The organism is Parajatrophihabitans canadensis (assembly GCF_053764775.1).
The window spans coordinates 1-56,592 of sequence record NZ_CM132445.1 but is presented as its reverse complement, the minus strand read 5'-3'; the positions used below and the strand labels follow the sequence as shown (position 1 = coordinate 56,592).

Annotated in this window: 53 protein-coding genes and 2 tRNA genes (1 of these 55 only partly in view); 22 read left to right on the top strand and 33 right to left on the bottom strand. The window is 63.4% G+C overall.

What is annotated here, in order from left to right:
* Positions 1–741 carry the 3' portion of a malic enzyme-like NAD(P)-binding protein gene (locus ACSMXN_RS00275; RefSeq protein WP_455407660.1) on the top strand. Its footprint begins 705 nt before the window's first position, so only the last 741 of its 1,446 coding nucleotides appear in the window; the start codon falls outside the window, past its left edge; the stop codon is at positions 739–741.
* 9 nt (positions 742–750) lie between these two features.
* On the opposite strand, the gene ACSMXN_RS00270 is transcribed toward ACSMXN_RS00275, so the two are convergent.
* Genes ACSMXN_RS00270 through ACSMXN_RS00260 form a run of 3 tightly spaced genes read right to left on the bottom strand, consistent with a single transcriptional unit; the run spans position 751 to position 4,158 of the window.
* Positions 751–2,433, bottom strand: coding sequence for a TIGR03767 family metallophosphoesterase (locus tag ACSMXN_RS00270; RefSeq protein WP_022915188.1), 1,683 nt, complete (start codon positions 2,431–2,433; stop codon positions 751–753).
* A gap of 26 nt (positions 2,434–2,459) precedes the next feature.
* Positions 2,460–3,539, bottom strand: coding sequence for a histidinol-phosphate transaminase (hisC, locus tag ACSMXN_RS00265; RefSeq protein ID WP_022915187.1), 1,080 nt, complete (start codon positions 3,537–3,539; stop codon positions 2,460–2,462).
* A 10-nt stretch (positions 3,540–3,549) separates the two neighbouring features.
* Positions 3,550–4,158 (bottom strand): TMEM165/GDT1 family protein, encoded by a 609-nt coding sequence (locus ACSMXN_RS00260; protein WP_027139903.1) that lies wholly within the window; start codon positions 4,156–4,158, stop codon positions 3,550–3,552.
* 20 nt (positions 4,159–4,178) lie between these two features.
* Between ACSMXN_RS00260 and ACSMXN_RS00255 the strand changes: the two genes are divergently transcribed.
* On the top strand, positions 4,179–4,715 hold the full coding sequence (locus tag ACSMXN_RS00255) for a DUF4446 family protein (protein ID WP_022915186.1): 537 nt from the start codon (positions 4,179–4,181) through the stop codon (positions 4,713–4,715).
* A gap of 23 nt (positions 4,716–4,738) precedes the next feature.
* On the top strand, positions 4,739–5,812 hold the full coding sequence (gene pheA, locus ACSMXN_RS00250; protein ID WP_196811425.1) for a prephenate dehydratase: 1,074 nt from the start codon (positions 4,739–4,741) through the stop codon (positions 5,810–5,812).
* Here pheA and ACSMXN_RS00245 read toward each other — a convergent pair.
* A complete protein-coding gene (locus ACSMXN_RS00245) occupies positions 5,809–6,621 on the bottom strand; it encodes a hypothetical protein (protein WP_022915184.1) in 813 nt (270 codons plus the stop codon). The genes pheA and ACSMXN_RS00245 overlap by 4 nt on opposite strands.
* 214 nt (positions 6,622–6,835) lie before the next feature.
* Between ACSMXN_RS00245 and ACSMXN_RS00240 the strand changes: the two genes are divergently transcribed.
* Entirely contained in the window at positions 6,836–8,659 is a 1,824-nt protein-coding gene (locus ACSMXN_RS00240) for a sigma-70 family RNA polymerase sigma factor (RefSeq protein WP_022915183.1), read from the top strand.
* A 47-nt stretch (positions 8,660–8,706) separates the two neighbouring features.
* Here the strand turns inward: ACSMXN_RS00240 and ACSMXN_RS00235 are convergent, their stop codons facing one another.
* From ACSMXN_RS00235 to ACSMXN_RS00220, 4 genes are all read right to left on the bottom strand, one after another.
* Positions 8,707–9,000, bottom strand: coding sequence for a GroES family chaperonin (locus ACSMXN_RS00235; RefSeq protein WP_051149041.1), 294 nt, complete (start codon positions 8,998–9,000; stop codon positions 8,707–8,709).
* A gap of 102 nt (positions 9,001–9,102) precedes the next feature.
* A complete protein-coding gene (locus ACSMXN_RS00230; RefSeq protein ID WP_022915181.1) occupies positions 9,103–9,450 on the bottom strand; it encodes a metallopeptidase family protein in 348 nt (115 codons plus the stop codon).
* Positions 9,451–9,502: 52 nt separating this feature from the next.
* Positions 9,503–9,733, bottom strand: coding sequence for a hypothetical protein (locus ACSMXN_RS00225; RefSeq protein ID WP_022915180.1), 231 nt, complete (start codon positions 9,731–9,733; stop codon positions 9,503–9,505).
* 1 nt (position 9,734) lies between these two features.
* Positions 9,735–10,901: an inorganic phosphate transporter gene (locus tag ACSMXN_RS00220; protein ID WP_022915179.1), complete on the bottom strand. Its 1,167-nt coding sequence runs from the start codon at positions 10,899–10,901 to the stop codon at positions 9,735–9,737.
* Between the two features lie 261 nt (positions 10,902–11,162).
* Between ACSMXN_RS00220 and serS the strand changes: the two genes are divergently transcribed.
* Both serS and ACSMXN_RS00210 read left to right on the top strand, forming a co-directional pair.
* Entirely contained in the window at positions 11,163–12,434 is a 1,272-nt protein-coding gene (gene serS, locus ACSMXN_RS00215) for a serine--tRNA ligase (RefSeq protein ID WP_022915178.1), read from the top strand.
* Entirely contained in the window at positions 12,431–13,291 is an 861-nt protein-coding gene (locus tag ACSMXN_RS00210; protein WP_022915177.1) for a Cof-type HAD-IIB family hydrolase, read from the top strand. Before serS ends, ACSMXN_RS00210 begins: the two co-directional genes overlap by 4 nt.
* Before the next feature lie 27 nt (positions 13,292–13,318).
* On the opposite strand, the gene ACSMXN_RS00205 is transcribed toward ACSMXN_RS00210, so the two are convergent.
* From ACSMXN_RS00205 to ACSMXN_RS00175, 7 genes are all read right to left on the bottom strand, one after another.
* The gene (locus ACSMXN_RS00205; RefSeq protein ID WP_022915176.1) at positions 13,319–14,134 is read right to left on the bottom strand and encodes a transglutaminase-like domain-containing protein; all 816 of its coding nucleotides are present in this window, start codon (positions 14,132–14,134) and stop codon (positions 13,319–13,321) included.
* 36 nt (positions 14,135–14,170) lie between these two features.
* A complete protein-coding gene (locus ACSMXN_RS00200; RefSeq protein ID WP_022915175.1) occupies positions 14,171–14,773 on the bottom strand; it encodes a bacterial proteasome activator family protein in 603 nt (200 codons plus the stop codon).
* A 33-nt stretch (positions 14,774–14,806) separates the two neighbouring features.
* Positions 14,807–15,805, bottom strand: coding sequence for an NAD(P)H-quinone oxidoreductase (locus ACSMXN_RS00195; protein WP_022915174.1), 999 nt, complete (start codon positions 15,803–15,805; stop codon positions 14,807–14,809).
* Positions 15,806–15,858: 53 nt separating this feature from the next.
* Complete coding sequence (locus tag ACSMXN_RS00190; RefSeq protein WP_027139899.1) at positions 15,859–16,524, bottom strand: aminodeoxychorismate/anthranilate synthase component II; 666 nt, start codon at positions 16,522–16,524, stop codon at positions 15,859–15,861.
* Between the two features lie 34 nt (positions 16,525–16,558).
* Positions 16,559–16,729: a hypothetical protein gene (locus ACSMXN_RS00185; RefSeq protein ID WP_022915172.1), complete on the bottom strand. Its 171-nt coding sequence runs from the start codon at positions 16,727–16,729 to the stop codon at positions 16,559–16,561.
* On the bottom strand, positions 16,730–17,692 hold the full coding sequence (locus ACSMXN_RS00180) for a class E sortase (protein ID WP_022915171.1): 963 nt from the start codon (positions 17,690–17,692) through the stop codon (positions 16,730–16,732).
* A 179-nt stretch (positions 17,693–17,871) separates the two neighbouring features.
* Positions 17,872–18,615, bottom strand: coding sequence for a DUF881 domain-containing protein (locus ACSMXN_RS00175; RefSeq protein ID WP_035944590.1), 744 nt, complete (start codon positions 18,613–18,615; stop codon positions 17,872–17,874).
* A gap of 118 nt (positions 18,616–18,733) precedes the next feature.
* Here ACSMXN_RS00175 and ACSMXN_RS00170 point away from each other — a divergent pair, with 118 nt between their 5' ends.
* The gene (locus ACSMXN_RS00170) at positions 18,734–19,006 is read left to right on the top strand and encodes a cell division protein CrgA (RefSeq protein ID WP_022915169.1); all 273 of its coding nucleotides are present in this window, start codon (positions 18,734–18,736) and stop codon (positions 19,004–19,006) included.
* 1 nt (position 19,007) lies between these two features.
* Here the strand turns inward: ACSMXN_RS00170 and ACSMXN_RS00165 are convergent, their stop codons facing one another.
* The 5 genes from ACSMXN_RS00165 to ACSMXN_RS00145 all read right to left on the bottom strand — a co-directional run bounded on the left by ACSMXN_RS00165 (position 19,008) and on the right by ACSMXN_RS00145 (position 23,432).
* On the bottom strand, positions 19,008–20,075 hold the full coding sequence (locus tag ACSMXN_RS00165; protein ID WP_022915168.1) for a rhomboid family protein: 1,068 nt from the start codon (positions 20,073–20,075) through the stop codon (positions 19,008–19,010).
* Positions 20,076–20,101: 26 nt separating this feature from the next.
* Positions 20,102–20,626, bottom strand: coding sequence for a peptidylprolyl isomerase (locus tag ACSMXN_RS00160; RefSeq protein ID WP_022915167.1), 525 nt, complete (start codon positions 20,624–20,626; stop codon positions 20,102–20,104).
* Between the two features lie 72 nt (positions 20,627–20,698).
* The gene (locus ACSMXN_RS00155; protein WP_022915166.1) at positions 20,699–21,361 is read right to left on the bottom strand and encodes a hypothetical protein; all 663 of its coding nucleotides are present in this window, start codon (positions 21,359–21,361) and stop codon (positions 20,699–20,701) included.
* Positions 21,358–22,071, bottom strand: coding sequence for a glutamine amidotransferase (locus ACSMXN_RS00150; RefSeq protein ID WP_022915165.1), 714 nt, complete (start codon positions 22,069–22,071; stop codon positions 21,358–21,360). Before ACSMXN_RS00150 ends, ACSMXN_RS00155 begins: the two co-directional genes overlap by 4 nt.
* On the bottom strand, positions 22,068–23,432 hold the full coding sequence (locus ACSMXN_RS00145; protein WP_022915164.1) for a Mur ligase family protein: 1,365 nt from the start codon (positions 23,430–23,432) through the stop codon (positions 22,068–22,070). The genes ACSMXN_RS00150 and ACSMXN_RS00145 overlap by 4 nt, the downstream gene beginning before the upstream one ends.
* Positions 23,433–23,554: 122 nt before the next feature.
* On the opposite strand from ACSMXN_RS00145, the gene ACSMXN_RS00140 reads away from it, so the two are divergent.
* From ACSMXN_RS00140 to gnd, 4 genes are all read left to right on the top strand, one after another.
* Positions 23,555–24,337: an SDR family NAD(P)-dependent oxidoreductase gene (locus ACSMXN_RS00140; protein ID WP_022915163.1), complete on the top strand. Its 783-nt coding sequence runs from the start codon at positions 23,555–23,557 to the stop codon at positions 24,335–24,337.
* Positions 24,338–24,450: 113 nt separating this feature from the next.
* A complete protein-coding gene (locus ACSMXN_RS00135; protein ID WP_022915162.1) occupies positions 24,451–25,887 on the top strand; it encodes a hypothetical protein in 1,437 nt (478 codons plus the stop codon).
* 39 nt (positions 25,888–25,926) lie between these two features.
* Complete coding sequence (locus ACSMXN_RS00130; RefSeq protein WP_155958527.1) at positions 25,927–27,294, top strand: hypothetical protein; 1,368 nt, start codon at positions 25,927–25,929, stop codon at positions 27,292–27,294.
* 373 nt (positions 27,295–27,667) lie between these two features.
* Complete coding sequence (gnd, locus tag ACSMXN_RS00125) at positions 27,668–28,732, top strand: phosphogluconate dehydrogenase (NAD(+)-dependent, decarboxylating) (RefSeq protein ID WP_027139898.1); 1,065 nt, start codon at positions 27,668–27,670, stop codon at positions 28,730–28,732.
* Positions 28,733–28,820: 88 nt separating this feature from the next.
* Here gnd and ACSMXN_RS00120 read toward each other — a convergent pair whose 3' ends face one another.
* Complete coding sequence (locus ACSMXN_RS00120; RefSeq protein ID WP_022915158.1) at positions 28,821–29,309, bottom strand: hypothetical protein; 489 nt, start codon at positions 29,307–29,309, stop codon at positions 28,821–28,823.
* Positions 29,310–29,617: 308 nt separating this feature from the next.
* Here ACSMXN_RS00120 and ACSMXN_RS00115 point away from each other — a divergent pair, with 308 nt between their 5' ends.
* Positions 29,618–30,061 carry a MerR family transcriptional regulator gene (locus ACSMXN_RS00115; protein ID WP_022915157.1) on the top strand — a complete coding sequence of 148 codons (444 nt, stop codon included), beginning with the start codon at positions 29,618–29,620 and terminating at the stop codon, positions 30,059–30,061.
* Positions 30,058–31,026 (top strand): NAD-dependent epimerase/dehydratase family protein, encoded by a 969-nt coding sequence (locus tag ACSMXN_RS00110; RefSeq protein ID WP_022915156.1) that lies wholly within the window; start codon positions 30,058–30,060, stop codon positions 31,024–31,026. Before ACSMXN_RS00115 ends, ACSMXN_RS00110 begins: the two co-directional genes overlap by 4 nt.
* A gap of 115 nt (positions 31,027–31,141) precedes the next feature.
* On the opposite strand, the gene ACSMXN_RS00105 is transcribed toward ACSMXN_RS00110, so the two are convergent.
* Both ACSMXN_RS00105 and ACSMXN_RS00100 read right to left on the bottom strand, forming a co-directional pair.
* The gene (locus tag ACSMXN_RS00105; protein WP_022915155.1) at positions 31,142–33,067 is read right to left on the bottom strand and encodes a purple acid phosphatase family protein; all 1,926 of its coding nucleotides are present in this window, start codon (positions 33,065–33,067) and stop codon (positions 31,142–31,144) included.
* A gap of 150 nt (positions 33,068–33,217) precedes the next feature.
* The gene (locus tag ACSMXN_RS00100) at positions 33,218–34,471 is read right to left on the bottom strand and encodes a HupE/UreJ family protein (RefSeq protein WP_022915154.1); all 1,254 of its coding nucleotides are present in this window, start codon (positions 34,469–34,471) and stop codon (positions 33,218–33,220) included.
* A gap of 183 nt (positions 34,472–34,654) precedes the next feature.
* Here ACSMXN_RS00100 and ACSMXN_RS00095 point away from each other — a divergent pair, with 183 nt between their 5' ends.
* The 8 genes from ACSMXN_RS00095 (at position 34,655) to ACSMXN_RS00060 (ending at position 43,886) form a co-directional block, all read left to right on the top strand.
* Positions 34,655–35,344, top strand: coding sequence for a hypothetical protein (locus tag ACSMXN_RS00095; RefSeq protein ID WP_022915153.1), 690 nt, complete (start codon positions 34,655–34,657; stop codon positions 35,342–35,344).
* Positions 35,345–35,618: 274 nt separating this feature from the next.
* A complete protein-coding gene (locus tag ACSMXN_RS00090; protein ID WP_027139897.1) occupies positions 35,619–36,707 on the top strand; it encodes a sn-glycerol-3-phosphate ABC transporter ATP-binding protein UgpC in 1,089 nt (362 codons plus the stop codon).
* A gap of 107 nt (positions 36,708–36,814) precedes the next feature.
* The gene (locus ACSMXN_RS00085; RefSeq protein WP_022915151.1) at positions 36,815–37,828 is read left to right on the top strand and encodes a LacI family DNA-binding transcriptional regulator; all 1,014 of its coding nucleotides are present in this window, start codon (positions 36,815–36,817) and stop codon (positions 37,826–37,828) included.
* 141 nt (positions 37,829–37,969) lie between these two features.
* Positions 37,970–39,334 carry an ABC transporter substrate-binding protein gene (locus ACSMXN_RS00080; protein WP_022915150.1) on the top strand — a complete coding sequence of 455 codons (1,365 nt, stop codon included), beginning with the start codon at positions 37,970–37,972 and terminating at the stop codon, positions 39,332–39,334.
* 146 nt (positions 39,335–39,480) lie between these two features.
* Positions 39,481–40,503, top strand: coding sequence for a carbohydrate ABC transporter permease (locus ACSMXN_RS00075; RefSeq protein ID WP_022915149.1), 1,023 nt, complete (start codon positions 39,481–39,483; stop codon positions 40,501–40,503).
* Positions 40,500–41,465, top strand: coding sequence for a carbohydrate ABC transporter permease (locus ACSMXN_RS00070; RefSeq protein WP_022915148.1), 966 nt, complete (start codon positions 40,500–40,502; stop codon positions 41,463–41,465). Before ACSMXN_RS00075 ends, ACSMXN_RS00070 begins: the two co-directional genes overlap by 4 nt.
* Positions 41,462–42,838: a GH1 family beta-glucosidase gene (locus ACSMXN_RS00065; RefSeq protein ID WP_022915147.1), complete on the top strand. Its 1,377-nt coding sequence runs from the start codon at positions 41,462–41,464 to the stop codon at positions 42,836–42,838. The genes ACSMXN_RS00070 and ACSMXN_RS00065 overlap by 4 nt, the downstream gene beginning before the upstream one ends.
* A gap of 37 nt (positions 42,839–42,875) precedes the next feature.
* Positions 42,876–43,886 (top strand): zinc-dependent alcohol dehydrogenase family protein, encoded by a 1,011-nt coding sequence (locus ACSMXN_RS00060; protein WP_027139894.1) that lies wholly within the window; start codon positions 42,876–42,878, stop codon positions 43,884–43,886.
* 93 nt (positions 43,887–43,979) lie between these two features.
* On the opposite strand, the gene ACSMXN_RS00055 is transcribed toward ACSMXN_RS00060, so the two are convergent.
* The 3 genes from ACSMXN_RS00055 to ACSMXN_RS00045 form a co-directional block, all read right to left on the bottom strand.
* A tRNA-Ala gene (locus ACSMXN_RS00055) sits at positions 43,980–44,052 on the bottom strand.
* A gap of 43 nt (positions 44,053–44,095) precedes the next feature.
* Complete coding sequence (locus ACSMXN_RS00050; RefSeq protein WP_022915145.1) at positions 44,096–44,206, bottom strand: DLW-39 family protein; 111 nt, start codon at positions 44,204–44,206, stop codon at positions 44,096–44,098.
* A gap of 64 nt (positions 44,207–44,270) precedes the next feature.
* Positions 44,271–44,344 (bottom strand) — tRNA-Ile (locus ACSMXN_RS00045).
* 212 nt (positions 44,345–44,556) lie between these two features.
* On the opposite strand from ACSMXN_RS00045, the gene ppk2 reads away from it, so the two are divergent.
* Entirely contained in the window at positions 44,557–45,564 is a 1,008-nt protein-coding gene (ppk2, locus tag ACSMXN_RS00040) for a polyphosphate kinase 2 (protein ID WP_022915144.1), read from the top strand.
* A 135-nt stretch (positions 45,565–45,699) separates the two neighbouring features.
* Here ppk2 and ACSMXN_RS00035 read toward each other — a convergent pair whose 3' ends face one another.
* The 7 genes from ACSMXN_RS00035 to dnaA form a co-directional block, all read right to left on the bottom strand.
* Complete coding sequence (locus ACSMXN_RS00035; protein WP_081649319.1) at positions 45,700–46,458, bottom strand: DUF3566 domain-containing protein; 759 nt, start codon at positions 46,456–46,458, stop codon at positions 45,700–45,702.
* A 6-nt stretch (positions 46,459–46,464) separates the two neighbouring features.
* The gene (gene gyrA / locus ACSMXN_RS00030) at positions 46,465–48,948 is read right to left on the bottom strand and encodes a DNA gyrase subunit A (protein WP_022915142.1); all 2,484 of its coding nucleotides are present in this window, start codon (positions 48,946–48,948) and stop codon (positions 46,465–46,467) included.
* Between the two features lie 85 nt (positions 48,949–49,033).
* On the bottom strand, positions 49,034–51,028 hold the full coding sequence (gene gyrB, locus ACSMXN_RS00025) for a DNA topoisomerase (ATP-hydrolyzing) subunit B (protein WP_022915141.1): 1,995 nt from the start codon (positions 51,026–51,028) through the stop codon (positions 49,034–49,036).
* A 298-nt stretch (positions 51,029–51,326) separates the two neighbouring features.
* Complete coding sequence (locus ACSMXN_RS00020) at positions 51,327–51,839, bottom strand: DciA family protein (protein WP_051149034.1); 513 nt, start codon at positions 51,837–51,839, stop codon at positions 51,327–51,329.
* 211 nt (positions 51,840–52,050) lie between these two features.
* On the bottom strand, positions 52,051–53,235 hold the full coding sequence (gene recF / locus ACSMXN_RS00015; protein ID WP_022915139.1) for a DNA replication/repair protein RecF: 1,185 nt from the start codon (positions 53,233–53,235) through the stop codon (positions 52,051–52,053).
* A 102-nt stretch (positions 53,236–53,337) separates the two neighbouring features.
* Entirely contained in the window at positions 53,338–54,468 is a 1,131-nt protein-coding gene (gene dnaN / locus ACSMXN_RS00010) for a DNA polymerase III subunit beta (protein ID WP_022915138.1), read from the bottom strand.
* Positions 54,469–54,867: 399 nt separating this feature from the next.
* Entirely contained in the window at positions 54,868–56,592 is a 1,725-nt protein-coding gene (dnaA, locus tag ACSMXN_RS00005; RefSeq protein WP_155958526.1) for a chromosomal replication initiator protein DnaA, read from the bottom strand.

Sequence of the window (56,592 nt, the reverse complement as noted above, 5' to 3'; positions counted from 1 at the left end):
GCTGAGCTGGATATTCCGGTATTCCACGACGACCAGCACGGTACGGCGATCGTGGTACTTGCTGCTCTGACCAATGCTTTGCGCTGTGTTCACAAGGGTATCGGGTCGGTGCGGATCGTGGTGTCCGGTGGTGGAGCGGCTGGGACAGCGATCGTCAATCTGCTGCTGGCTGCTGGGGTTCGGCACGTGCTGGTGTGGGATCGCGAAGGCATCTTGGCACCGAGCGACCCGACGCTGTCTGCGCCGAAGCGCGAGCTGGCCGCCCGGACAAATCCTGAGGGCGTAACCGGTGACCTGCACGATGCCCTTCGTGGTGCCGACGTCTTCATCGGCGTGTCAGCGCCCGGCGTGCTACCAGCCGAATGGATTGCCGACATGGCGGAGGATCCGGTGGTGTTCGCACTCGCCAATCCCGATCCCGAAACCGACGTCGACGCGGCAGCGAAGTACGCGACGATCCTCGCCACCGGACGGTCGGACTACCCAAACCAGATCAACAACGTGCTGGCCTTTCCAGGGGTTTTCCGCGGCCTGCTCGATGCACAGGCCGGCCAGGTCACGACCGCGATGTTGCTCCGCGCGGCGAAGGCGTTGGCGCATTGCGTCTCCGACGATCAGTTGAACGCGTCGTACATCGTCCCCTCGGTTTTCGATCCGTCAGTGCCTACAGCCGTGGCCACCGCAGTGCGCGAAGCTGCCAAGCCGACCCGTCGGCTCGCCGGCGACCGCGGCATGGAGTAGCGAACGGCTTCAGTGGAACGGGTCAGCCACGGTCAGCAGCACGTTGCGATCGGCCGGGGTGCCGGCCCGACCATGCTGCGCTAGATCATCAGTTCGCCATTGCCAATTGTTCGCTGCGAGCTCCCGAGAGAGACCTGCCATCTCGAGCACCGAATCGACCTCGCCACCCCACGGCAGTGAACCTGCATGATCGACCATCGTGGTCGCGATGGTGATGATGCCGGAGTCAGATCTCAGCACCTCCACCAATCTCGCCTGCTGCGGGTAGTCGATGAGCGACGGTGCGGTGACCTCCCACCAGGTGGACGGTGAGCCCCTACCGAAACGCGCTCGGGCGCTATGCGGGGTAACCAAGGTCCGATGGGTGTGTCCATTCAGCCAGAGGATGAGCGACGGATGCCCTTGCAGCATCTGATCAAGCTCACCGCCGAGGACGCGCCGCGCTGAGTCGTTCCAGTCCTCGTCATTCGGCAGCCGGGGGTTGATCAGGGTGCTGAGCGGATGATGCGAGGCGAGAACCACGTAGCGGCGCTCGATATCCGCTGCGGCCAATTGCTCGTCCAACCACACGAACTGCGCGACATCGAGCGAACCCTGCCAGCCCCCATTCTCGTTCACCGTGTCCATCACGAGCACCGTCACCTGCCCGTGGTCATAACGGTAGTAGGCCCGCTCGTCGAGGTCAGTCGCGGAATCGAAGTCCTCGAGACGACCGGCGAACCCGTGCCCCGGCGGACGGGCCGCCGATCCGAAGTGAGCAGCCACGAACTCAGCGCGGCTGACGGTCCGCCGCGACAGGTCGGCCGTGACGGGCCGGAAGCGCAACGACTCCCACAGTGTCAGGACGTCCAGTTGCGCGGTATCCATGTCGTGGCAGAACTGCGCGATCGCATCCATCGACCAGTGCTCGGGCAAGCCGATCGCTTTCAACGTGAGGTTGCCTGCGTCGGCGAACGGCCCTACCGCCGGGATCGTGCCCAGCGGCATCTGGTCGTGATTGCCATGCACTGCCAACCACGGCACCGCAAGACCGGTCGCGTCGAACGGCATGCGCAAGGCGTCGAGTAACGCCGGCGCATCGGGAAACCCGTGTACCCGCTTGGGCTTGTCCGCAACGCCCGGCTCTGGATGCCAGAATGCCTCGTCCCAGTAAGCACGTTCGTGGCTCGACGCGACACCTTCGTACCTGGCAGGGTCGCCAGAATCAGGCAGGATCGGCCCACCCTCGAGTACCCGCAACGACCAGCCGAGCTCATTTTCCTGAGCGTTGTCGGTGACGTCGCCGGTCACGATGGCCCAATCCAGTGGTTGGCCGCCGATAGGGCCGGCCGAAACGTCGTTCAGTGAGCGCACCATCGCCTCTGCGACCTGGACGGTCAAGCAGTCCTGAGCCCGATAACTGCCGACAGCGTCGACCAAATGCTTGATCGGTGAATCGTCGTCGGCCCACCGATCGAGAAATTCAGCACGAGCTGGCGATTGCGAGTCACAGATGTGCAGATCGGAAAGATGACCGATCGTGAGCAACGAAGTACCCGGCGACGAGGTGCCGGCACCGGTATCGAAGGCCCCGCGCACATGTGGACCCGCGGCTTGCCGCACATGTGGCTCGCCCGGGCCGGCCGCCAATTTCCAATACCCAGCTGCTGAGCGCGACGCTCCAACAACGGTCGCCCGATCGGTAGTGGTCATCGGTACTGTTCGGCCCCCGAACCGGGTCAGCGCCCGCGAAGTTCCCTTGCACAGGACAGAAATTTGTCATTCTCTGCCTCGGTGCCGACGGTAACGCGCACCCCGGCATCAGCGAAGGGCCGGACGATCAGGCCGCGGTCCTCACAGCCGCTCGCGAACGACAGCGCGGCGATGCCACCCTCGCCGTCGGGGCCGTTTCCGAGCCAGACGAAGTTTGCTTCCGACTTCGGTACGGCGTACCCGGCAGCCCGAAGCTCGGAAGTGATACGGCTGCGTTCTGCAGTTATTTCGGCCACCCGTTCGGCAAGTTGTCGCTCGGCCTCAGGTTCCAGCGATGCGAGCGCCGCAGCCTGGCCTACCTGAGTCACCGCGAACGGCACTTGCGTCTGACGGACGGCGTCGCTGACCGCGGAGTCGGCGGCGATTCCGTACCCGATTCGTAAACCAGCCAGACCGTATGCCTTCGAGAAGGTCCGGAGCACGATGATGTTCGGGTAACGGCCCAGCAAGGTGGTTCCGTCGACGGTCGACGGGTCTGTCACGAACTCCCGGTATGCCTCGTCCAGCACCACCAGGACGTCATCGGGCACCTTGTCCAGGAAGGCAGTGAGCCGATTGCCGTCCACGACGGTCCCGGTGGGGTTGTTCGGATTGCACAGGAAGATCAAGCGGGTGCGAGCGCTGATCGCCGCAGCCATCGCATCGAGGTCGTGTTCGTCGTTCAGTAACGGCACGCGAACAGCGGACGCGGCGGCAATCGCGGTGATGATCGGGTAGGCCTCGAACGAGCGCCAGGCGAACATCACCTCGTCACCCTCGCCCGCGGTTGCCAACACCAGCTGCTGGCACAGCGACACCGAACCGCAGCCCACCACGACCTGCGCCGGATCGACGCCGAACTTGCCGGCCAAGGTCGACGCTAGCTCCGTGGAAAAGCTGTCTGGATAGCGATTCGCCTCCGCTGCCACGGCCGCGATCCGGTCGATGACATGCGGCAGTGGCCCGTAGGAGGTCTCGTTGCTGGCGAGTTTGATCGCGCCGGTGACCGTCCGGCCAGGAACGTAGGCGGGCAGGTCTGCCAGGGTGGCGCGAAGGCGAATGGTCATGACGGCCAGATTAGCCGCGTATCGCGGCGACCGCGGCGATGATTGCGAAAGCTGTGAACACCACAGCTGCAACCTGATGGATCAGCTTCAGCGGCACTCGACGCAAGATGGCTCGGCCGAGCACCGTCGCCATGACTGCGACACCGACGAGCGCGAGAAAAGCACCGAGGCCGACGGCAACCGGCTGACCATAGCGCGCCACCAGACCTGCGGTGGCGAGCTGCGAGGCGTCTCCCCACTCGGCGGCGAACAGGACGCCGAACGAGATGGCGAAGACTCGCCGATCGCTGATCAGCTGGTCCGGGCCGCCAGCCGGGACGTCGACGCCATCCCCGTCCTCCGGACCACCAACGCTCTCGCGAAACAGGACGAAGGCGCCGATGGCGAACAGCAGAGCGACTAACCCCTCGACGGCGCGATGCGGCAGCAGCCGTAACAGCCCACCCGCCGTGACGGCTATCGCACATTGCACCGCGAACGCCGTGGCTACGCCGAGCAGCACGGGGCGGCGGCGGTATTTCGTCGACAGAACGAGTGTTGCGACCAACGTCTTGTCCGGGAGTTCGACCAGCAGCACCGTGCCGAACGCGATGCCGAACACCGCCAAGAAGGAGTTCATCAGGGGATATCCTGCCCGAGATGAATAATGCGCTCGCAGTCGCCGCCGCGGTTCTCGGCGCCATCGGGTTCATCGCGGGAGTGTTGGCCCTGCGCACTCTCGGTCGCCTGCGCCGGTCTGTGGCGTTGCTCTCCCGGGGTTCATCGGGCCGCGAGACAATTCTGGACGTCGCCGAAAAGCACATGGCCGCGAGCGAAGCCGTCCGCAAGGACATTCTGGAACTGCAACACGACCTCGCCGGAGCCCAGGAGGAAGCGGACGCGCGTATCGCGACCGAACGGGCGGCTATTGCTCAAACGGTTCAGTCACTGCAACAGTCGGTCGACACCGTCCTGCGGCGAGTTGCCCTGGTCCGTTTCGACGCCTTCGACGATCTTGGCGGGCGGCTGTCGTTCTCCCTCGCCATCCTCGACAACAACGGAAACGGCATCACGCTGACTTCGATCGCCAGCACCTCCGATACTCGGATCTATGCGAAGTCACTCACCGGTGGCGTCGGCGAACACGCGCTGTCTCCTGAAGAGGAGCAGGCCGTGAAGGCCGCGCTCGCGCGATGACGGCCCACACTAGGCTGCACGTCGTGTCCGAGATTCAAGTGCCGGCTGCCAACGACGACTCGCGTGCCGCGGCCAATGCCGCGACAGGCGTTCCCCTGAGGTACGCCTTCCTCGGCCCGGAAGGGACGTTCGCGCATGCGGCAGCCTTGGCCCTCGCAGCTCAGCAAGCACCCGCAGCTCAGCAGGCACCGGCAGCTCAGCCAGCACCCGCAGCTCAGCAAGCGGCGGCCGACGGTGGACTGCTGCCCATCGAGTTAGTCCCGCACGGCACTGTCACCCTGGCTATCGACGCGCTACGCAGCGGACAGGTGGACGGTGCCTTGGTTCCGCTGGAGAACTCCGTCGAGGGCGCCGTCCCGGCCACACTCGACGAGCTTGCGGGTGGCTCCCCGCTGGTGATTTCGGCCGAGACATTCCTACCGGTCGTGTTCGACCTGCTCGTCCGCCCGGGGACACGGCTGGCCGATGTGGCGACCGTGGCTACCCATCCACACGCCGAGGCCCAGGTCCGTCGGTACCTGCTGACGAACCTGCCAGGCAGCTCGGTTGCCATGGTCGGATCGACTGCCGGCGGGGCGCGGGCGGTCAGCGAGGGTCAGTACGACGCAGCGATCGCGCCGTCGGTCGCAGGTGAGCTGTACGGACTGCACGCTCTCGCCCACGACGTCGCCGATCATCCGGGGGCGGTGACCCGGTTCGTCCTGCTCACCCAACCCATCAAGCCCCCACCGCCGACGGGCAACGACCGAACCACCTTGGTCACCTATCTTCGAGAGGACCACGCCGGTGCGCTGCTCGAAATACTCACCGAGTTCAGCACCCGCGGAGTCAACCTGACCCGAATCGAGTCTCGTCCGACCAAAGGGCGAATGGGGCAATACTCGTTCAGCATTGACTGCGAAGGCCACGTGTTCGACGCGCGAGTAGGTGACGCACTAGCCGCCCTACACCGGGTCTGCGCGGATGTCCGCTACCTCGGCTCGTACCAGCGCCAGGACGGTGTCGGAGAACCGGCGACCCTCGGCCGGTCGGATTCCGACTTTGCCGACGCGGGCATCTGGATCGAGTCGATCCGCAAGACCGGGCTGAGCGGCTAAGCGCACATCTCATTGAGCAGCCGAACTACCAGCTTGAAATCCGCGGGCAACGGCTCGAACCAGGTTCGTGCTCCGATCGGGCGTTCCGACATCCCAGTCCAGGAGAGCTCGAGTTGCAATGCAACGAGTAGATCGTTCAGGGTTTCATCGCGGTGGGCCAGGGCCACTGCGACAGATGGTCCGACCCTTGCCAGCGTCTCGCCACCGGTGAAAACCGACGCGAGGGCGTGGCCCACGCCCACCATCCGCTGCTCGGTGACGATGCTCTGACTGCTGGAGCGCACGCCGACGGCGACCAGCACCCTGCTCTTCGTAGCGGCAATTCCGGCGGCGTCACACTCGCGGTACAACTCCGTTAGCCGGGTCGTCAGATAGTCACGTGTTGCCAATTCGGTCAGTACGTCGACGGAGCCGAAGCGGCCGCTCGACAACCACGTTATGACCGATTCTGCCCAGCCGCGCGACATCGCATTCGCCAGGCCGGCGTGCACCCGTCGGCTGCACCGCAGTAGATCCAAACCCTGCGCCAGGTCGGTCAGCGCGTCCCCCAAGCCGACACCCGCGCGGGCACGTTCGCGGCCAAGCCGCTCCGCGGCGGCAACTGGATCGCCCCCGACCCCATTGACAGCGTCGATCACGGCCGCCACTGCGGGCGTCCACCAATCCTCCTTGTAGGACCACCCGTTTACAACGGATCCGGACTGCCATCGGCTGATTAGCTCGGCCGCTCGAGATTCAGTTCGGGTTGCTGACTTGCTGGGTGTTCGAGTGAGGGTGTGCCGGCCAAGAGCCATCGGTCGGTGCAGCATCAGAGGCCTCCAGGGATTGGCGGTTTTCGCGGCGTATTCAAAATGTGACTTACCGTGAGCTTTCTGCAGACAAGACGCAGAAAGACCTCATAGATGACGCAAGAAAAACGAAGCCCCGAAAGTTTTTGAACTATTTTTGTTTACTGCCGTCATACCGGGGGGCTAACGGCGTCTATACGTCGACAGGACGCTTGGCACTCTCGGAAGGCTTCGCATGTTCGACGACTCCTTGGGCGACTTCGCCGACCCGGAGGCCGCTAAAGCGTTGCCGCCTAGTGATGCGCAACTAGTGGCTGCTGTTCGTGGTGGCGACAGTTCGGCTTTCGCCGAATTGTGGACACGCCACCACCCGTCCGTACTGAGATACGCACGCCAATTCGGCAGCCAAAGCAACGCCGAAGACCTCGCCTCGGAGGCCTTCGCACGACTGCTCCGCTTGCTGCAGTCCGGTGGCGGGCCAGACATGAACGTTCGCCCGTATCTGCTGACCGCTGTAAAGCGCATCAAGATCGATATCGCACTCCGCTACGAGCGCCGCATAGGTCTGACCTCCGAGGACTCAGCTCTGGAGGCCCTGGAATCGAAGGCCGTCGACTCGGCAGACGACACCGCGCTCGAGGCGCTCGAGGCCAAGACCGTTTGGCGTGCTTACGGTGCGTTGCCGGAGCGCTGGCAGACCGTTTTGTGGCACACGCTCATCGAAGAACAGTCGCCCGCAGCTGTGGCGCCGATCCTGGGTTCCAGCCCGAATGCGGTGGCGGCGTTGTCGATGCGTGCTCGCGAGGGGCTGCGCCAGGCCTTCTTGCAGGTCAGCGTCCGGCAGGCCGACTCCGACGAATGCCACAAGATCATCCGACGCCTCGGCGCGTGGGAACGCCGAGCGCTTTCGGCTCGCGAGGCCGCGCAGGTAGATCAGCATCTCGAGCAATGCGATCGCTGCCGCGCAGCAGCACTCGAAGTCGGCGATCTGAACCGCTCGATGCGAGCCATCGTGCTGCCGATCATCCTGGGCGGCACCTTTTTCGCAACCGAATTCCTCAAATCCACTCGCGCCTCGGCTGCGGTGGCCGGCGTCGCAGGACCGGCTGCGGCAGTACCGGGCGTCTCGGTCCCACTTGCCACGCTTCCCGCATCGGCGGCAGCTGCTACAGCGTCTCGGCACGCTGCGCCCTCGATCCTGCACCCGATCAGGGCCATGTACGCGGGCAAGCACCTGGTCCGACACATCAGCACCAAGCCCCTGATTCTGATCGGTATTGGCGCCCTGCTAGCAACAGCTGGCACTGGCGTGGTGCTCGCCATGACCGCGCACGGTCCGGTGCGAACCCTGGTTGAACCGGTCATGCGGACGAGTGCCCCGGTGACGCCTGCACCCTCTCCGAGCTCAGCCAGCGTGTCTCCAGCCGTTTCCACGATCGTGCGACAGCCAACACCACATCGCCCGGTCCACAAGCCGGCCCCAACACCACCTGCGGTCCAGCCGTCCGTCATCGAGCCACCGCCTGTCCCGCAACCCGTCGCGCCAGTCGCTCAGGCCGTCGCGACTACCTCTCGGCCGACGCCGACGGTGACGATCAGACCGGCAGTGCGGCCGAAGAAGGTGGCGGTGCCGGTTCCGGCCAGCGCCCCAGTGCCTAAACCCACACCCACACCGACGCCAACACCCACACCCACACCCACACCGACGCCCACGCCCACGCCGACGCCGACGCCGACGCTGACCACCAGATCAATCTCCGGGGGGATGAATCAGAACCCGAACGGTGTCGACGGGACGATGACGTTTACGGTGCCAAGCAATTGGACGATCACCACAGTCGCGGCCGCCGTCACTGGTGACAGCTGCGTTGCTACGTCGCCCACGGTTGAGACGTGTCAGATGATCCACAACGCAACCACGCCACAGCACTCATTCACGATCGTCACCGAGTCGACGAGCCCGCAAGACACCGACCTGCTGACCGTCCAATACTCGGACCCGACCGGCTCGCTTGGTGGTCGCTTCCCGCTGAACGCGGACGGTAGCTTCGTGATCTAGGCCAGGCCTCGTGATCTAGGCCAGGCTGCGCCATGCCGTGCGCAACGTTACAGATAGAGACCGGTATTGGTCTCGATGCGCGGAGCGGCAAGGGCATGAATATCGCGCTCACGCAACAACAGATAATCCTCGCCAGAGATCTCCACCTCGTGCCGATCATCGGGTGAGAACAAAACCCGATCGCCGAGTTCAACGGATCGGACGTGATTGCCGACCGCCAAGACTTCGGCCCAAATGAGTCGCTTGGAAACCTGGGCCGTAGCGGGAATCAGGATGCCTCCAGACGAGCGACGTTCGCCCTCTTCGGCGGATACCTTCACCAGTACTCGGTCGTGCAACATCTTGATCGGAAGACGGTCCGTAACACTCACGGATCCGAGCCTAAGCCCTGACCGGCACGAACTTACCTCCGGTCTAGCCGCCAAGGGCACTCCACTGGCGGTTCAGCCCCAGCCGAGTTCATGAAGTCGCCGCTCGTCGATTCCAAAATGATGACCGATCTCGTGAACAACCGTGATCGCTACTTCGCGTTGCACGTCATCAAGGTCTTGAGCTATAGCAAGGATGGGCAGCCGGTACACAGTGATCGTGTCGGGTAACTCGAAGACATAGTCCGAGGTCCGCTCGGTGAGCGCAATGCCCCGGTAGACACCGAGCAATCCTGGTTCACCCGGGTCCGCGTCTTCTACCCGGATGACCACGTTGTCGAGCAACTTCAACAAGCCCGACGGGATCCGGTCGAGCGCCTCGCCTACCAGATTCTCGAATTCCTCCTGGGAGATCTCGACCATGGCCCGAGTGTGCCCCACTTCCCACTGCCTGATGCGCGCTGCCTTGCGCCGCCTATTTGGCCAGTACAGCCCAGATGCCTACTATCACCAACCCGGCGACCAAGCCCAAGGCCGTCCAGCCAAGCGCTCGGGCCCTAGTCGAGTTCGCCCCGCTCGCCACGGCCTGGTCAGCCTCGTCTAGCCAGCGCGAACCAAGGGCGAACAAGCCGGTTACGCCGACGCCGGCGATGAGCGCGATGACGACGACATTGCGGAGCACTCCCAAGTCGACGTAGTCGCTCATCTCATGATGCCTTCTGCTCGAGCACGGAAGTGTCAGTGGCGACTATGATCGCGCGGTCCGCAGGATCACGGATGTCGTTGACGTTTTGCGCCGTGACGGGATTACGGCGTGACCATCGCCAGGTCCCCAGTAACCCGAGCAGAGCAACGATCGAAACGATGACTATCTGCGCCGTGCCGCCGTCGTCGACGATCAAACCGATTCCCGCTGCGACCGCTGCGGCAGCCGGAAGCGTCAGGAACCACGCTATGACCATCGAACCGGCAATCCGCCATTGGACGGTCGCGCCCTTCTTGCCGACTCCCGTACCAAGCACCGATCCGGACGTGATGTGCGTCGTCGACAGCGGCAGCCCACCTTGGGTCGCGGTAAGCAGGACCGCAGCCGCCGTAGTCTGCGCCGCAAAGCCCTGCGACGGCTCGATATGCGTCAGCCGGTGGCCCATTGTTCGTACGACGCGCCAGCCACCGAGATAGGTCCCGGCAGCGATCGCCACGGCACAACAGAGAATCACCCACCAGGGCGGATCCGAATCGGGTTGCAGACGATGATCGGCGATCAACGCCAGCGTGACCACGCCCATGGTCTTCTGAGCGTCATTAGTGCCGTGCGCCAGCGATACCAGTGACGCGGACGCCAGCTGCCCATGGCGGAAGTATCTCGTCGTACCCGGACGGGTGGTCGGGTTCGAGAGCCGGTAGGCCAGCTTTGTTGCCAACACTGCGACGAGGCCGGCGATGATCGGAGCAAGTACCGCCGGAATCAGCACTTTGGCGACTATCGACTGACCGTGAATGGCCGATCGACCCGCCGACACCAGGGTCGCGCCAACTATTCCCCCGATCAGCGCATGCGAGGACGAGGACGGAAGCCCCAATGACCACGTCAGGATGTTCCAGGTGATCGCACCTAGCAGGCCGGCAAACACGATTGGCAAGGTGATCGCAGAGGACGAGACGATGCCACTGGCAATGGTTGCCGCGACTTTCACCGACAAGAAGGCGCCAACCAGGTTCAGCACCGCCGACAGCGCGACAGCCGGTTTGGGTTTGAGTGCCCCGGTGGCGATCGAGGTCGCCATCGCGTTCGCAGTGTCGTGGAAACCGTTGGTGAAATCGAAGGTAAATGCAGTTATCACGACGATGAACAACAGAGTGGCATCGTGCACACGCGGAACGATCCACGACCGTTACGATCTTGGCAAACGTTCACCGGAATTTCACATTTGAGTTGGCAGACGCCGCGTCCGGCGCCGCCCGAATCGTCAGTGAAACTGCGGACTTATCAGGTACAAGCCGTACACGACCGCGTCGGCACAGATGGCGAAACACGCATTGCTGGCGCCTCAATGGGGCTTCGCTAGCGGCCCGTTGGCGCTTGTCGGGCGCGAGCGGTCAACTGGCTGGTGCGGCTTGGCTAGCCTTGAGAGGTGATCGACCTCAAGATTGTTCGGGAGAATCCCGATCTGGTACGTGCATCCCAGCGAGCCCGGGGGGCGGACGAGTCCCTCGTTGACGCCCTGATCGCTGCCGACGAAGCGCGGCGCAACGCGGTGTCGACCGCTGATCGCCTGCGCGCGGAGCAGAAGGCGGCCAGCCGTTCGGTGCAATCGGCAGCGCCCGCCGACCGTCCGGCTGTGCTGGAGCAGGCCAAGTCGCTGGCCGCCGCGGTCAAGGACGCCGAAGCGATTCAGGCAGCCGCGGAGGAGCAACTGCGCGCGGCCCAGTTGGCGGTACCGAATATCGCCTCACCGCATGCGCCACCCGGCGGCGAGAACGACTTCATCACCCTCGCGACCGTGGGCACGCTGCCCGAGATCAGCAATCCGAAAGACCATCTCGAAATCGGAAACCAGCTGAAAGCGATCGACACCGAACGGGGCGCCAAGGTCTCGGGCGCACGGTTCTACTTTCTTACCGGCATTGGCGCGCAGCTCGAACTGGCACTGGTCAACATGGCGATGGCCAAGGCCGACCAGCTCGGCTTCACGCCGGTGATCGCACCCGCTCTGGTGAAGCCCGAGACCATGGAAGGCACCGGATTCCTCGGCGCCCACGCGGCCGAGGTTTACCGGCTCGCCGATGATGACCTGTACCTCGTCGGGACGTCTGAAGTGGCCCTGGCCGGGTTCCACGCCAACGAGATCCTCAACGCCGCGGACCTTCCGCTTCGCTATGCCGGCTTCTCTTCGTGCTTCCGCCGAGAGGCCGGTTCCTACGGCAAAGACACCAAGGGCATCATCCGGGTGCACTGGTTCGACAAGGTCGAGATGTTCAGCTACGTGGCGGTCGACCAAGCCGAGGACGAGCACCAGCGGTTGCTGGCGTGGGAGCGGGAGTTTCTCGAGGACCTCGAGCTGGCCTACCGTGTCATCGACGTCGCCGCCGGTGACCTCGGTTCGAGCGCGATCAGGAAATTCGATCTGGAGGCCTGGTTCCCGTCGCAGGCCGCGTACCGCGAGCTGACCTCCGCCTCGAACTGCACCACGTTCCAATCCAGGCGGCTGAACATCCGCGCCCGTTCAGCACAACAAGGGATCGAACCGGTAGCGACTCTGAACGGGACTTTGTGTGCGGTGGCGCGCACGATCGCGTGCCTGCTGGACCATCACCAGCAACCTGACGGTTCGGTGTACGTACCGAAGGCACTTCGTCCCTGGCTGGGCGGTCGCGAGCTGCTCACGGCACCGGCCGCGAGATGACCTCGAAGGAGCTGGCCAAGTCTCCCGTTCGGCTGCTGGCAACCGACCTTGACGGCACGTTGCTGCACAGCGACAACACCGTCAGCGAGTTCACCCGCGAGGCACTGCGCACCGCGGAAGCGGCCGGGCTGCTCGTCGTGTTCGTCACCGGTCGGCCTCCTCGCTGGCTGCACGAGGTTGCCGAAGCGACCGGGCACACGGGTATCGCGGTCGGCGCCAACGGCGCTGTCACGTATGACCTGCACAGCGAAACCGTGCTCGACAGTCACGCGCTCGACATCGACGTCCTGTCCGAGGTCACCTCCGTGCTGCGGGCCAAGATCCCAGAGATCAGCTTCGCCATGGAATACGGCCTCGACTTCGCCTACGAGCCGGACTACCGACACGATTGGGAGATCCTGCCGGTCGCCGATCGCAAAGGTCGGAAGCTGCCAGTGGCGACCGTCTCGGAGCTGGAGGAGTTGCTGACCAGGCCTGCGGTGAAATTGCTGGCCAAGGGTCGGGGCTTGGACCCTGACACATTCATGGACGAGGTCGAACAGGTGATCGGTGACCTTGTGACCGTCACACGCTCGGGCCACTCGGCGCTGGTGGAGATCTCGGCAACGGGTATCACCAAGGCGTCTGGGCTTGCCGCCTTCGCGCAATCGCACGGTGTCACTCGGGCTGAAGTCGCCGCCGTCGGGGACATGCCGAACGACATTCCCATGCTCGAATGGGCTGGGCGCTCGTTCGCCGTCTCGAACGGCCATCCCGCCGTCCAGGCGGCAGCTCAAGAGGTGCTCAGACGTTCCAACGACGAGGACGCCGTGGCACACCTGATCGAGGAATTACTCGCGGAGCCGAACCGCGACTGACCATTCCGGTATATCGGTTGCTAATCCTCAGCCAAGCTGGACGAGATCAGTGATGTCGTCGGTGGGTAGATCGCCGTCCACTGTTGCGCTCACCCACTGGTCCACCATCTGTATGTCACCGTGGTAGCTCGAAAGAAACGCTGTCTCGGTCGCATCGAGGCCCGTGGCGATTCTTACCAGACTCGACCGCGGCGCCAGCAGCGTTGCATCGACGACGAGCCACCGCCCGCCGATCCGCGCTTCGGCCACGGCATGGAAATCCATTGGGTCAAGGCCCGGGGCGTAGACGGCCACCATCCGGGCCGGCACATCGAGAGCTCGCAACAACGCGACCACGAGATGCGCGAAATCACGGCAGACGCCCTGACCGGCGAGCAGGGTGTCCAGCGCGCCGTCGGTAGGTCGGCTGCTACCGGAGAGGTAGCTGAGCCTCGTGCCAACCCAGGAAGACACGGCTGAGAGCAAGTCTCGCCCAGGCGGGATGCCGGCGAACTCTTGCCGCGCCAGGGCAAACAGCCGATCGGATTCGGCATAGCGGCTGGGATGCAGGTAGCGGATCTCGTCGGCCGGCTCGTTGTCCGGAATCGCGGCTCGGCCGAGGAGGGTGGCGCTGTAGTCGACGGTCAACCTGCCCACCGGCGCGTCCAGGACATGCCATCGGCCGCCGTGTGGTGCGGCAACCTCTTGCGCGGTCATCGGTTTGCCGTCCACCGCTAGCACGAGGCGCTCGGCGACTTGTAGTGGATCGATTCGAGCAACGGCCAGCTGGAGCACCAAGCGAGCGGGCGTCTGAATTTCGACGGTGAGATGACTCGTGACCTGACGAGCAGGCGTCGCTGTCATGCGGCTCTGATCAGAATCCCCTTAAAAGTAGAGACGTCAGAGATATTGGCCGGTGCCGTGTTCTTGCCCAGAGCCTGGCATGCCCTGCGGAATCATCCCCGGCGGCAATCCGCTCCCCGGGCCGATCTGGCCGGGTAATGCACGTCCGCGCATCTGTTCCAGCTGGGCTCGGGCGGCCATCTGCTGAGCGAACAGGGCGGTTTGAATGCCGTGGAACAAGCCTTCCAGCCAGCCGACCAATTGCGCCTGGGCGATGCGCAACTCGGCCTCACTGGGCACGTGGTCCTCGTCGAAGGGCAGGCTGAGCCGATCCAGTTCGTCGCGCAGCTCGGTCGACAGACCGTCCTCGAGCTCTTTGATCGATGACTGGTGAATCTCCTTCAGCCGCTGGCGGCCGGCTTCGTCCAGAGGAGCCGCGCGTACTTCTTCCAGCAGTTGCTTGATCATCGTGCCGATCCGCATGACCTTGGCCGGCTGCTCGATCTGCGCCGTAACGTCCTGGTCATCGGCGGAGTTGCCCCGCGAGTCATCGTCAGAGCCAACGATCACCACCTGCGGACTGTCCTGGCCGCCGGTTGGGTCCGTGCCCGCCGAATTACCACCTTGCGAACTTTCCGGGTGTCCATTCGGGTTCGTCATGGCTCCAGTCTGGCCCAGCCCGTGGGTCGCGCGCTAACCAGGGTTACCGATGCGCAGGATGACCTTGCCGATGTGTTCGCTTGCGTCCACCAATCGATGTGCCTCCGCCGCTTGCTCAAAGGGCAACACGACATGAACCACCGGCTTGACCCGGCCTTCGGCGATGAGCGGCCAAACATACAGTTCGGTGCCGGCAACCACTTCTGCCTTCTGCTCCAGTGGCCGGGCCCGCAAGCTCGCTGCATAGATCGTGCCGCGCTTGGCCATCAAGGTAGCGAGATTCAGCTCGCCGATGCGACCACCCATCATGCCGATCAGGCTTATCCGGCCGCCAAGCGCGAGGCAGCTCACGTTTCGCTCCAGGTATTTGGCACCAATGCTGTCCAATAGAACGTCGATGCCCTCGCGCCCGTCAGCTGCCTGCGCGGCCTGGACGACCTCGGCGAAGTCCTGGTCGCGGTAATTGATGACAACATCGGCGCCGAGCGCTTCACACGCCGTCAGCTTGGCGGCCGACCCCGCCGTCGCGAAAACCTTTGCGCCAGCCGCTTTCGCAAGCTGGATCGCCATCGTGCCGATGCCGGACGCGCCACCGTGTACGAGAAAGGATTCCCCGGGTGCTAACCGGCCCTGGTCGAAAACCATCGACCACACCGTGCAAGCCACCTCAGGCAAGGCACCTGCGGTGATCAGGTCCACACCGGTTGGCACATGCATCAGTTGAGCTGCCGGCACCGCCACCTGTTCGGCGTAGCCACCCCCCGCCAGCAAGGCACACACCTCATCACCCACCTGCCAGCCAGTCACCCCCTCGCCTATCTCGGCGATGGTGCCGCTGCATTCCAGACCGAGAATGGTCGAGGCCCCTGGCGGTGGTGGGTAGTTCGCAGTTCGTTGTAAGAGATCCGCCCGGTTCACGGCGGTCGCCGCGACATTGATCAGGACCTCGCCCAGCTTCGGGACGGGTGCCGCTACCTCGGCGACTGACAAAACTTCGGGGCCACCCGGCCCGGATGCAACGACAGCTCTCATAGCTGCGAACCTACGCGAGGCCAGCTCAACCTCGATTAGCGCGGTTTGCGGCGCTACACCGCCGTTGAGAACGCCTGTTCACGGAGGGCGTCGAGCTCTGCGCCAAGCAACTCGACGCGGTCCCACTCGGGCTTGCCGCCACACCGCTCGAGCCAGTTGGCGAGCATTCGGTGACCGCCCTGGGTCAGCACGGACTCGGGATGGAATTGCACGCCCTCGATGGGAAGCGTCTGGTGCCGCAAAGCCATCACCACGCCGGACGGAGTTCGCCCGGTGACCTCGAGTTCGGCAGGCAACGTGTCTTCGCGGACGGCCAATGAGTGATATCGGGTCGCGGTGAATGGCGAGGGCAGCCCCGCGAGCACGCCGGCACCGGTATGAACCACGTCAGACGTCTTGCCGTGCAGCAACTCGGGAGCGCGCTCCACGACGCCGCCATAGACCGCCCCGATGGCCTGATGACCCAGGCAGACTCCGAACAGCGGCAGCTGCCGTGCCGCGCAGGCGGTGACCATGGCCATGCTCACGCCGGCTTCTTCAGGGGTGCCGGGGCCGGGCGAGATGAGCACACCGTCGACCTCGAACGAGTCGAGGTCGTCCGGATTGAGAGCATCGTTGCGCCGCACCTCGACCTCGGCTCCGAGTTGGCCGAGGTATTGAACGAGGTTGTAGACGAAGCTGTCGTAGTTATCGACAACGAGAATGCGGGTCACCTGCAAATCTTCTCACCTCTGGCGATCTGCTGGTGGTCGGCTATTGGCTGACCGTGCCTGGCCCGGTTAGTGGGTTGGGCGGCAACTTCGGCTCCACCCACGGAAAGATCACGAAGAGCAACAAAGCCGAGACGGCCGCGATCAACAGCAGCGCTTGTAGCGTCCGCACCGCGGTCGGCCCTGGTAGGTGGCGCCAGATCCAGACGTACATCTAAATCGTCCCCCCTGGCAGTTCTTTCGGAGTTGCGTTGCCACTGACGGGCACTGATCGAACGAGCGCGGCATGCAGAATCATGCGCTGATTGGCCGAGTACTTCGGGTGACATGTGGTCATGGTCAGCAACGCTCTCGTCGGCGTGGTGTTCGGATGATCAGGCACCGGGTCGATCACCGAAACCGTGCTCGGCGAGACGATCTGCCGGCCGACGACCCCCTGGCTGTCAGGGGTACTGAGCGCGTCGGAAATGGCCACATCGCGCTGTTTACTGTCGGTCATCTTCAGGGCGGCTGCGTACTTGGCCGTGTCACCCAGGATGCGATAGATGTACCAGTTGCCGGCTGTTTGCACGACGACTGCGTCACCAGGGACGAGCTGGTCGAGGTTCAAAAACGGTTCGCCCTTGCCCACGCGGTGACCGGCCAGGGCAAAGTTTCCGATCTGGCCGGGCACTGCCGTGCCGTCATAGTGTCCCGGTCCGCGTTCGAGGTCGTCGTCGTTCGTGCCCTGTACGACCGTCCAGGCGTAGTCCTTGCCGAACCTGGGGATGTAGAGGTTGGCGAAGCCGGTACCGGCGGGGATCACGACCTGACTACCCGACGGCAGATTCAGGCGGTCCTGCCCCTTGAGCGGATCTTGACCCTGCTGGACGGCCTGGGTGAACTGCTTGTGCACCTTGTCCTGCCGTTGGTGGGCAAAGATGTTGGACACCCACACCTCGTAGACGACGAAGAGCAACAGCACCAAACCGAGAGTGATGAGCGTCTGACCGACACCGCGAATCCCGGTCCGCACCTTGTCGCCGAGCGATGACCGGCGCGGGCCATCGGAACCGCCGCCGCTACCACCGGCCGGTGGCTCGGTTGGCGGCTCGGTTGGCGGGAGGGTGCCCAACCCTCCAGGTGGTGCGGCTCCGAAGGACGAAAAGTCCCACGTGCCCGAATCCTGACTGCTCATACTGACGATCCCTTTAGTGGCGCACGCGCGATGCGCGGTGCCGGCGTGAGTTTGCTGACGTGTAGAAGGCTTGTAGCGGTCCGGTAGCTGAACAGGTGGTCGCCCAGGTGGTTGCCGATGTGGTCGCCCAGGTGGTTCCTATGAAATTGCGTTGTGGCTGCGACCGCGTGTGTTCGGTGTTACCCACCGATCTTTGCGTAGTTCAGCGCAATTGGCGCGTCGTAGGCGGCGATTCGGAGGTTGTTCTCATTGTTGACGCTGTAGCGGAGGCCGTATGACGCCGCATCCTTGCGATATTCGCTGAGGTTATGCGATGAATCGAGCGCCCGGCGCATCGCGTCGGCCGGACCGATAGCCGCGATCGTGAATGGCGGTGAATACACCCGGCCGTTCAACAACAGGGTGTTTCCGACGCACCTGATCGCGCTCGTGGCGATCAGCCGCTGGTCCTGGACCTGCATAGCCTCGGCGCCACCAGCCCACAGCGCGTTGACCGCAGCCTGCATGTCGGACTGATGCACGACCAGCCAGTTCGGGTCGACGTTTGGATCGGTGATGTTCTGGTGGGAATCGTCGAGCACGACGCTGAGCCCGGGGCCGCTGACCGCGGTGAGACCGACAGGTTGCTGCAGCGGCTTCGCGGCGTCGTTGATGGCTGCGACACCGGCGTCGGACTTCGCGAGTTGGGCCGTGGCATCGGCGACTGACTTCTGCAACTGCTGCACTTGTGCGTCCTCACCGGCGCCACGCGACTCCGCGGCGCGGATGAGGTCTGCCAGATTCGTCTGTCCGGCCGAGCGCAAATCGGTCCCTCTCGCGGTGTGAGCGGTAGTCACGACGAGCAGGCCAGCCAGTAGGGCCACGATCGGGACCAGCACGGTCCATACATCGGGCTTGCGCCTGAGGGTCAGGATCGGCTTCATGTCGATTACGCTAGCTGCAAAGAACTCATCGATATGCGCAGTCACTGTTGAACCGGCGAATTTGACACCTTTCTCCAGGCGCGCAGAGCCGGCGAAGTCCACCGATCAGGAGAGTCCAGTGCCTAAGTCCAAAGTCCGCAAGAAGCCAAGCTACAGCGCGCCGGCCGCGGTGGGTGGCAGCCTCTCGGGCTCCAGCAAGCAGTTGAAGCCGAGTCCCACTTGGTACCCGATCACGATGGTCACCCTGCTGATCATCGGGCTGGCCTACATCGTCGTCTATTACATGGCCGGCGAGCGCGTGCCTGGCATGGACAGCCTCGGCAGCTGGAACTTCGGGATCGGGTTCGCCTTTCTGATCTCCGGGCTGATCATGGCCGTTCGCTGGCGCTGATTCACCCGGCAGGGCGCCCCGACACGGGGTTATCCACAGGTTCTTCCACCGCTGTGATTACACGGGTGTAATTCTCCCCAGGTCCGTCCACAATGTGGATAACTTCGGGTGGGCCCTGCGTGGTTGCGGTTGTCTGCGATACCAGGCCAACAGTGACTGCCGTGCGCTGCGAACCGATGTCAGCAGTTCGCCATACGGTGGCGATCAACAGAATCGCGAGCAGCCCGGCAAGCCCAGCGATCTGCATCTGTGGGTGTCGGTTCTTCAGCGTGCCGGAACCAAGATGCCAGCCGAGCAAGGCGAGCGTTGCCAGGCCGCCGAAGACGAATCCTCCGACATGGCCGAGCTTGGAGATGCCCGGCACTGAGAAGGTGATGACGAAGTTCAGCACGATCGTGATGATCAGAGATCTCGGATCCAGTCCCACCACCTTCGTCAACAGCAAGGCACAAGCGAACAGCCCGAAAATGGCACCGGACGCACCCGCCACCGCACCATTGACCTGACCGAACACCAGCATGGCCACGGAGCCGCCTAGTGCCCCGAGCAGGTACACGGCCAAGAACCGCCACCAGCCGAGTGCACGCTCGACGCCGGGGCCGACCATGTACAGGGCGAACATGTTGAAGGCCAGGTGAATCGGCCCGATATGCAAGAACGCCGCGCTGATCATCCGGTAGTACTCGTGCTGGTGGCCGACCAGGCTAGGCACCAGCAGCCAGTCGCTGAACAGATCCGACCTGCGATTGTCAGCGAGCGTGCCGCCCGGTGACAGCGCGGTCGCGATATAGGCGATCACGTTGATGGCGATCAGGCCGTAGGAAATGAACGGCGGCGCACTCGAGACGGGAGCCCCAACGATGGTCCGGCCGCGCCGGATACTCGCCGCACCGGCGGCTACATCGTCCGGGCATTGAAAGCCGACCGATGCCGGCCGTTGGCATTCCGGACAGATCGGGCGATTACATCGAACGCAGCGCACGCCGGTGGGACGATCCGGATGTCGATAGCAGCCGGGAAACTGCACATAAGGGTCGTACCCGCCGACGGGCGGCTGCGTAGGTTGCATACCGTTTTAACGCTCGGTCAGGATCGTTAGTTCTCCTCGATCGTGACGGAGTTGATCGTGATGTCCTCGACTGGCTTGTCGGCCGCGCCCGTCCGGGTGCTGCCGATCGCGTCGACGACTGCCCGGCTCTCTTCATCGGCAACCTCACCGAAGATCGAGTGCTTGAAGTTCAGCCAGGTCGTTGGTGCCGTGGTGATGAAGAACTGGCTGCCGTTGGTGTTCGGGCCGGCGTTCGCCATGGCCAGCAGATACGGCCGGTCGAAGGAAAGTTCGGGGTGAAACTCGTCGGCGAACTCGTAGCCGGGACCACCGATACCGCGGCCGAGGGGGTCGCCGCCCTGAATCATGAAGTTTGGGATCACGCGGTGAAAGATCGTGCCGTCGTACAGATTGGCGGTCGTCTTGGCCCGAGTCGTCGGGTCGGTCCATTCCTTGGCGCCGGTCGCCAGCTCGACGAAGTTCTTGACCGTCTTCGGCGCATGGTTGCCGAAGAGGTTGATTCTGATGTCGCCGGCTGAAGTATGCAGAATCGCGGTCTGAGTTGCTGTCACGGAAGAGGCTCCTGTCAGATAGGGACTGCTCAGCCGTCCATACTTCCACGTGCCCCAGTTCGGTGTGTCGGGCTACTTGATGTTCGGCTCTATCAGCCGCGCGACGTTGCGGGCGTCCTGGCCTACGACGGTCTGTCGGGTATGCGCCGTGACGACAAGATTTCCTTTGGAGAAGATGCACGCCCAGGTATTCAGCCCTTGCAGTGGCAGCTTGATCGTGACCGACCCGTCGCCAATGGTGGTGTCTCCAACGACCTCAGGATGACCCTGCGCGGCGATGGCCACCGCGTTGTACGCATCGACTGCAGTGGCAAACCGCTGGACCCGAATTTCGACGATGATCACGGTTTCGTCGTATTCGAAGAAATAGCGGCAGCCGACTGGGTTCGTCGCCAGCTGCACCGATCGGACCGTGCGGTCGCCCTCAGCATCACGCATCGAGTCGTTGTCGGCGTATGGGCAGGGCTTGTCGATCTGAGCGACGTCACCAGCGCTCAAATGGGGGCTGGGCGTGGTGATGATCGTGCTTCGCGGCGCCGTACTGCCCTCTTCGCCCGCTCCGCCGCCGAGGCCTGCGGGCACGGACGCCGATGATGACGCCGATGATGGGATGGGCGAAGCAGCCGACGGATCATTGCTGGCGTGTTTGGCGGACGAGCAACCCGCGACGGTCAGCAGCGCGGCCGCGGAAACCACCAGGAACTTCAACGCACGAGTGAGCGAACTCCGGCTCATCGGGGCCGACCGACTGCCACGCGCGCGGCAGTCAGTGCCAGCGAATCGTCCAGCGGCTCGAGCTCAGTGGACCAGCCCCGCCGGGTGATCGCCCGGCGCAGAAGCTCGTCGGCGAACTTCGGACTCTTTGCCAACACTGGCCCATGCAGATACGTGCCGAACACGTTGTCGCGCACGGCACCCTCGGTGAGGTCAGTGCCGTTGTTTCCGCGCCCCACGGTGGCCGTTCCGAGTGGCCGAGCATCGCTGCCGAGCTCGGTGAGGCCGCTGTGATTCTCGAAACCGACCATCCGGCCCCACGGCGTGTCCACGTGGTTGTTGCCGATCAATCGCCGATCCGACCCTCGCGTGATGACATCGAGGACGCTCGCACCGCCGATGTGCCGGCCTTCTTTGGTCAGGAATTCATGGCCGAGCATCTGATAGGTCCCGCAGATCGTGAGCATCACGACACCGTCGTCGGCCATCGCTCGTAGCGTTGTCGCCCGGCCGACGAAGTCGGCACCGATATCGCCTTGGGCGGCGTCCTGACCGCCACCCCCCAGCACGATGTCGGCGTCGCTGGGAAGCGGGTCACCGGGATTGATGGGTACGACGTTCGCCTCGATGCCGCGCCAGCGCAGCCGCTTTCGAAGCACGAGCACATTGCCGGTGTCGCCGTAGATGTTCATCTCTCGCGGATAGAGATGAACAAGGTTGAGGGTCGTCATGGTGCTTCCAGATTAGTGGGACTTTTGGCGCTGGAATCCGCAGCGATCCTTTCCAGCTGCCGGTGCAGCTCCCACATGGCCGTATAGGTGGAGAAGATCGTCACGGTCTCGGAGGGTTTCACGTGGAACGTGGCCTGGCGCACCGCCTCGGCCAGGTCAGGCTCCACCAGATCGGTGACCACCTCGTCGTACTGCAGTCGCAGGGCCATATCGGCGGCACGCGTACCCGACGTGACCAGCCATCCGGCTTTGCCTTGTTCCACAAGGGGTTTCTCAGCCGAATCCGGGTCGAGTATCAGCTTCGGAAAAGCGCTCGTTGCACCGAACGCGGCACCGAACTCGACATCCCACAGCCAGGACATGTCCCTGCCGTCGGCGTAATCATCGTTGATAGCGATCACGGTGGCGGACGGTCGCAGGCCATCGATTGTTCTCAGCGATTGCCTAAACCCTGCGGGGTTCTTCACCAACTGCAGCACGACCCGGCGGCCTTCGATGTCGAAGGACTGTCCGCGCCCGAAAGCCGGCTCGACGGCCCTCAGGCCGGCGGCGATCACGGCCGGCCCGAGATCGAAGGTCAGGGCCAGCGCGGCAGCCCCGGCCGCGTTCTGCCCGTTGTGCGCACCCTCAGCGCGCAGGGTGATCTCTTCGGTGACCCCGGCCATCCGCAGTGTCAGTTCGGTCGCCACCCCCAGCTCGAGATCGATGAGCTCAGCCGAGGCCGGCAGATCGGACAGGCTGATCTTGCCGCCGTAGATCTCCTCGTCCGTGGGAAAGAACTCCCTTAGCCGGGGAGCCACACCGAAGTAGCTGACCTGTGCCGACACGCCGGAGGCAAGTGACACCAGCCGCGGATCGTCCCGGTTCATCACCACGTGACCGGTGGTGGCCGCCGCGACCTTGCCGAGCAGCTGAGCGGTCGTATCGATCTCACCGAAACGATCGAGCTGATCGCGCATCACGTTCAGCAGCAACAGCCGTTCCGGCGGGTAGACCTTGCAGAACAAGACCGCGTGCGCCTCGTCCAACTCGAAGACTGCGACTTCGGCGTCGGTTCGACCCAGCCAAGACGACTGCTGGACGACCGACGTGATGGTGCCCCGGATGAAGTTGCCGCCCGTGTCATTGGTCAAAACCCGATAGCGTTCGCTGAGAATCGCGGCCAGCATCTTCGTCGTGGTCGTCTTGCCGTTGGTCCCGGTGACCACCACGACACCATGGCTGAGGCCCGACAGGCGCCGCGGCAGAAATCGCGGGAACACCTTCTCGACGACCAGGCCCGGTAGCGCCGTGCCGCGACGGCCCACGACGCGCAGGGCGATCAAGGTGAGCTTTCCGAGCCAAATCGCAAGAAGATCCATGGTCGTGCCAGGCTACCGGGCGGCCTGCGGTCGCCGAGCGCCTTCGCCGAATTACACGATCTCCGCTAGCGTGACGTACCGCTACGCGATCTGGCGAATCCTCCGACCGAAGGACCACCAAGGTGTCGTTCACGATTGATCTCGAAGGTCGTACCGCGCTCGTCACGGGTGCTGGACAAGGTGTCGGGCGGGCCATTGCCAGCGCGCTGGCGAGCGCCGGCGCGAACGTGGCCGTCAATGACTTCGTTCCGGACCGAGCGGATGCCGTCGTCGCGGAGATCCAGGCTGCCGGTGGGCAAGCGGTGGCTACGCCGTTCGATGTGACCGACTTCGATAGCCTCTCGGCCCGGGTAGCTCAGCTCGGCAATGTCGACATCCTCGTCAACAACGCCGGTAACGCCGGCCCCGAAGGTTTCAACTTCGGACCGTTCGCCGAGAGCCAGCCCGCCGACTGGGATCGCTACTTCGGCGTCAACCTCTTCGGCGTGATGAAGTGCACCCGGGCTGTCCTTCCGGGGATGATCGAGCGCCAGCACGGACGAATCATCACCATCATCTCCGACGCCGCCCGCTGGGGTGAGCCGAACATGAGCGCCTACGCGGCGTCCAAAGCCGGCGCGGCTGGCTTCAGCCGGGCGATCGCACGGGAGGTCGGGCGCCACAGTGTCACCGTGAACTGCGTGGCGCTCGGCACGATCGATACGGCCGATCCTCAGGTGGCTGACGATGAGTTGAGCGTTGAGGCGATGGAGCGGATCAAGAGGCAGGTCCGTCCCTACATCATCCGGCGCCGAGGACGCCCGGACGACATCTCGGGCCTTGTCACGTTCCTCGCGAGCCCGTTGTCGTCCTGGATCACTGGCCAGACCTACCCCGTCAACGGTGGCTACACCGTCAACCAGTAATCCGGCGATCCTGATTTTTTTCGCTCAGCAGTATCAAGGCGCACGCACAGGCCCTCTAAAGACCATCCGCTCGTGAAATCCCCGATGGGAAAGTCCCAACGAAGGGTCCGACGATGGCCACCCCACTCCTGCGCAAATCCGCCGCCTCAATAACGATCGCCTCGACCTCGGCCGGCGACATCTACCTGTCGCCGTCGCTGCTGGCCGTAGTGAGCCCTGACGAGGCCTGGCTCGGCTTGAGAGAGCTGCACTTCGCTTCGATTGGCGATGGCGGCTACAAGTACGTCACCAACGCTGGGAAGATGTTGCCGGACGAGGCACAGGCTGCCTATAGCTCTGCCGTCGTGGGCATCCTCGCCCAGATCGGCGCGACCAGCCCTGATGCCGCGAACAACATGCTCGGTTCCTTGAACGACTTCGTTGACCTCAACGGCGGATTCGACGGCCTCGAAGGCATCAGCATGTCGGCAATGTTGTCGAGTTCGCGACTTGGTGATTCGACCGATGCGATGCTCCAGAACCAATGGCTGGTGTCTGGGCTCGGCATGCCCGGCATGGGTGGCGGCGGATTCGGCACCACGCCGGTCTTCAACGCCGGCACCGGCGGCTTCGGTCTTCCCGGCACGTCCCAAGTCTCGCAAGGCTGGGACGCTGCCGGTCACTCCTCGATCGGCGGATTCATCCACACGATCGAGGGCTACGTCTTCGACGGGCTGGCGGCTGCCGGGACTGAACTCGGACTGAGCCCGCAGGACGCGAAGCAGGTGGCGGGCACCATCGAAGAAACGGCATCAGGCGTCGCCGTCGGCGCGGGCATCGGCTCGCTGCTGGGGCCTGTCGGCACCGTGGTCGGGGGCATCATCGGCGGCGTTGTCGGCTTCTTCGATTCGATCTTCGGCTCTCACAACGACACGCAGCATGCCGCCGCCCAGGGCGTGGCGAGCGGAGACAGCGTCGTCGTACATGGCGATGTGCCGATTGTGAAAGACGGCGAGCAGCAGGTGGTCGGCAAGGACGGATCGACCGGACCAGCGCCCGCTGGCTCGACGGGCGGCTCCACGTCCAACCCCCCGGCAGGTTCCTGCGTCAAGGCAAGCCCGGAGAAGTGTCCCGTGGACGACGACGGCGTGTCCTCAGAGTTCAACATTCCGTTCTGGGGTCCCTCGCCCGTCCTGCTCGGTGCGGCCCTACCGATCGGGCCCGGGGTAGAAGCCCTGACCAGCACGACCGAGTTGGCCAACGACTTCACCGGCATCCAGTTGGCTCAACTACCCGTCATCGACGAGACCGGCGTCATGCTGTCCGGCGGCGTAACCCTCGGCACGGTCGAATCGGCATTGCGCCAGGTCGAGCAGTCCACGCGGCCGGCCGTGATCGGTAGCGGCGATGCGTGGGGCGGCCTGGTTGCGCAGCTGCAAACGGCCGAACCTCGTCATGCCGGGGCCGTGACATCGGCTCAACTCGTCCAGACCCTGCGTGTTCAGGGCTTCAGTCCCCATGACTCCGTCGCGACAGTCCTGCGTACCTTGCACCAGCGCTACGGGTACTGAGCGATACCGACCAATCCACTCTTCGAGGTGCTTGCTCCGATGACGAATCCGATGACATCAGTGACGAGAATGACCAATGCCGGTGGTGAATTGACCCTGCGACCGGCGCTGGCCCGAGGTGTGACCGTTGCGAATGGTCTGCGTGGTCTGATGGATCTTGATCAATCACGCAGCCCCCAAGCCGGTGTCGGCAAGTCGACCAGCCCGCCGTCAACTCTCGCGCCGGAGCTTGCCGCGAAGTGGCGTGGCACGGCGATCGCCTCTGTGCTCGGCCAACTGGCCGCCACCGTGACCGGGGCCAGCGCGCAGTTACTGCACAGTTGTTGCGGCGTCGCCAAGCAGCGAAACTCGATCGCGGGTATCGAATCGATCTTTCTTTCCGCGCTGCTCGGTACCGCCGACGGAGCGCGCGATCTGGACCTGGCCGAAGCCACTTGGGCCGCGCTCCCCTCGCCGAAGGTGACGCCCGACGGGGTCGTGCCGGTGCTGGATCCCGTAGCGGGTGAGCTGTGCTTCCTCTCCGGCCGCGACCTCGCATCCCTGACCGGGCTGGCTCTGAAAGCACAGCTCCAGGCGCTGCGGAAGTCGCATGCCGTGCCCGCCGGAGAGACTGCTGACCAGATGCGTTTCGGCGCCGCCGTCCTGCTGTCAGCGAGCTCAACCATGTCCGTTGCGATTCTCGCGCCCCTTGCCGATACCGCCACCCAGAAAGCGGCTGCCATCGCCGCTCTCGGACCCAACGGTGCCTCGGGTGGCCTGCCGCTCGCGCTCATCCACGGGACGGCCCTACTCGTGCAGACGGAATTGTTGGAAGACAACGGCGACGTCTCATCCGGGCCACCATCGGATTGGAAATCGGTGTGGCCGCAGACTGAAGCCCTTCCGACCGGCGTCAACCCGAACGAGGCGACGAGGCATCCGTACTGGAAGGCTTCACAACTTTGCCCTGCGCTGCCGACCACCGGCTCCGCGCTCGAAGCCCAGGTCTTGCAGCGCGAGAACACGCTCGTCCTGCAGTCGGTGCCGCAGGTTGCCTTCGACGGATCGGTGCTTCGCCAGGGCTTCTACCCGCCTCAGTATGGGACGCCGCCGGTCGCTTCAGACTCCAACGGTGGCTGGCGTTGGCAGCCAGGTTCACAGCAGTCAACGGCCGTCATCGCGGTGCCCGGTCCACACATCGACGCCACGCCGATGAAATTGATCGGGGGCGTGCCGATAGACCCCCTGACCGGCAACCCGGTCGATCCGGTTACCGGGCAACCGATTCCGGGCCACCGCGGCGGCTCGACGGCCGGTGCCGCCGTCCGCCAACAGCTGGTGACCGCCGTCCAATCGGGACGATTCAACACGAATGCGTCCCTGGGTGACGTCCTCGATCGCCTGATCGCGACGGACTATCAGCTTTAGACGGCACACCTTTAGACTGCACGGTTTCCAGGTCGCACAGCTTTGCGGGGCTCACGCCGTACCTCGACAAGTGCCGGGCACAACGACGCCAGATCCCCAACTATGTTGCGGTCAATTTCTTCGATCAGGGCGATCTGTTCCGAGCTGTCGATCATCTCAACGGCTTCGGCTAGCGGCGGTCAGCCGAAGACACCGACGACGACAATGCCGAAGACAATGCGGACATCTGGCGAACATCGAGCTACTTCTTGCCCCACTTTCCGGGGATTTTCCGGGTCCACTTCCAGCGAGCGATCTTCAGGCCATATCCTGCTCGTGATGGCTGTTCGGCTGTCCTTTGGTGGCCGGCCACGGCCTGGTGGAGGGAGTACCGATGCAGCTAGGAATGATCGGTCTGGGACGGATGGGCGCGAATATCGTCCGTCGCTTGATGACCGACGGCCACGAGTGCGTCGTCTATGACGTCAGCGCCGACTCGATCAGTCGGCTCGAGGGCGAAGGCGCCACGGGCGCCCCCACCCTTGAGGAATTCGTTGCCAAGCTGGTCCGCCCCCGGGTGGCTTGGGTGATGATTCCCGCTGGAATCACTGGCGAAACCGTCGAGAAGCTCGCCGCGCTGCTCGATGAGGGCGACATCATCATCGATGGTGGCAACTCCAACTACCGTGACGATGTTCGTCGGGCGGCGAAACTTCGAGAGAAGGGCATCCACTACGTCGACGTCGGAACCAGCGGAGGCGTCTTCGGGCTCGAACGTGGTTACTGCCTGATGGTCGGTGGCGACGACACGGCGTTCGCGACGATCGAACCACTGTTGAAGACGATCGCGCCGGGCCGCGGTGACGTCGAGCGAACCCCGGGTCGATCTGGTGACTCAGCACCTGAAGAACAGGGTTATCTGCACTGCGGTCCCTCCGGCGCAGGTCACTTCGTCAAGATGGTCCACAACGGCATCGAGTACGGCATCATGGCCGCGTTCGCCGAGGGCCTCAACATCTTGGAAAACGCCGACGCGGGTATCCGATCGATGGAACACTCCGCCGAGGTCGCTCCCCTGGAGGATCCGCAGTATTACCAGTTCGATGTCGACACCGCCAAGGTCGCCGAGCTGTGGCGTCGTGGTTCGGTCATCTCTTCATGGCTACTCGACCTGACGGCGGCTGCATTGCAAGCCAATCCGACTCTGGACGGGCTGGCCGGACGGGTGTCGGACTCGGGCGAAGGACGTTGGACGGTCAAGGCCGCGATCGATATCGGTGTGCCGGTTCCCGTCCTCGCAGCCTCGCTGTTCGAACGGTTCGCTTCTCGGGACGAGGACCACTTCGCCAATCAGATCCTGTCTGCGATGCGACAGCAGTTCGGCGGCCACAACGAACTGCCTGCCGGAGATTCCCTTGAGGCAGGATCAAGCAAGGCCGATCAGGGCGGGAACTCCTAGCGTCTTCGTGCCGAAGCCTGACGAAGGCATCCGTCACCCAGGTGTCCCCTGGGACGTAGCAGCTCGCGAGTTACGCCCCGCTCGCGAGTTACGCCTTGAGGGCCGAGATGACCTCGCCTGCATGTAGAACCGGTATCCGCGAGCCTTCGATTTCGATCGTCGTGTTCAACGCCTGGTCGTGCAGCTCGAGAACTCGCACGTTGACGCGCTGGTGGATTCGGGTGACAAGGTCATGGCGATCGATGTGGAAGAGCATTGTGGTCGGCTGGCGGACGTTTCCGACACGGGCGCTGTCGAAGCCGAACACGGACTTCTCGGTCACGGCAATGACTGTGCGTTGAGGTAGCCCCGAGGTCGCATCGGCAACGCGACGCCCGGCCAGTGCCCCGCCCATCGCTCCTACACCACCTGCTATTCCGCCGACGGCGTCTCCAATACTGCCGCCGACCAGGCCACCGGCAAACGCGCCGGCGGTGTGGCCGCGGGGAAAGAAGATGCCCGCGGCGATGACGGTCTCGTTGTAGCCGCTGCGTTGAACGGCGTCCTGGCTGCGTTCGGTAAGTCCGGTGTTCGACATTTCAGCTCCTTGGTTGATGTGATGCATCAACTCTCGCTGAAGACAGCGCGGGGCTCCGTCAGCCGATCGACCGGTGTACCGGGTGATTGCGCTGTCGGTCGATTGGAGGACATAAGTCCCCGGACGAACCGAAACCAGGGTTCACAGCAGACCTGTTGAAACCAAATCGGCCCGGACGCTCAATGACGAGTGTCCGGACCGAACCACGCTCTACCGTCCTCCACTTTCGTAGAAAAGTGAAGGGCTCGTGCGCCTGGCAATGGTCGAGGACTTGACTTCAAGCGCTTGAGGTTTGCTTTGCTGTTCGTATGACAGCTTTCACGATCCAAGACGCCTCCCGACGCAGCGGGCTGAGTGAGCCAACGCTGCGCTACTACGAGGAGGTTGGGCTGATCGGCCCGATCGAGCGCGACCCGAGCAGCCGACACCGCCGGTACGGAGAGAAGGACCTCGACACCTTGCAGGCGTTGGCATGCCTGCGCGCCATGGGCGTCGGGATCGAGGACATGCGCACCTACCAGGCCAACCGTGGGCGTGGGCGTGAGGCGGCCGGTGGGCAGCGTGATCTGTTGTCGCGGCACGCCGAGCGGATCGAGGCTGAGATCGAGACGCTTGGCACCCACCTCGACTATCTGCGCGCCAAGGCCGCCTTGTGGGATGCCCGCGACCGCGGGGACGCCGACGCGGAGGTCGAGGCGCAGCTGCGGGTGCATGACATCATTCCCCGCCTGGAAAAGGTTTTGTCGCGATGAGCCCGGTGTTGGTTACCGGAGGGTCCGGCTATGTTGGCACCGAATTGATCGCTGCGCTGCTGCGCGACGGTCGCAGGGTGCGGGCGCCTGTTCGCTCCCTTGATCGGGAGGCCGAGATCCGTTCGGCGGTGCGTCGCGGTGGCGCCGATGACAACCGCCTCGAGGTCGTCGTCGCCGACTTGACTGCCGACGACGGCTGGAATGCAGCTGCCGCGGGCTGCGAGGAGTTCCATCACGTTGCCTCGCCGATGATCCAGTCGACGGATCCGGACGAGCTGATCGTGCCGGCGCGTGACGGCACGCTCCGCGTGTTGCGGGCCGCTCGTGACGCCGGCGCACGGCGTGTCGTGCTGACCTCGTCGTTCGCTGCGGTCGGCTACACGCCAAAGCCGATTCGCGACTACACCGAGGCCGACTGGACCGACCCGGACACACCAGGACTGCCTGCCTACCCGCGCTCGAAAGCTCTTGCTGAGCGCGCCGCCTGGGACTTCATGCGGGAACAGGGCGCCGGTACCGAACTGGTGGTGGTCAACCCCACGTTCATCTTGGGGCCGACGTTGACCACCCAGGCGCGATCCTCGTTGCAGTTGATCAAGGGGATGCTGGACGGGACGATGACCGTCGTGCCGCGCCAACGTTTCGGCATCGCGGACGTCCGCGACGTCGCTGATCTGCACATCAAGGCAATGGTCGCGCCCGACGCGGCGGGCAAGCGGTTTTTAGCTCTTGCCGATGGGCCAACGATCACCTATCTGCAGGTGGCCCAGGTCCTGCGCGACCGGCTCGGCGCTTTTGCAGCGCGGGTGCCGACCGAAGAGGCGCCGGGCGACGAGCTGCCCAGTCTGGTCATCCACAACGACCGTGCCAAGCAGGAGCTCGGCTGGCAACCACGAGCCGCCGAAACCACGATCCTGGAGACGGCCTTGAGCCTGCGAGACCTAGGGATGCTGGAGGGGCGATGACACGAGCAAGACGCTCGGCTGGGTAGAAGCCCAGCCGAGCGTTTTGCCGCTTTCCTATTCGTCGATCCGCTGTGTGCAGTCGATCAGCTCAGTTCAGTCGATCAGCCCAGTGCAGTCAGGACTTGAGCTTGACTGGCTTGTAGCTGCCGTAGGTCACGGTCGCCTCAACCGAGATGTGCTTGCCCTTCTGGGACCGGCTCACCGTCTGGGTCGAGGTGTGGCCGCCGAACGGAACGCCGTTGGCCTTCCAGACATAGCTGACGGTGGCCGCCTCCGGCACATCGCCGCCGCTTAGCTTGGCCGTCAACGTGTCGTGCCAGTCCGGGCCGGAGATCGACACCCGTGTCGGTGGGTTGTATTCCGACAGGTTGAAGTGGTCGATCACGCCGCCGGGCACCTGCGCCGCAGTCGCAGCCGGCCCGGTCTTGCTCTGGTCACCCAGATCAGCAATGGCCTGCCTCGTGGTGCCGGTTTGGTTATGGACTGCGGAGTTGGTGACGTCGTGCGGCGTGCCAGTGGCCAGGTCGGTCACGGTCAACTTGTGGTCGGTGACCTGGATTTTGACGTAGGACGGTACGTAGAGCTGGCTCTCGACCGAATTCGCCCAGTGGCGAGCCAGGTTTGCAGTGTTCTTCGAGGAGAAGTTCGGATCGGCGCCGTAGCCGTTCGCACCCGTCGGTGCCGTCAGGTCGTAGTACTTCGAGCCCGAGGCTGAGTTGGCCGTTACGTAGATGACGCCGCCGGGGCCTTGGACGACGGACGAGTCGCCGGGCTGCTCGTCCGCGACGGCCTTCTGGCCATTGAGGATCTGGTAGCTGCGCGAGTAGCTGTGGTCGTGACCCTGCAGGACCAGGTTCACGCCCAGGTCGGAGAACGCCGTCGTGAAGTCGACACGGCGTTGGGCGTTGTCCACGTCGTTGGCGTGCGCCGCCGGTGAGTAGATGGAGTGGTGGTAGACCAGCACCTTCCACTTGGCGAACTTGCCGTAGGTGTTGATGACGTTGCTGACGTAGGCGACGTGCGCCGGGTCCGAGTCACCGGAGTAGGCGTTCGAGTTCAGGTCGATGAACAGGACATCTTTGTAGATGTACCAGTAGTCACCGCCTGGGTAGGTGCTGGGGTTTTCGGTGCCGGGTACCGACGATGCAGCACCCGCAGGCGACGGCGATGCGCCATCGGCGGCGTAGAAGTCCTGGTTGTCGTCGATGTTCGGTGGGAAGAAGTGCTGGGAGTAGGCACGGCCGCCGCCACCGGCTTCACCTTCGTGGTTACCGATGGTGGGCGCCCAGGTGTTCTCCTTGAGGGCGACATTCGTACCGGCCGGCGTCAGGTCAGTGGCTGACGTGGCGTTGGTCGGGTCGGCGAAGGCCGTCCACTCGTACTCGTCGTCGGCGTGCTCGACCTGGTCACCGCCGGAGACGAAAAGCTCCGCGTCCCCGTCCTTCTTGGTCGCGTAGCTGAGCGTCTGCGCCCAGCCCGCGCTGTCGTTGTCGGTGTGGCCGGAAGAACCGATCTGCGGGTCACCGAAGAAAAGAAATTTGAAGTCGTCGTTCTTGCTGCCCGTGTAGAAGGTGTACGGGCCCGACCACGCCGTGTCGTCCGAGCCGACCTTGTAGCTGTAGTAGGTGTTCGCCTTCAGGCCGTGCAGGTCGACGTGCGCGTTCGAGTAGCCGCTCTGTGCGCTCGGAGTGACGGTTGCACCGCTGTTGTTGGTCAAGCTGACTGGTGTGTCGGCGACAGTGTTGAGCGCGGTCTTGGCGACGATCGTCTTCGCCTTGCTCGCGTCGAAACTGTCGTGCGAGGACGGCAGCTGCTCGAGCTGAAGCAGCTGCGCCTTTGGGCTCTGGTAGTACCAGGACACCACCTTGTCCGACTGGGTGGCGCCGACGGTGAGAAGAACGTCGATGGGAGCGGCGGTGCCGTCAGGACTGGCTGATGCTGCAGCCGTGACTACACCACCAGCCAACACGGTTGCGGCGATCGCGCCGACCGCGATACCGCGGCGCCCGCGATACCGCGCCGGGATCTTCGAAAACTCCATGGGTTGAACCGTCCTTTTCGAGTTTCGCTAGGAAGCGGGATAGCCCTCGAAGAATGGTTGGCAACTATGAATCCCCGGTGAATTCGTACAGACTCAGCGGAGACGTCGTAACCAATTTTGCTAAGCGAATCCACCGACTGCACTCAGAATCTAGACAGGACCGGGACCGGAGACGACGCGCTGGACGAACCACACCAGGCCGATCAACGACACCGCGGCTGCGATAACGCCCGTAACCCACAGCGCCGCGATCGGCTTGCGGTGGCGCAACACCGTGAGCGCCGGAAAGATCAGCACGATCAAGCCAAGCTGCACCGTCTCGATGCCGACACTGAAGACCAGCAGCGATACCAGCAAGGTCCACGACCACGCGTGGTCGATGCCGAGCGCGCCGGCGAAGCCCAAGCCGTGTACCAGTCCGAAGCCGAACACGATGGCCAGCCGACCCCAGCCAGCCCGGTCCAGTGCGAAATGGCTGGTGCTCGATGTGTCGATGTCACCGGCGTGCGATCGCTTGAACCACAATCGCCACAGGTACCAGGCGGCGACACCGGCGATCGATAGTGCGATCAATGGCTCCGAGACGTTCGGCGAGACATGTACGACACCGAAGGCCGCCAGGATCAGCGTCACGCCGTGCGCGACCGTGAAGGTCGTTGCCCCCAGCACGACCTCGCGCACTCTCCGCGACCCGATGATCAGGGCGGTCAGGAACAACAGATGGTCCGGTCCGGTCAGGATGTGAAACAACCCGAGATGGTAGAAGCTCCAGGATCGCTGCCACCACGATTCCTTGGTCGAAAAGGACGGGTGCGACGAGTCGAGTGCCACGCTGCCCGACCTACCGTCAAGGTTGAAGGCCACGATGGTCTTTGCCCCTTTGATGAACTGCTCGGAGTCGGGGAAGAGTGCGCTCCGGATCACGTGGCCCTGGTGCAGCACGTCGGCGTCGGCGTTGTCCGGGCAGGTGTAGTCCAGGGTCGTGGTGAGATATGGCACTCCCTGGTTTTCGTTGAGGGCGACCTTGTAGCCGGGGACGAGCGAGGGCGAGCAGGCAATGCCCGCAGCGCTGATTCCGAAACGCTGCGTGATGTAGCGGAACAGTGAATCCGGGTGGTCCTGAAGGGCTTTCACCATGCCTGGATAGTCGCCGTCGTCCCAAGCCGGCTGGCCCTCGCGAAAGAGCGCGTCATCCTTCTCGTACGTGGCAACGGAGGCGACCGTCAGGTCGTATTCCATACCGAGCTTGACTCGCACCTGGTTTGGCTCGGGCGAGGTCGCGTCGACGTAGACGACGGTCGTGAAGCCGTGAGCACCGGCAGGGTTGGCGAAGGCGAACAGCATGGCAAGCGTGGCGAGCACCAGCGCGACGTAAGTCGCTGCTCGGCGAAGAGTGCGGCGCATCGGTCTCCTTGCTGGTCGGCCGCCGCAGTGTGTCCCGACTCGGTGAACGCCTAGTGGATCAGCCATGAACGGTCGCCAAACCGATCCCGGAATGACCCCGGGCCGAGTCGAGGCAGTGGGCGAATGCGGTAGGAAGGAGCCGCTCGGCCAACCGCAAACCATCACCGAGACAGGGAGATTCGCATGCGCCGACCGCCTCGCGCAGCCGCGCTCGTCTCGGCTGCCCTCGCCGTCCTCTTCCTGGTGGCGGGGTGTCACTCCGAAAAGGATGTGTCCGCGGAACCAGCGCCGTCGGACTGGCGCTCCGGCAAAGTCGGTCAGGGTTTCTGGGATCCCAAAACCCCGCCGAAGCCGGAGGGAACCATCGCACCGTCACCCGGCTCGTGGGACGACGTTGGCCCGAAGCCCAGCTACCAGGTCACGCTCCTGGTGGATGGAGTCCCCGCGCCCAGCGCCCCGCAGACCGCGGTGCTCGCAAAGGCGGTGGAGGACTGGGCGGCGTCGGTGCAGGCAAAGCTCACGGTCATCACCCCCACGACGGCCGACAGTTACACGAAGGACATCCAGCAAGCCATCGCCGGCAAACCGAACGTTGTGATCAGCGTTGGTGACGGGCTGGTCGACCCGCTGGCGTTCTTGACGGCAACCAACCTCGAGACCGAGTTTCTGGTGATCGGAGCCGAGATCGCCGAACCCACCCAGAACGTCACCGCTGCTGACTGGGTGGGTGCGTCATTTCGGGGTGAAGGGCTCGGCCTACCCGAGACCTACAACCCGAAGTCATTCACGCCGGACCGCGCTGCCCGGGCCGTCCGAGCCGGTGTCGCCGCCGTCCTGTCCAATCTGACCGGCATCGTCGTGAACGTCAGCTAGCGCCAGGCCGCGGCGCGCGAAATCCTCCGCGAGCGACCTGCGCATGGCTGCAGTTCTGTGAGCAATTGAAGCGAACGACTTGACGTGCCTTCGACCACCGCGTCCAATGAGCGAGTTCGACCGCTATGCCGGTCGACTGCTGCTGTCTTGAAACCCGGTGGGACAGAACCACAGCGGTCGATCGGAATTCCGTGAGGTGATCGTCGACGCACAGCCAGCGTCGTCCGGTTACCCGTACCCGGAGCGGCCCAATGACACCGGAAGGGAGATTCCCATGGCTGCAGTTGAGTATGTCCATGCCACCCGCATTTATCCAGGCAACCCGATACCTGCGGTGAACGACCTCGAGTTGAGCGTCGAAGACGGCGAATTCATGGTCCTGGTCGGACCATCCGGCTCCGGAAAATCCACGGCGCTGCGAATGCTCGCCGGGCTGGAAGACATTACCTCCGGCGAGATCAGGATCAACGGAGACGACGTTTCGCGCCGGCCTCCGAAAGACCGCGACATTGCGATGGTCTTTCAGAACTATGCGCTGTACCCGCACATGAGCGTGGCCGAGAACATGGGCTTCGCGCTCAAATTGGCCGGCGTATCGAAGGAGGAGCGCCGCGCGAAGGTGGGCGAGGCAGCGAAACTGCTTGATCTGGAAGGTTTTCTCGACCGCAAACCCAAGGCCCTCTCGGGCGGTCAACGGCAACGGGTTGCGATGGGTCGAGCGATCGTGCGGCAACCAAGCGTCTTCCTGATGGACGAGCCGTTGTCAAACCTCGACGCCAAGCTACGGGTCGAAACCCGGGCCAACATTGCGGCGTTGCAAGCCCGCCTCAAAACGACAACGCTGTACGTGACGCACGACCAAGTCGAAGCGATGACGATGGGGCACCGAGTCGCTGTCCTCAAGGACGGCCTATTGCAACAGGTCGACACTCCCCGCAATCTCTACGATGCGCCCCAAAATCTCTTCGTTGCCGGCTTCATCGGTTCGCCGGCGATGAACCTGCGGCCCGTCGATCTCGTGGAAGGCGGCGCCCAGCTCGGAAACCTGCTGATCCCACTCGAGCGGTCCAAGCTGGCTGCGGCTCAGGCCGCCGGGCTTTCCAGCGTGGTACTTGGCATCCGACCAGAAGCGGTCGACATCGCCACCGAGCCGACGGGTCTGACGATGGTGGTCGAGCTGGTTGAAGAGTTGGGTGCCGATGCGTTCGTGTATGGCTCGATCGCCGGCGACGAATCAACGAACCGCATGGTGGCCCGCCCGCTGGGGCGGGTTGCACCGCGGATCGGGGAGATGATCGACCTGACGATTAAGCCTGGGCAAAATCACGTTTTCAATCCTGTGACCGGTGATCGCCTTGTGTGAAGATGTAGGCCAGCTCGACGCTTAGCGTTCGTTCCGTCCGTGCCGGGCGCGTGTAAGGCGTCCGCCGGGCGGTCGAACGCCGTCGGGCCTAATGAAAGCGAGCCACGGTGGCGCTGACGATTCGGGATGTCGCGCTGGCTGCGGGGGTTTCTACCGCCACGGTTTCGCGTGCGCTTCGGGGCCTGTCGAACGTCGACGCCGGAACCCGGGACCGAATCGTCGCCATTGCTCGTGAGATGAACTTCTCCGTCTCCCCGGCGGCATCGCGGTTGGCCACCGGGCGGACGGGGACGATCGGCATCGTCACTCAGTTTGTCGGCAGCTGGTATTTCAGCGAGGTATTCGCCGGCATCGAGGAAGCGCTGAAGCCGCATGACGTCGATCTCTTGCTGCACACCACCGATCCCACCGATCCCTCGAGTGGGTCGGCCACGCAGACGCGCATGCGGCGACGTATTGACGGCGCGCTGGTCATCGGACTGGCCGCCGACAGTGCGGAGGTGCAGGCTCTGTCGACGTTGGACCTCCCTCTCGTGCTGCTCGGGACCAGCGGGGCAGATCAATCGAGCGTGTCCATCGATGATCGCGACGGAGCCCGAATGGCCGTCAATCATCTTGTCGACCTCGGGCACGAACGCATCGGCTTGATCAGTGGGCGCGAGCTGCCGACCCAGATCCTGCCGGAGAACTACCGGCTCGCCGGCTACCTCGACGTGCTCACCGCCAAGGACCTTTCGACGGCTCATTCGTTACGTGAGATCGGTCTGTTCACGACCCCTGGCGGCGAGCACGCGATGGAGCGTCTGCTGAAGGGGCGCCGACCACCGACCGCCGTCTTCTGCATGTCGGACGAGATGGCTTTCGGAGCGCTTCGCGCGATCACCCGCGCGGGCCTCCAAGCGGGCGGCGATGTCGATGCCGGCGAAATCGCCGTGATCGGCTTCGACAATCACGACCTGTCAGACCTCTTCGGGCTGTCCACTGTGGGGCAGCCAGTGCGAGAAATCGGCCGCTCGGCAGCTGATCTGCTGATGCGCTACGTCACCGCAACTGCTGAGGCGGAGCCCGAAGTACGGGTCATCCCCACCACGTTGTACGCGCGTTCGACGACCGCTCGGTGATGTGAAGGCGCCGCGCTGCGGCGTCCGCCAGTAACGGACCCGTAACGGTTTGTTCATAGCGACCACAAATTCGATGACCTCTGTCACACTCCATGCAACCGCTTGCATTGTCCGGTTGGGATGAGGATTGGAAGGAAGTCGATGAAACGAACAGGCGTAGCAGTAGTCATCGGGACGGCCGTTGCGGTGGTGGCCGTCGTCGGGTGCTCCAGCGGCGGAAGCAACAGCAGTTCAAAGCAGTCCTCGGCGGCGCCGGGGCTTACCGGTAACTGCGCGAAGTATCAGCAGTACGCCGGCCACAGCGGCAAGACCGTCACCATGTTCGGGTCGATCTTGAGTCCGGAGTCCGACTCCCTGAACAAGTCGTGGGCGGAATTCGAAGGCTGCACCGGCATCAAGATCCAGTACACCGGGTCCAACACTTTCGAATCTGACCTGCCCGTAAAGGTCAATGGCGGCAACGCACCGAACCTCGCGATCATCCCGCAGCCCGGCTTGCTCGCACAGATGGTGCAGACCGGCGCGGTAAAGAAGCCACCGGCCGGAACAGTCACGAACGAGGACAACTGGAACGACGCCTGGAAGTCCTACGGCACGGTCGACGGCACCTTCTACGCCGCTCCGATGAGCGCCAACATGAAGTCCTTGGTGTGGTACTCCCCCAAGTACTTCGCTGCGAATGGCTATACGGTTCCGAAGACGTGGGCCGATCTGATGACGTTGTCGGCGAAGATCGCGGGCAAGATGACCGGCTCAGCCAAGCCTTGGTGCGGTGGCATCAGCTCGGGAACGGCAAGCGGTTGGCCCGCAACGGACTGGCTGGAAGAGGCCGTCCTGGGCACCTACGGTGGCCAGGTCTACGACGACTGGATCTCGCACAAGGTGACCTTCAGCTCGCCGCAGATTCAGGCAGCGATGAAGACCGTCGCTGACTACCTGCAGAACCCGGCCTGGTCCAACGGTGGTCACGGAGACGTCAAGACCATCGCGACGACTACCTTCCAAAACGCTGGTCTGCCGATCCTGAAGAACCAGTGCGCCTTGCTGCAGCAGGCTTCGTTCTACGAGGCGCAGTGGCCCAAGGGCACTGCGGTCGGTCCAACCGGTGACGCCTTCGCGTTCTACCTGCCACCGGTCGACCCATCGATCGCGACTCCGGTCGAAGGTGGCGGCGAGTTCGTGACCGCATTCTCCGATGACCCGGCGACGCAGGCCGTACAGACGTACGTCTCGAGCCCGGAGTGGGCCAACAGCCGCATCGCGGTAGCACCAGGCTGGGTTTCGGCGAACGAGAAGGTCAACCAAGCGTTGTACACCGACTCGGTCGACAAGCTCTCGGCGCAGTACTTGGCCGACCCGAAGGCAACATTCCGCTTCGACGCTTCGGACGCCATGCCCGCAGCCGTTGGTTCGGGTGCCGAATGGAAGGCGATGGTCGACTGGTTCGGCAGCGGCAAGTCAATCGCTGACGTGACCAAGGAGATTGACGCGGCCTGGCCGCACTAATCCGAGTTGAATCACCAGCTCGATGGGTCGGGGTTCGCGGCACGTTCGCGAACCCCGACTCTGCTGATACGACTCAAGTACCGGCGAAATCCACAGCAGTGCACCATACGTGATACCGGCCATTCATTACGTCAGGAGATGGGGACATGGCGACTGACTCACATCTGATTCTCGCGAGTACGTTGTCGGATTCGGCATCGAGGCTGTTCAGCGTCATCGAGGCGGTAGGCGGCTTTCTGGCCATTTTGTTGATCATCTTCTTTGTGGCCGGGCGCGTTACCGGCCGTTTCGAGCGGCCGCTCGCGATTGTGATCTGCCTCGGGCCAGCTTTGGTGTTGGTGCTGATTGGCCTTGTCATACCGGCCATAACCACGTTCAACACCAGCCTGAGGAATCAACAGTTCCTCGGGCAGAAGAAGACGAAGTATGTCGGCCTTCGCAACTACCGGTTCGATTTCACCGATCACGCGACAATCGCAACGCTCTTCCGGACGCTGTTGTGGTTGATCATCGTGCCCGCCGCAGCCGTCTTCGTCGGCCTGCTGGTCGCCCTGCTCGTCGATCGCATGAAGTTCTCCGCGGTCGCCAAGACGTTGATCTTCCTGCCGACGGCGATCTCCTTTGTCGGTGCGGCAGTTATCTGGTCCTACGTCTACAACTACAACGACCCGTCGCAGCCGCAGACCGGTTTGCTGAGTCAGGTGGTGATGAAACTCGGCTGGCACAACCCACCGAACTGGCTGATCTCCAGCCCGCTGAACGTCTACCTGGAAATGGTCATCATGGTCTGGATCCAGGCCGGCTTCGCAATGGTCGTACTCGGCGCCGCCCTGCGGGCCATCCCCGATGAGATTCTCGAGGCCGCGCGCATGGACGGCGCTTCCGGGGTGAAGTTGTTCCGGACGATCCAGATTCCGATGATTCGCAACACCCTCGTCGTGGTGATCACCACCGTGATGATCACGACCCTGAAGGTGTTCGACATCGTCGCCACTCTCAACAACGGCGCGTTCAACACCGACGTGCTCGCGCGACAGATGTACGGCGATCTGTTCGTTACCAGCCAGGTGAGCCGAGGCAGCTCGTTGGCCGTGTTGCTCTTCCTCTTCGTCCTTCCGTTGGTTGTTTACAACGTCACGCAACTGCGTAAGGAGCGTTCGACGCGATGACAAGTTCCACGCCGCCGGTCGTTACGGCGCCCCCACCTGAGCCGATCGCACCGGCGCCGATGTCAGGCGAAGAGTCGGTGAAGGCTGTCCGCAAAGCATTCACCAGCCCGATCGCGACGGTCGTCGTCATCGCCATCTCGTTGCTGTGGACGATCCCGACGCTCGGCCTTTTGATCAACTCGTTCCGGTCGAAGGATGATGCAGCGACTACCGGCTGGTGGGAGTTCTTCGCTCATCCCAGTTTCGGACTCAGCGGGTATCACGACGTCTTGTTCAACAACGGCGGCACAATACTGCCGTTGGTGAATTCGCTGGCAATCACGATCCCGGCGACGATCATCCCGATCTTTATCGCGTCGATGGCTGCCTACGTGCTCGCATGGGTTCGCTTCAAAGGCAGTGACCTGATCTTCTTCACCATCTTTGCCCTGCAGGTCGTTCCGCTACAAATGGCGCTGGTCCCGCTGCAGCGGTTCTTCGTTTCTGGTGCACATATAGGCACAATCACCATCGTCCCAGCGCTCGGGCTGAACGGGACCCTGGCTGAGATCTGGATTACGCACACGATGTTTTCGTTGCCGTTGGCGATCTTCCTCTTGCACAACTTCATCGCTCAGCTGCCCGAGTCACTCATCGAGGCCGCGCGCGTTGATGGCGCGAGCCACCTGCGCATCTTCCGGTCGATCGTGCTTCCGCTTTCGATGCCGGCAATCGCCTCGTTCGCGATCTTCCAATTCCTCTGGGTGTGGAACGACCTTCTGGTGGCTAAGACCTTCGGTGGCACGGACCCAGCCGGGCAACCGATCACGGCCAGGCTGCAGAATCTCGTGGGTAACTTCGGCGCCCACCAGGAGCTGCTGGCTCCGGGCGGTTTCATCTCGATCGTCATTCCGTTGATCGTGTTCCTGAGCTTGCAGCGTTACTTCGTCCGCGGTCTCCTCGCTGGCAGCGTGAAGGGGTGACACACAAGTTTCCGGACGGGTTCAGGTGGGGTGCGGCAACCGCGGCGTATCAGATCGAGGGTGCGGTCGACGTCGACGGACGCACACCGTCGATCTGGGATACGTTCAGCCATACTCCGGGTGCAGTGCTTGGTGGGGACACGGGCGACATCGCGTGTGACCACTACAACCGGTACCGCGATGACGTGGCGGTGATGGGCGAGCTCGGGCTGGCCGATTATCGTTTCTCGGTCTCGTGGACGCGGGTGTTGCCGACTGACACCAGTCAGGTCAACCAGGCTGGGTTGGACTTCTACTCCCGCTTGGTCGACGAGCTGCTGGACCACGACATTCGTCCCTTGGTAACGCTCTATCACTGGGACCTTCCGCAATATCTGCAGGACCGCGGCGGCTGGACCAATCGCGATACCGCCGCTCGGTTTGCCGAATACGCGTCGATAGTTGCTGAACGCCTGGGCGATCGGGTCCCGTCGTTCACCACTCTCAACGAGCCGTATTGCTCGGCGTATCTCGGTCATGCCAGCGGTGAGCACGCGCCCGGGATCAGGAATGATGCGGCCGCCTTCACCGCGGCTCATCACCTCCTGCTGGCCCACGGCTTGGGTGTGCAGGCGTTGCGCAGCATCCTGCGCGATGACCAGGAACTGTCGATAACGCTCAATCCTTCGGTGGTGCGGCCGAACTCGGAGGCTGATGGGGACCGCGCCGCAGCGACCTTGGCGGACCTGGTCGCGAACCGGGTCTTCTTCGATCCACTGTTCAACGGAGAGATGTCGACGGACTTGATCGCGGCGACAGCAGCAACCACGGATTGGGGATTCGTCCGCGACGGGGACCTAGAGCTGATCAGCAACCCCATCGACTTCCTGGGCGTGAACTACTACACGCCGGCGGTCGTCGGCGGGACACCGATACCGGGTGGAAGCCCGTTCCCGGCTGCACCGGGGGTCTACGTACATCCCAACGACGGGCCCCAGACTGCGATGGGCTGGCTGGTCGAGCCAGAAGGCCTTACCGACCTGCTGTTGGGGCTGTCGCGTGAGTGCCCTGACCTGCCCTTGATGATCACCGAGAACGGCTCGGCCTACCCCGACGTCGTCGATGCAAACGGCGAGGTTGTCGACACCGACCGGGCGAGCTACCTGAGCGCACACGTGGGTGCCGTCGCCGAGGCAATCGCCGCCGGTGCGGACGTGCGTGGCTACCTGGCCTGGTCCTTGCTCGACAACTTCGAATGGGCTTGGGGATATTCGCAACGTTTCGGGATCGTCTACGTCGACTTCGCAACGCAAACGCGGCGGGTGAAGAGTTCTGGCAAGTTGTACGCCAAGATCATCGCGGCCAACGGCCTACCGGTTGGCGAGTCGGAATAGATCAAGCGCCGATCGCACGCAGGCGGCCCGGCGATGGATGATGGAGCTTATGCGGGCCTGGGTGGTAGACCACTGCGCACCGATCGACGATGAGCCGCTGCGTCGCGTCGAGCGGGAGATGCCGGCGCCCGGCCCAGGCCAGCTCCGTGTTCGGATCAGCTGCTGCGGGGTCTGCCGCACAGATCTGCACCTAGCTGAAGGAGACCTCGCGCCGAAACGTCCGGCAGTGACACCGGGCCACGAGGTCGTCGGGCAGGTTGATGCCCTCGGCCCTGGCGCCAGCCGCTTTGCCGTCGGAGACAGGGTCGGCGTGGCCTGGCTCGGCAGCACCGACGGTACGTGCCGGTTTTGCCGGCGCGGTGACGAGAACCTGTGCCAAGGTTCCAAGTTCACCGGCTGGGACTATGAGGGCGGCTACGCCGATGCGTGCGTCGCCGACGAGCGTTTCGTCTATGCGTTGCCAAGCAATATCACCGATGAGCACGCCGCCCCGTTACTTTGTGCCGGCATCATCGGCTATCGCGCGCTGCTATCGGCCAACATGCCAACCGGCGGTCGCCTGGGCATCTACGGTTTCGGCGGCAGCGCACATCTGACTGCACAAATAGCGCTTCATCTGGGCATGCGCGTCCATGTCCTGACTCGCGGTGAACACAACCAGCAGCTGGCCCGCGAACTCGGCGTCGACTCTGTCGGTGAGGCGGCCGATGCGCCTCCCGAACCACTCGACGGCGCCATTCTCTTCGCCCCGGCGGGCGAGCTCGTCCCCGTCGCGTTGCGCGCGCTGGACTCCGGGGCGACACTCGCCGTCGCCGGCATCTGGCTGTCCGACATTCCCGCCCTGAACTACGACGCGGAGCTCTTTCGCGAACGGCGGCTGCGCTCGGTCACCGCCAACACGCGCCATGACGGCGAAGAGTTCCTGCGCCTCGCGGAACGATTCAACATCCGCGCGACGACCGTGCCGTATGACATGGCGGATGCCCCTCGAGCGCTGTCCGACTTGTCGCATGGCCGGTTCGGTGGCGCGGCCGTCCTCCACAACTAATCCACAAGCCGCGGGTTCCCCGGATACCGAGGAAGAAAGTCGATAGGCCTCTCAAAACAACGGAGGCCCCAGATTATGGGACCTCCGAATGCGTGGAGACGAAGAGAATCGAACTCTCAACCCCTGCCTTGCAAAGGCAGTGCTCTGCCAATTGAGCTACGTCCCCGTCGGCCCGATCGCAGGATCGGGCTTCAGGACAAAACTACCGCTCAGGACGGGCGGGTGGCGTTGTGCCACACGTCCGAGCTTTGCCGGTCTTTCTTGCGCTTCACCACGACGACTGCACCGACTGCAGCAGCAAGTGCGAGTAGCTTCTTCATGGCGACTCCCTGTTCGGACCGGTGCCAGTTCCGATGGTTCGGAACTGCTGAACGTGACGAACTGTGGGCCTAGGAGGACTTGAACCTCCGGCCTCATCCTTATCAGGGATGCGCTCTAACCATCTGAGCTATAGGCCCGTTTGCACACCCAGAAACACGCCGGACACGCGAGGAGTGAGCTTACCGGCAATCCACGCCCGCCCCCAAACTGGCCCCAGCTCCGCGCCAGGTTTACCGTCGACTGCGCGCAATCACAAACCCGGTGAAGCGCCGGCGTCGAGCAGATGAAGACCGCGTCAAAAACGGCTCATTTTGGCAACCTGCGCTTCGTCCAGCGCTTAGATGTAACTATGGCAGCTCATCCCGAGGATTCACCCGCGCCGCTGACTGACCAGGTCACGAAGGACGCCCATGCCGGGAGGGCCCACGCCCCCGACCGACGCCCCCTTTCGAGCAAGCTCGCGGAGTTGACCGAAGCGGACCGGCTCGACTTCACCGACGATTACGACGACCCCACGCTGCTCGACGCCGACGGCGTCCCGGTCGAGACGTGGCGCGAAGGATTCCCGTACGCCGAGCGGATGTCCCGCAAGGAATACGAGGCAAGCAAGCGCACCCTGCAGATCGAGCTGCTCAAACTACAGAGCTGGGTCAAGAACACCGGCCAGAAGGTCGTCCTGATCTTCGAAGGACGGGATGCGGCGGGCAAGGGCGGCACGATCAAGCGTTTTACCGAGCACCTCAACCCTCGCGGCGCGCGCGTGGTGGCGCTCGAGAAGCCGACCGATCGCGAAGAGTCTCAGTGGTACTTCCAACGTTACGTCGGCCATCTGCCTGCCGGCGGGGAGATAGTCCTCTTCGACCGGTCTTGGTACAACCGGGCCGGGGTCGAACGGGTGATGGGGTTCTGCACCCCCGCCGAATACATGGAGTTCATGCGCCAGGCTCCGGAATTCGAGCGGATGCTGGTGCGTAGCGGCGTCCATCTGATCAAGTTCTGGTTCTCGGTATCTCAAGCCGAACAGCGCACCCGGTTCATGATCCGCCAGATCGATCCGGTGCGGCAGTGGAAGCTTTCACCGATGGACCTGGCCTCTCTGGACAAGTGGGACGCCTACACCGAGGCAAAAGAGGCGATGTTCTTCTACACCGATACCGCGGATGCACCCTGGACCGTGCTGAAGAGCAACGACAAGAAACGTGCCCGGGTGGCAGCGCTCAAGCACGTGCTGACCACCCTGGACTACGACGGCAAGGACGTCGCCCAGATCGGCGTGCCGGATCCGTTGATCGTCGGTGCGGCAGCCAACATCTTCGAGCGGGGCGAGCAGCCAGACCGGCTCTTCCCCCGACTCTGACCGTCTGAAGCCCACGAACCCCAAAAACCCCGAATCGTGTAACGCTCGGCATCCATCGGGTGCCGAGCGTTACACGATTCGGAAGGGACGGGTTGGTCGGAAGGGAGGGGTTGGCCGAAGGCCGAAGGGCTGGCGTTACTCGCGTTCGCTGAGGGTGACCTCGACGCCACCGACCAAGTCAGCGCAGAGGTTGTAGATCATCGAACCGATCGTGGACATGGCGATGAAGAGCACGATGTAGACGGCGCCGATGATGATCGCTCCGCCAAACACAATCGACCCTGTCACCACATCCTTGGGATTGTCGGTACCCGAGATCCGGTTGACCGCGTCATTCACCTGCTTGAGCACGCCGGCGACGTCGAGGATTCCGTACAACACCCCGATCATGATCAACCAGGTGAAGAACAGCGCGATGGATAGCACGCACGAGAACTTGAAGATCGAGTAGACGTTGACGTGGCTAAGCGTCAACCGAGCCTTACGCGGCTGCCTGCTGGTGGAGCGTGGTACCCGGGTCGAACGTCCGCTCCGACCGGTCGTCGCCTTCTTCGCAGCGGCCCCGTTCGCTGTGCCTGCTGCCGCAGCGCCGACCGCGGCACCGGAAGCGGGCGCTGAACTGCCCCCGCGGACCGCCTCTTTGGCAGAGGCCGCCGCACTGGTCGCAGCGGCGACAGCACTGGCACCGGCCGCTGTCAGTTTGGAACCGAAACTCATGGGCCCAGTACTGGAGGGTGGCGCCTCGAAACCGTTCTCGCTTCGCTGCTGGCCATTCGATGCGGGCGGTGGCGCCCAGGACGGCTGATCCTCCGGTATGCGCGGCAGGGCCGTCGTGTCCATGTCAGGGTGGACACTGCCCACAGCGTTCCGGCTCGGCGGATAACTATCCGTCATCGGCTGCTACTCCTGATCGTCGGTTGCGTCGGGCTCATCGGCGTTACGGGCGATGGAGATCAAAGACACGCCCTCGGGCAGATTCATCAGGCGCACGCCCATGGTCTGACGCTGTGCGCGCCGGACCTCGGCCACCGAAGTTCTGATGACCACGCCATCGGATGTGATCGCGTAGATCTCATCCTCTGGCCGGACCGTCATGGCGCCGACCAACCCACCTCGGGTGGAAACAATACGCGCCGTGAGCACGCCCTTCCCGCCTCGACCTTGAACCGGGTACTCCTCGACCTTCGTTCGCTTCGCGAATCCACCGTCGGTGGCTATCAGAATCTCCATGTCGTCCTGGACGACTTCCATAGCCAATAGCTCGTCAATTCCAGAGAACCTCATACCGATCACACCGGAAGTTGCCCGACCCATCGGGCGCAACGTCTCATCATCGGCCTTGAACCGGATCGACTGCGCCCGCTTGCTGACCAGCAGCAGATCGTCCGAGTCAGAAACAAGAGCCGCGTCGATCAGCTCGTCGTCGGGACGGAGGTTGATCGCAACGATGCCGCCCGAACGGTTGGAATCGAAGTCAGTGAGCTTGGTCTTCTTGACCAGACCGGACTTGGTGGCGAGCACCAGATACGGCGCGACCTCATAGTTCTTGATGGTGAGAACTTCGGCGATCTGTTCGTCGGGTTGGAACGCGAGCAGGTTGGCTACGTGCTGGCCACGAGCGTTGCGGTTCGCCTCGGGCAAGTCGTAGGTTTTCGTCCGATATACCCGGCCCTTGTTGGTGAAGAACAAGATCCAGTCATGGGTGGACGCGACGAAGAAGTGCGCGACGATGTCATCGGTCTTCAGACCAGCGCCCTGCACGCCCTTGCCGCCGCGCTTCTGCGCCCGGTAGAGGTCGGTCTTGGTCCGCTTGGCGTACCCAGTCCGGGTGATCGTGACCACGACGTCCTCGGCCGCGATCAGATCCTCCATCGACATGTCGCCGTCGAACGGGATGATCTTGGTACGACGCTCGTCGCCGTATTTCGCGACGATCTCGTTCAACTCGTCGCGGATGATTTCGCGTTGGCGTCCCGGCTTGGCCAGAATGTCGTTGAAATCGGCGATCTTGGCCTCGAGCTCGGCGTACTCGTCCTGCAGACGCTGGCGTTCCAGCGCGGCGAGGCGACGCAATTGCAGGTCAAGGATGGCGACGGCCTGGATGTCATCGATCTCCAGCAGTTCCATCAGGCCCGTGCGTGCCGCGTCGGCCGAAGCCGAGTTGCGGATCAGCTGGATCACGGCGTCGAGCTGATCGATCGCCTTGAGCAGTGCCCGCAAGATATGCGCACGTTCCTCAGCCTTGCGCAGCCGGTACTGGGTACGCCGGACAATGACGTCGACCTGGTGGGTGATGTAGTAGCTGACAACCTGGTCGAGCCGCAACGTGCGTGGTACCCCGTCGACGATGGCCAGCATCGTCACGCCGAACGTCGTCTGCAACTGGGTGTGCTTGTAGAGGTTGTTCAGCACGACCTTGGCCACGGCGTCACGCTTGAGGGTGACCACGATGCGCATGCCGATACGGTCCGAGGACTCATCGTTGATGGCGGCGATACCCGCGACCTTCTGGTCGCGAGCCAGGTTGGCGATGTTCTCGATCAGGTTGTCCGGGTTGACCTGGTAAGGCAGCTCGGTGACAACGAGGATCGTCCGCCCTCTGGCGTCCTCTTCGACGGTCACCACAGCGCGCATGCGGACGGAACCGCGACCGGTTCGTTGGGCGTCCTCAATACCCTGCCGGCCAACGATCAAACCCTTGGTCGGAAAGTCGGGTCCGGGAATCCGGGCCATCAGCTCAGCCAGCAGTTCTTCGTTGGTGGCGTCCGGGTGATCGAGCGCCCAGGTCACACCGGCGGCAACCTCGCGGAGGTTGTGCGGAGGCAGGTTGGTGGCCATGCCGACGGCGATTCCGCCGCCGCCATTGACGAGCAGGTTCGGAATCCGGGACGGCAGGACGGTCGGCTCCTGCGAGCGACCGTCGTAGTTTGCCTTGAAATCGACGGTCTCTTCTTCGATGTCGCGCAACATCTCCATGGCCAGTGGAGACAGCCGCGCCTCGGTGTAGCGCATGGCGGCAGCCATGTCGTTACCCGGCGAACCGAAGTTGCCCTGGCCATCGATCAGCGGTGCACGCATCGACCACGGCTGAGCAAGTCGAACGAGGGTGTCGTAGATAGCGGTGTCACCGTGCGGGTGGTAGTTACCCATCACGTCACCCACAACGCGCGAGCACTTCACGTAGCCGCGGTCGGGGCGGTATCCCCCGTCGTACATTGCATAAAGCACCCGGCGATGAACCGGCTTGAGGCCATCGCGAACGTCGGGCAGAGCCCGCGACACGATGACGCTCATCGAATAGTCGAGGAAGCTGCGCTGCATCTCCAGCTGGATGTCTACCGGTTCGATCCGGTCATGCTGGGGTGGCGGCGGAGTCTCGGTCATAGCGGCCTTTCAGTGTGTGTGATGATCTTCGGCAGGTCGGTATACCCCTGAGCCGTCACAGCGACGCAGCGGTATACCGATCTACTCAGATGTCTAGGAAGCGAACGTCTTTGGCGTTACGGACTATGAAAGATCGGCGTGCCTCTACGTCCTCGCCCATCAGCACGCTGAAGAGTTCGTCTGCGGTGGCAGCGTCGTCCAGGGTGACCCGCAGCAACACACGAGTGGACGGATCCATCGTGGTTTCCCACAGTTCCTTGGCATTCATCTCGCCGAGACCCTTGTACCGCTGGATCGCGTCGCCGGCTGAGAGTCGACGACCGGCAGCCTGACCGGCCTCGATGAACGCATCCCGCTCTCGGTCGGAGAACACGAAGTCGGGATCGCCCTTCGACCATTTGACCTTGTACAGCGGGGGCTGTGACAAGAAGACATGGCCGTGTTCGATCAAAGGCCGCATGAATCGGAACAGCAAGGTCAGCAACAAGGTTGTGATGTGCTGGCCGTCCACGTCGGCGTCGGCCATCAGGATGATCTTGTGATACCGCAGCTTCGTGACGTCGAAGTCATCGTGAATACCAGTGCCCAACGCGGTAATCAGCGATTGGACCTCGGTGTTCTTCAGCACGCGATCGATACGGGCCTTTTCGACGTTGATGATCTTGCCGCGCAACGGCAGGATTGCCTGATACAGCGAATCGCGACCGGACTTGGCCGAACCACCCGCGGAGTTGCCCTCCACGATGTACAGCTCGCTCTTCTCTGGGTCCGTCGAGCGACAGTCCGCCAACTTGCCCGGCAAGCCCATCGTGTCGAGCGCGCTCTTGCGCGCCAGCTTGCGAGCTTGCTGTGCGGCTTTGCGAGCGCGCGCAGCAGAGGTTGCCTTGTTGACCACCAGGCGGCCCTCGGCCGGGTTGCGATCGAACCAATCGGTCAACCACTCGTTGCACATCTTCTGCACGTACGACTTGGCCTCTGAGTTGCCGAGCTTGGTCTTGGTCTGGCCCTCGAACTGTGGCTCGGCAAGTTTGATGGAGATGATCGCCGCCAGCCCCTCGCGGATATCATCGCCGGTGAGCTTGTCGTCCTTTTCCTTGAGGATCTTCTGAGCCAGCGCGAATTTGTTCACCACGGTGGTCAGCGCGGCCCGAAAACCCTCTTCGTGCGTACCGCCCTCGTGAGTGTTGATGGTGTTCGCGAAGGTATAGACCGATTCGGAGTACGACTCGTTCCACTGCATCGCCACTTCGAGCGACATCCGCAGCTCTTTGTCTTCGGGATCGAAGTAGATCACCGACTTGTGGATCGGCGACTTGGTGGCGTTGAGGTGCTTGACGAAGTCGGCGATGCCGTCCGCGTAGTGGTAGACGACTTCCTTTACCTTCGGCGGGGTCTCGGAAACGCCGATCGCTTCGGCCCGGTCATCGGTCTCGATGACCACGCCCGGGCGCTCATCGCGCAGCACAATCGTCAGGCCCTTGTTCAGGAAGGCCATTTCTTGCAAGCGACGGCTGATCGTTTCGTACGAGTACGTAAGCGTTTCGAAGATCGAACCATCAGCCCAGAAGGTGACGGTCGTCCCGGTCTCGTCGGTCTTCTCACGTTTGGTCAGGGGCTCGGCAGGCCGCTGGTCGACGTAGGGCTGAGTCCAGCGGTAGCCGTCGCGCTTGATGTCGACCTCTAGCCGGGTGGACAGGGCGTTGACCACCGAGATACCGACACCGTGCAAACCACCTGAAACCGCGTACGAGTCGCTGTCGAACTTTCCGCCGGCGTGCAACACGGTGAGGATGACCTCGACCGCAGGCTTCTTCTGCTGGGTGTTCATACCGACGGGCATCCCGCGGCCGTTGTCCGCCACCCGCACGGCACCGTCCGGAAGCAGGGTCACCTCGATGCGGTCACAAAAACCAGCGAGGGCTTCGTCAACGGAGTTGTCCACGACCTCCCACACCAGATGGTGCAGGCCTCGCTCGCTGGTTGAACCGATGTACATACCAGGACGCTTGCGCACAGCTTCGAGGCCCTCGAGGACCTGGATCGAATCTGCTCCGTACGTTGATGCAGCCTTGGCCGCCACTCGGTACTCCTTCGTTCGATGATGCATGCTCTGCACTCGCATACCGGTGCCAACCGGGGTGGAAAAGCCCTCAGCGTGGCACTCAGCGGCCTTTCCCGCGAGTGAACGTCTTCAGTCTACTAGGCCTATGCCACAAAAACCGCCTGCAACGCGGCTGAACGGCTCACAGAGCGATTTTCCGGGATCGGTTGTCTCCGGATACGAGAGGGGGCTTGACGAAAGACGTTTGGGACTACTCAGGCCGTCGGCGCGATCATTTTGAGAACCCCTCGATCCCCCATTGGCGAGCGCATCTTGATCAGCCGTAGGTATCGCGTGGGCCTCTACCTCGCGAGGACCACGGACCGTGCTTCCAACTTGGCCCCGACGGGCCGCTGATGACGATCCGCTTCACCAGCCCGCGGGGCAGGTCGGCGGTGATCTTGGCCAAGATCTGCGGGGCCATCAGACGCAGTTGAGTAGCCCAGGCGGTGGATTCAGCCGATACCTTGAGCTGCCCGTCAACCAGACTCACCGGATGGCAGCGAGCGGCGATCTCTGGTCCCACTACCGATGCCCACTGACCCATGAGCCGAGCTTCTGCCAGGGGGCCGACCCAGCCGAGTTCCGGCATCGCCTTGCCGACTATCGCCCCGATCGGACTCGGATCCCGCTCGTCTGGACGCGCCCCGCTGTAGCTTGGCCCGTCGACATTGCGCCGTTGTCGCAGCAGCCGACGGCGGCGGGCCATTCGACCGGCCCGGCTCGTGTCATTCGGACCGCCAATACCGGACGAGATCGCTCGGGCGGACTCAAGCGCCCCGGCCGCCATATCCGAGCCGCTAGGCGCTGGCCCGTCAGGGCCATCGTTGTCAGGTTCAGCATCAGAAATCTCATTACTAAAACCCGGATTGCGACCGGAATATTTCGCAGAGATGTCTGGTGCGTCACTACGCCGTCCACAGATTCCTGTGGATAACTCGCCTTCTCCTGGGGATGACGCGTCCGAATCATCCGAATGTTCGGATTTAGCAGGGTGGAAGTCACCGGACACGGCGAACCTCGCCATCAGCGACGTCATACATTGCTCCGGACCCTCCCGTGAGTCGTTCCGGGACGTCATCGACTACCGCCGAAGAGATCAAGACCTGCTCGGCCTTCTCCGCAATCACAGCGAGTTGCTCGCGCCGGGCGGCATCGAGCTCGGCAAACACATCATCGAGAATCAGCACGGGCTCAGCCCCGTCGGAACTCAGAAGGTCGAAGCATGCGAGTCGTAAAGAGAGGGCAGCCGACCAGCTCTCTCCATGACTGGCGTACCCGCGCAGCGGCAATCCGTTCAACGTCAGATCCAGATCATCGCGGTGGGGTCCGACAAGATTGACCCCCCGCTCGACTTCGGACGGACGCATCCTCGCAAGTTCGGCCAGCAACGCCGCGCTGAGGACCGAAACCTCGGGGATACTGCCCTCATCTCGGGGCAGGGCGGTGTCGACCGAACTGACATAACGCAATCCCAGCGGCGAGCCTGATTCGCCGACAGCGCCCGCTTCGCGACCCATCGACGGAGCGATCCGCCCGTAGGCCTCCTCGGCGTACGGGCGTAACGCGTCGACCAGTTCCATCCTGGCGGCGAGAAGTTGAGCACCATGGTCTGCCAAATGCCCGTCCCAGACATCCAGAGTTCGAAGATCGCCGCTGGCACCCGCGCGTCTTGCCGCCCCGGCGGTCTTGAGCAGAGCCGCACGCTGTTTGAGCACCCGCTCGTAGTCGGCACGCACGGCGGCCAGCCGGGGAGTCCGTTGCACGAGGACGTCATCGAGAAACCGCCGGCGCTCGGACGGATCACCCCGAACGATCGCGAGATCCTCTGGAGCGAAAAGCACGGTTCGCAGGCCGCCGAGAATATCGCGCGCTCGCGGCACCGGTGACCGATTCAGCTTTGCTTTATTGGCTTTTCCCGCAGTAATCGCTATCTCGAGAACGAGTTGCCGACCGCTCTCGATCACTGCCGCCTGGACCACGGCCTGCTCCGCGCCGGCACGAATCAGTGGAGCATCCGAGGCGACGCGATGGCTGCTCAAGGTCGCCAGATACCCGATCGCCTCGAGCAAGTTCGTCTTGCCCTGACCGTTGGAGCCGACCAAGATGCTCGTCCCTGGTTCGAAGGCGACATCAGCTCGCTGCCAGCTGCGAAAGTCGGCAACACTCAGGTGTTGGACGTACACCGCTCTGACCCTACGGCGCATTCAGGCGACACGTGCGCTCGCCAGCTGTGGCCTCATACATCGCGCCAAACATAGGTGCAGTCTCAGCACGCTTGAGTCGGATCAACCGGGCAACCGCACCGGCATGATCAGGTACGTGTAATTGGAGCCTTCACCCTCGGGTACACCGGCCGGCCTGATTACCGCAGGTTTGGTCGGCGTCGTGAACATCAAGCGTGCAATGGGCTGTTCGATCGCACCCAGGCCCTCGAGCAGGAAAGCCGGGTTGAACGCGGTCGTGATCGCCTCGCCCTCGTAGTCGACCTCGAGGTTCTCCTCGGCTTTACCTTCATCGTCGCCACCGGCAGAGAGCGTGAGACCGCCATCGGCGAAGTCCAGACGAACCGGATTGCCTCGGTCAGCCACCAGGGCGACGCGCTTGACGGCTTCGGTCAAGGTAGCGACAGAAACCTCGGCCGTGACCGAGAACTCAGCCGGCAGCAAGGTCCGATACGGCGGGAATTGCGCGTCGAGCAGTCGCGTAGTCGTACGCCGACCGGTGCCCGCGAAACCGATGATGCCTTCGCCGGCCCCGGAGGCCGACAGGGCGATCGTCAGCTCCGCCTCACCGGTCAGGCTCCTTGCTGCGTCCGAAAGGGTGCGCGCAGGGACGAGCACCTGAGCATCAGCCGATGCCGAGTTCGCCGGTGTCCAGTTCAGTTCACGGACCGCCAGCCGATACCGATCGGTCGCGGCCAAGGTCACCCGGTCTCCGTCGATCTCCATCCGGACACCTGTCAACATCGGCAAGGTGTCGTCCTTGCCGGCTGCCACCGCGACCTGGGCTACGGCTCGTGCGAAGACCGAGCTCGACACCGTGCCCGCGGTGGTCGGCATGTCGGGAAGCCGGGGGTAGTCCTCGTCCGGCATGGTCGGCAGCGTGAATTTTGCACTACCGCAGGTGATGCTCACCCGCGAGCCATCCGCACTGAATTCGACCGGGTGCGCGGGCAGTGCCTTCGAAATGTCGGCCAGCAAACGGCCGGAGACGAGCGCTCGCCCACTCGAGCCTGCGGTGACCTCGAGGCTCGCATGAGTCGAGACCTCGTAGTCGAAGCCTGAGATTGACAACTGATCGTCGACCACATCGAGCAGCAGGCCAGCGAGGACAGGAGCGGCCGGGCGGGCTGGCAAGCTGCGGGCTGACCAGGCCACTGCATCGGCGAGGGCGTCGCGCTCGATCCGGAACTTCATCAATCCTCCTGATAAGCCGCTGTTAAGCGTGCTGAACTCGGTGCTTCTTGGAGCTGCCGTCACGGCGGTCGTTGTTCGGGGGTGAAGCAACATCTTGCTGCAAGCGGCTGACAAGGGTCACATCCGGGTCGCCTGTCCACAATCCCCAGCCACATAGTTCGAGTAGTTGGAATTCATCAATAACTAACTGTCATCGTCGTCATAAGGCCTGTGGAAGCTGTGGGTAACCCCATGTACCCCAGCGGATTCGGGCCCTCGCGTTGTGGGTAAAACGTTGATGACCGGTGGGCGGCCGGAACCGGCCGGTGGACAGTAGATGACAAGAAAGCGTCGTCCACATCGACAGCGGTACTTGTCCACACGCCTGCCCACAATGTGGGGACATCCGAATGACCAGCTTCAGGAGCGGGCACGGGTTCGGATTCTGCTGGTGAGTTCGGTGATCTGGTTGTAGACGTTGCGTCGCTCGGTCATCAACGACCGGATCTTGCGCTCGGCATGCATCACCGTCGTGTGGTCTCGTCCACCGAAGGTCTGGCCGATCTTCGGCAGCGAGAGTTCGGTCAGCTCGCGGCACAGGTACATCGCGATCTGACGCGCGGTGACCAGCACGCGGGTACGAGAGGATCCAGTGAGGTCGTCTATCGACACACCGAAGTACTCCGCCGTCACGGCCATGATGATCGAGGCGGTGATTTCGGGGCGGTCCGATTCGGAGATCAGGTCCTTGAGGACGATCTCGGCGAGCTTGAGGTCGATCTCCTGTTTGTTGAGTGAAGCGAACGCGACGACGCGGATCAGTGCGCCCTCGAGCTCGCGGATATTGCTTTGGATCTTCGACGCGATGAACTCCATGACCCCGGGCTGCAGCGTCATGCCGTCCTTGGCGGCCTTCTTGCGCAGGATGGCGATGCGGAGCTCGAGGTCTGGTGCCTGCACATCGGTGATCAAGCCCGACTTGAACCGGGTGACGAGGCGGTTCTGCAGACCCGAGAGCTGTTCAGGCTTGCGGTCGCACGAAATCACGATCTGCTTGTTCGCCAACTGGAGCGTGTTGAACGTGTGGAAGAAGGCCTCCTGCGTCTGTTCGGCGCGCTCGAGGAATTGGATGTCGTCGATCAGCAGCAGATCGACGTCGCGGTAACGCCTCTGGAAAGACTGCACGTCGTTGATGCGGACCGAGTTGATGAAGTCATTGGTGAACTCCTCACTCGACACGTACCGAACCCGCATCGTCGGCTCTAGTCGCCGACCGTAGGTGCCGATCGCATGGAGCAGGTGCGTTTTACCGAGACCGGAGTCGCCGTAGATGAAAAGCGGGTTGTAGGCCTTCGCCGGTGCTTCGGCCACCGCGACGGCAGCGGCATGTGCGAACCGATTGGACGATCCGGGGACGAAGGTTTCGAAGGTGTACTTCGGGTTCAGCCTGGCTTCGTGATCGATGTGCATGCTCGCCGGCGATCCCGGTGGGCTGCCATTGCCGAAGAGGGAGTAGGCCGCCGGCGCCTCTTCGGTGTAGTCGGGGGCGAACCGGTCGTAGGCGTCGATCTCGAAATCGTCACCATCGGTCACGTTGTCGAAGGTGCTCGACAAGCCGTTGATCAGGCCGCTTCGGATGCCGTTGCCGTTGCCATCCGTCCCGCCGTTGGTCCCGCCGTACGGGGGTGACGTCGGGCTCGCGGGTAGGCCGAGGCCGTCAGGACGATCACCGCGAACCGCGTTCTCATCGGCACCGGATGAGCGGTCGAGTTCGGGCTCCATCGGTTGAACGGTCACCGCGACGTTGATGTCGCGGCCCAGAGCCTCGGTCAGTGCAGCGGTGATGAGGGGCCGGAGATTGTTCTCGAGGTAGTCCTTGGCGTAAGGATTGGGAGCGGCAAGCAGCGCAGTGTCGTGAAGCAATCCGATCGGGCGGGTCAGGCTGAGCCATGCGCGCTGGTGCGGTCGAACCGATGGATCATCAATCTGGGTGATCGCGTTGTTCCACACCTCGGCGAGATCTGATAGATCGTCCGCCACTAGTTCCCAACTCCCTCGCTCGTCGTTCCACTTCTCGGCCTGGCGAGGAGGCCGGACTGGCCCGGCTAGCGACCGGAAGGCCTCTGCGAAACAGACAGATGCCAT

Excerpts from the sequence above, each read along its gene's own strand:
- ACSMXN_RS00110 (WP_022915156.1), top strand. The coding sequence starts at position 30,058 with ATGAGCCCGGTGTTGGTTACCGGAGGGTCCGGCTATGTTGGCACCGAA.
- hisC (WP_022915187.1), bottom strand. The coding sequence starts at position 3,539 with ATGACCATTCGCCTTCGCGCCACCCTGGCAGACCTGCCCGCCTACGTT.
- ACSMXN_RS00165 (WP_022915168.1), bottom strand. The coding sequence starts at position 20,075 with ATGCAACCTACGCAGCCGCCCGTCGGCGGGTACGACCCTTATGTGCAG.
- ACSMXN_RS00255 (WP_022915186.1), top strand. The coding sequence starts at position 4,179 with ATGAATAATGCGCTCGCAGTCGCCGCCGCGGTTCTCGGCGCCATCGGG.
- gyrA (WP_022915142.1), bottom strand. The coding sequence starts at position 48,948 with ATGACCGAGACTCCGCCGCCACCCCAGCATGACCGGATCGAACCGGTA.
- ACSMXN_RS00020 (WP_051149034.1), bottom strand. The coding sequence starts at position 51,839 with ATGGCGGCCGGGGCGCTTGAGTCCGCCCGAGCGATCTCGTCCGGTATT.
- ACSMXN_RS00145 (WP_022915164.1), bottom strand. The coding sequence starts at position 23,432 with ATGGATCTTCTTGCGATTTGGCTCGGAAAGCTCACCTTGATCGCCCTG.
- ACSMXN_RS00240 (WP_022915183.1), top strand. The coding sequence starts at position 6,836 with ATGTTCGACGACTCCTTGGGCGACTTCGCCGACCCGGAGGCCGCTAAA.
- ACSMXN_RS00090 (WP_027139897.1), top strand. The coding sequence starts at position 35,619 with ATGGCTGCAGTTGAGTATGTCCATGCCACCCGCATTTATCCAGGCAAC.
- ACSMXN_RS00155 (WP_022915166.1), bottom strand. The coding sequence starts at position 21,361 with ATGAGCCGGAGTTCGCTCACTCGTGCGTTGAAGTTCCTGGTGGTTTCC.
- ACSMXN_RS00195 (WP_022915174.1), bottom strand. The coding sequence starts at position 15,805 with ATGAGAGCTGTCGTTGCATCCGGGCCGGGTGGCCCCGAAGTTTTGTCA.
- ACSMXN_RS00050 (WP_022915145.1), bottom strand. The coding sequence starts at position 44,206 with ATGAAGAAGCTACTCGCACTTGCTGCTGCAGTCGGTGCAGTCGTCGTG.
- ACSMXN_RS00260 (WP_027139903.1), bottom strand. The coding sequence starts at position 4,158 with ATGAACTCCTTCTTGGCGGTGTTCGGCATCGCGTTCGGCACGGTGCTG.
- ACSMXN_RS00270 (WP_022915188.1), bottom strand. The coding sequence starts at position 2,433 with ATGACCACTACCGATCGGGCGACCGTTGTTGGAGCGTCGCGCTCAGCA.
- ACSMXN_RS00150 (WP_022915165.1), bottom strand. The coding sequence starts at position 22,071 with ATGACGACCCTCAACCTTGTTCATCTCTATCCGCGAGAGATGAACATC.
- ACSMXN_RS00115 (WP_022915157.1), top strand. The coding sequence starts at position 29,618 with ATGACAGCTTTCACGATCCAAGACGCCTCCCGACGCAGCGGGCTGAGT.
- ACSMXN_RS00235 (WP_051149041.1), bottom strand. The coding sequence starts at position 9,000 with ATGTTGCACGACCGAGTACTGGTGAAGGTATCCGCCGAAGAGGGCGAA.
- gnd (WP_027139898.1), top strand. The coding sequence starts at position 27,668 with ATGCAGCTAGGAATGATCGGTCTGGGACGGATGGGCGCGAATATCGTC.
- ACSMXN_RS00185 (WP_022915172.1), bottom strand. The coding sequence starts at position 16,729 with ATGTACGTCTGGATCTGGCGCCACCTACCAGGGCCGACCGCGGTGCGG.
- ACSMXN_RS00225 (WP_022915180.1), bottom strand. The coding sequence starts at position 9,733 with ATGAGCGACTACGTCGACTTGGGAGTGCTCCGCAATGTCGTCGTCATC.
- ACSMXN_RS00105 (WP_022915155.1), bottom strand. The coding sequence starts at position 33,067 with ATGGAGTTTTCGAAGATCCCGGCGCGGTATCGCGGGCGCCGCGGTATC.
- ACSMXN_RS00120 (WP_022915158.1), bottom strand. The coding sequence starts at position 29,309 with ATGTCGAACACCGGACTTACCGAACGCAGCCAGGACGCCGTTCAACGC.
- ACSMXN_RS00070 (WP_022915148.1), top strand. The coding sequence starts at position 40,500 with ATGACAAGTTCCACGCCGCCGGTCGTTACGGCGCCCCCACCTGAGCCG.
- dnaA (WP_155958526.1), bottom strand. The coding sequence starts at position 56,592 with ATGGCATCTGTCTGTTTCGCAGAGGCCTTCCGGTCGCTAGCCGGGCCA.
- ACSMXN_RS00100 (WP_022915154.1), bottom strand. The coding sequence starts at position 34,471 with ATGCGCCGCACTCTTCGCCGAGCAGCGACTTACGTCGCGCTGGTGCTC.
- ACSMXN_RS00080 (WP_022915150.1), top strand. The coding sequence starts at position 37,970 with ATGAAACGAACAGGCGTAGCAGTAGTCATCGGGACGGCCGTTGCGGTG.
- dnaN (WP_022915138.1), bottom strand. The coding sequence starts at position 54,468 with ATGAAGTTCCGGATCGAGCGCGACGCCCTCGCCGATGCAGTGGCCTGG.
- ACSMXN_RS00205 (WP_022915176.1), bottom strand. The coding sequence starts at position 14,134 with ATGACAGCGACGCCTGCTCGTCAGGTCACGAGTCATCTCACCGTCGAA.
- ACSMXN_RS00135 (WP_022915162.1), top strand. The coding sequence starts at position 24,451 with ATGGCCACCCCACTCCTGCGCAAATCCGCCGCCTCAATAACGATCGCC.
- ppk2 (WP_022915144.1), top strand. The coding sequence starts at position 44,557 with ATGGCAGCTCATCCCGAGGATTCACCCGCGCCGCTGACTGACCAGGTC.
- ACSMXN_RS00035 (WP_081649319.1), bottom strand. The coding sequence starts at position 46,458 with ATGACGGATAGTTATCCGCCGAGCCGGAACGCTGTGGGCAGTGTCCAC.
- ACSMXN_RS00175 (WP_035944590.1), bottom strand. The coding sequence starts at position 18,615 with ATGAAGCCGATCCTGACCCTCAGGCGCAAGCCCGATGTATGGACCGTG.
- ACSMXN_RS00180 (WP_022915171.1), bottom strand. The coding sequence starts at position 17,692 with ATGAGCAGTCAGGATTCGGGCACGTGGGACTTTTCGTCCTTCGGAGCC.
- ACSMXN_RS00060 (WP_027139894.1), top strand. The coding sequence starts at position 42,876 with ATGATGGAGCTTATGCGGGCCTGGGTGGTAGACCACTGCGCACCGATC.
- ACSMXN_RS00130 (WP_155958527.1), top strand. The coding sequence starts at position 25,927 with ATGACGAATCCGATGACATCAGTGACGAGAATGACCAATGCCGGTGGT.
- ACSMXN_RS00210 (WP_022915177.1), top strand. The coding sequence starts at position 12,431 with ATGACCTCGAAGGAGCTGGCCAAGTCTCCCGTTCGGCTGCTGGCAACC.
- ACSMXN_RS00095 (WP_022915153.1), top strand. The coding sequence starts at position 34,655 with ATGCGCCGACCGCCTCGCGCAGCCGCGCTCGTCTCGGCTGCCCTCGCC.
- ACSMXN_RS00245 (WP_022915184.1), bottom strand. The coding sequence starts at position 6,621 with ATGCTGCACCGACCGATGGCTCTTGGCCGGCACACCCTCACTCGAACA.
- ACSMXN_RS00230 (WP_022915181.1), bottom strand. The coding sequence starts at position 9,450 with ATGGTCGAGATCTCCCAGGAGGAATTCGAGAATCTGGTAGGCGAGGCG.
- ACSMXN_RS00200 (WP_022915175.1), bottom strand. The coding sequence starts at position 14,773 with ATGACGAACCCGAATGGACACCCGGAAAGTTCGCAAGGTGGTAATTCG.
- ACSMXN_RS00075 (WP_022915149.1), top strand. The coding sequence starts at position 39,481 with ATGGCGACTGACTCACATCTGATTCTCGCGAGTACGTTGTCGGATTCG.